Here is a 57,671-nt window from a genome sequence, read left to right as displayed (position 1 = left end):
AATTTTGTCTAGCGAGTAATTATGATCACCCATCAGCCGAATCCAAGCTACGCGCCAGCGGCCACACGTTACGAAAATATGCCATATAAGCGCTGCGGAAAAAGTGGTATTCAATTACCACGATTATCCTTAGGCTTATGGCAAAATTTTGGTGAAATAGATTCGTTCAGCAACGCTCAAGCTATGGTACACAAAGCCTTTGATTTGGGTATTAATCACTTTGATCTAGCTAATAATTATGGCCCTCCCTATGGCGCGGCAGAATCAACTTTTGGCAAATTAATGCGCAAGAGTTTAGCCTCCTATCGTGACGAGCTGCTAATATCCAGTAAGGCGGGTTACGACATGTGGCCTGGCCCATTCGGCATAGGAGGTTCACGTAAGTATTTAGTGTCCAGCTGCGATCAGAGTTTGAAGCGCACAGGATTGGACTATTTTGATGTGTTTTACTCCCATCAATTCGACCCAGACACTCCGTTAGAAGAAACTATGCAAGCCCTTGATTATATCGTACGTTCTGGCCGCGCTTTGTATGCTGGTATTTCAAATTACTCAGCTGATCAGACCCAACGGGCAATTGCTATTTTGCGCGATCTCGGTACCCCCTTGTTGGTGCATCAACCTCGTTATAATATGTTTGACCGCTGGATTGAAGATGGGCTAACTCAAGTCTTAGAAGACCACGGTGTCGGCTCTGTGGTCTTCTCGCCTTTAGCACAGGGCTTTTTAACCAATAAATATTTATCCGGGATCCCAGATGGCTCTCGTGCAGCAAGAGCTGAACAAATTCATCTCAACATTGATCAAATCACGCAAGAAAAAATAGCAAAAGTTCAAAAACTCAGTCTGATTGCCACCCAGCGCAATCAAAGTCTAGCTCAGCTCGCTCTAGCTTGGGTGTTACAACCCACTACTGTGACATCAGCAATCATTGGTGCGAGTAGAGTAACGCAAATAAAAGATTGCGTGGCCGCGCTGGACAACCTTGAATTTAGCGGCGAACAGCTCAAGCAAATTGATCAAATACTGGCGGGTGAATGAGCACTACATTTGACAAGAAAGATATTGCTTTGTGCATAATAAATCCCAAGAGTCCACAAAACATGGGCAGCATTTTGCGCGCGGCCGGTTGTTACGATGCCAGTGTTATTTTTTATACCGGAGAGCGATATGCCCGGGCAAAAGCCTTTAACACTGACACCAAAAATGTTGGCTTAAATATTCCAATGAAGCATATAGACTCGCCATGCCCAGCTCCTCATATGTCAATGATCGCAGTAGAGCTTGTAGAGGGTGCAACCCCTCTTCCACATTTTACGCATCCCGAGCATGCCTATTATGTTTTTGGGCCGGAGGACGGATCCATAGAACAAGCTATTTTAGACCGGTGTCAACACGTGGTCTATGTACCCACTAAAGGGTGTATGAACTTAGCGGCAACGGTCAACGTATTACTTTATGACCGCTTAGCAAAATCAGCAAACACCCAATATGGGGACCAAATAATTATGGCTAGCCGGGATACAAACAACCGCACAAAAGTGCCTAGAGATAATAACTAATCATCTGAAATATGAATATTACGCCATGCACAAAGCAATAAGGCTTTAATAATATGGCGAATTGGTTTTTAAACGTATAGTTTAACGAGCAAAATAGAAACCATATTAATCACGCCTACAATGGTTACGCATAACCATTTTAATGGTTGAATTACATAACATACAAAAATTTTAGGAATATCACGTGAATAAATCGGTGTATTTACTGGCTTCAGGATTATTAGCCTCAAGTTTTATACTCTCAGCTTGTAGTGAGCAAAAACAAGAAGCCAAAGAGATTGTGCGCCCTATTGCATGGTCCGAAGTAAAAGCACATGCATTAACACAGGTACGCAGATTAGCCGGTGCAACGGCGGCCATCGAAAAAGCCTCGTTAAGCTTTTTAGTCGGCGGTAAAGTCGCCAGCGTATCAGCTAACTTAGGGCAGAAAATAACCCAAGGGCAAGTGTTAGCGACCCTAGATCAACGCAGCTTTACCCTCAACCATCAATCTGCACAAGCAAAATACGCTCAGGCCAGCTCGGCGCTAAATGAAGCTGAAAATGAATACCGTCGTTATAAAGAACTCGTTGAACAAGGTCTGGTTTCTAAATCCGGCTTTGATAATGCCGAGGCGGCTTATAAATCAGCACTAAGTAATGTTGACGTAGCTAAAAGTCAGCTCGACCTAGCCACTAAAGACCGCCAAGATAGTACGTTACAAGCCCCCTACGACGGCGTAATTACCAAGCGTATGATTGAACCATCTCAGCAGATATCGCCTGGACAAAGTGTATTTGAAGTCGAAGGTCATGGTGGGCTTGAAGTACATGTATCGGTACCTGAAAGTTTAATTCAACAATTGTCTGATGGCATGACTGTCCCAGTGCGTTTCCCTGCTGCGCCTAACGTCGAAATAATCGGTGTTATTACAGAAGTCGGCACTCGCGCAGAAACAGCCAACGCATTCCCTATTACCTTGGTGTTAAATGGCTCATCTCCTTTATTACGTGCAGGCATGACAGCCGAAGTTGATATTACCTACACTAGCCAAGCTGATAGTGATGAAAAAAGCAAGATAACCTCGACCGAAGAAATGATGATCATTCCTGTATCGGCTCTTGGGGCTGGACAAAATCAAACTAAGTTTGTATTTGTATACGATCCAGCTAGCCAAACTGTATCTAAACGAGATGTTATTGCTGAAAATATTTTAGGCAACGAAGTGTATATTTCTAAGGGTTTGAAGGCAGGCGAAATTATTGCCATTGCAGGCGTTGCATTTCTGCGTAACGGCCAACACGTGACGTTGCTTGATGCCAATATAAAACGCTTTAACTAACGGCTGGGCATAATGAATATTACAGAGATCGCCTTTAAGCACCAAAAACTCGTGTTGATGATTGTCGCTATACTCCTTATCAACGGCATTATCGCTTACTTCACATTGCCTGCACGAGAAGATCCAAGCATTACCATTCGTGAGGCTATTGTCAGTACATCCTACCCGGGCATGTCGCCTGAGCGGGTTGAGTTACTTATTACCAAAACGTTAGAGGAAGAGATACGCAAAATTCCTGAAGTCGAGAAACTCCGCTCTTCGTCTTCTACCGGCTTGTCGGTTATTCATGTTGAAATCTACGACCGGTATTTCAACCTTGATGCCATCTGGCAAAACCTGCGTAACAAGGTGGCACAAGCGCAAGCATCGATGCCAGAGGGTACCAATGCCCCCTTTGTAAATGATGAGTTCGGTGATGTTTCGGTGCTGACTTTGGCGTTAACAGCCGATGGTTTCGATTTGAGTCAGATGTTCGATATATCTAAACATACTCGAGATACCCTGTACGCAGTAGAGGGCACAAAGAAGATAGAATTACTGGGGGTGCAAGACGAACGTATTTTCTTAGAAACATCTAATGCCAAGCTATCTCAACTGGGTATTTCACCCAATGCATTAATGAATGCACTGCAGACTCAGAATATCATCAGTTCAGGGGGACAAATCGATACTGGCTTACTGTCTTTCATTATCGAGCCTACTGGAAATTTCAGAAGTGTTGAAGATTTAGCCGAAACATACATCACTATTCCAGGTACCGAAGAATCAATTGCTCTTAGTGATATAGCCACCCTTAAACGTGGTTATATAGACCCTCCCAATGATTTAGCGTATTTCAATGGTCAACAGGCTATCGTTTTTGCCATTTCTATGCTGCCTGAATATAACATTTTAGAGTATGCCCCTCGCCTGAAACATGCCATTGAGCAATTAGAAAATAGTTTACCTGTAGGATATCAATTGCATATCGCCACCTATCAGGCCGAGCAAGTAGAGAAAACGCTGCAAGGTGTGTCAATTAATGTACTGCAAACTCTCACCATCGTATTGATTGTAGTGGTGCTATTTTTAGGTATACGTACCGGTTTAATAGTCGGCACGATTGTCCCTTTCGTGATGCTCGCCACCTTAACGATTATGCAAGTCTTCGACATTCGATTAGAACGGATGAGCTTGGCGACACTGATAATCGCCTTGGGTTTACTGGTAGATAACGGCATCGTTATCGCCGAGGATTTTAAGCGCCGATTAGAAAGTGGCGATGATCGTTTCAAAGCGATGAGTCAAGGTGGCAAAGAGCTAGCGATACCGTTACTTAGTTCATCGGTGACCACCATATTATTCTTTTTACCGCTTATGCTCGCTGAGCACGTGGCTGGGGAATATACGCGCTCAGTGTCACTGGTTATTCTTATCACCTTATTAACCAGTTGGGTTCTTGCTCTGTGTGTTACGCCTATATTGTGTTATCACTTTATCAGAGTTGATGAACCACAAGGCGGCGCAGACGCATTAGCATCTAAAAAGGTTACAGGGCGTTATGAGCGATTTTTACACTTTATTTTGCGCCACAAGGCACTTTTTATGGCGTCACTATTCGCCTTATTAATTGCATCTGTATTGGTAATGAAAATTATCCCTAAGCAGTTTTTCCCTGATTCTGACCGTAATCAACTTATTGTTAATATTGATTTGCCCAGTGGTACATCTGAACGTCAAACCAACGAGCAAATGCACGCGATAATGGAATGGTTAGATAACGAGTCTGGCTACGATTTCATTGAGAATCATACTGCATATGTGGGCTTCAGTGGTCCGCGTTTTGTGTTGTCCCTGAGCCCAGAAGACCCCGCTGAAAACAAAGCATTTATGGTACTCAATATTGCACCGGACAACGATATAACAGCCCTAGCGATAAAGCTTGATCAAGAACTTGAGCAGCAATTTGTTAATATATCAGTGCGCGCAAAAAAAATGTTCTTAGGGCCATCGGATTCAAAAACCATCAAAATACAGGTGAAAGGACCTGACAAGGACGTTATTTATAATAAAGCACAGCAAGTAATGGACTTACTCTACGCAGTGCCTGACACCCGAGATATTCGCAATGACTGGGAAAGCATGATTGCGAAAATTGAAGTTCGCGTTGACCAACAACGAGCACGGCGCGCCTCTGTTACTTCGCAAGATATCGCTGACTCACTGCAAGCTTATTTCTCGGGCGCGGCGGTAACGGAGTTTCGTGAAGAAGATGACATTATTCCTATTATGTTCAGAGCAAGTAACGCTGAGCGACATAATTTGGATCGCTTACGTTCGTTAAATGTATTTTCCCAAGCCACAGGCAAAGCGATACCACTGTTTCAAGTGGCAGAGTTTTCGCCGGTTAATCAGTACTCAATTATACAACGTGAAAACATGTTCCCTACCGTTAGCATCGAGGCGCGTAATAGCCGAATGGCCGCAGAAGATCTAAAAGCCATCATTGATGAAGACTTACAAAAAATTGCCCAAGATTTACCCCTTAATCATTACATAGAATACGACGGGGTTATTGTACAATCCGCAGAAGCACAGCAAGCTCTTAGCGCCAGTATGCCAATGGTATTAGGGTTAATTCTTATTCTATTAGTTGCGCAGTTTAATTCATTCCGGCGTGCTGGCATTATAGTGCTCACCATGCCTTTGTCTTTCATTGGTGCGGTGCTGGGGTTAGGCGTTATGTTTGCGCCTTTTGGCTTTATGGTAACGCTAGGGCTATACAGCTTGGCTGGCATTATTATTAACAATGCCATCGTGCTTATCGACCGTATCGACATTGAACGTCGCGAAGGTGCATCGGACTATGACGCGATCGTTAACGCATGTATCACTCGAGTACGCCCTATTGCCATGACGACCATTACTACTGTGGCAGGTTTACTGCCCCTTATTTTAAGTCATGACCCTTTATTTTATGGTATGGCCTGCGTAATAGCCTTCGGCTTGGCAGTCGGTACCGTGCTAACCCTAGGTGCAGTACCCGTTTTATACGCCAGTTTTTTCAAGGTCACTCAAGACGACCAGACCAGCAGTTAATGTGTTGAGATGAGACTTCTCAATGAGATAAAAAAGGGGCAGGCTCAATAAATTAGCCTGCTGCTTTATATTACCGAATAAGCGTCTAACAAGGCCATTTTATCTGCCGACTCGTGTCTTTTTACTGCCCAATATCTAGCGCGGCAATTGTGACCGGTACCCCATTTAACACGGCATTGCCTGATAGCTCATCTAAACACATTTCATCGGTTAAATCGTTAACACTGACACCACTATGTTGCTCAGCTAATTTCCAACTACTACCGGCTTTATTATGCCCCCATCCATGAGGTATAGAGATAACGCCAGGCATTATTTTATCGGTTAATTCAGCCACAATTTCAACCTGGCCAACGCGTGAAGTCACACTGATTAACTGCCCATCTTGAATACTGAAACGGGCTGCATCATCCGGGTGCAATTGGGCACTACAACGCGGATTTTGGCCTTTTTTGTCGCTCGAAAGACCTTTCATCATTCGTGGGCTGTTATGCAGCCATGAATTATTTGATTTCAAGTGACGTCGACCAATTAAGTACAAGGTATCGCTATTGTGTTGATCAAGCGGCGATTCATCAGAAAAGAAGTGCTTTTCGAGTCGTGGTAAATCCCCCATGAAGTAATCAAATGCCATATCAATTTTTTTATCGCCATGGTAAATCGCGCCAGGTAACTCAGGTTGTAATGGACCTAAATCAATACCGTGGGGTTGCTCACGCAAGGTTTGAATACTGAGGTTATATTCACCATTGGCATATCGACCACTTTTTAGCATGTCATCTATAACGCCGGTAGGCTCTTTGTGCCACAGCGCTGCATAGTGCTCGGTAGCCTTACCATTTAGCCTGTCAATTCGCTCAGCCAAGCCTAAGTATATTTGCCAATCAGTTTTTGTCTGTGCTGATTGGGTAAACAACGCTGGTGAAAACTTAGCGCTATTGCGCACGGCAAAATTATGAAATACCACATCGTAATGATCCCGCTCCAGTGCGGTAACAGGAGGCAAAATAATATCTGCATGACGGCTGGTCTCGGTCACATAGAAATCCACAGCAACTACAAACTCGAGTTGCTCGAACGCTTTATCAAGCTGCTTGCCATTTGATGTGGTCAGCACTGGGTTCCCCCCACCGATGACCATGGCTTTTATCTGTCCTTCTCCTGACGTGGTAATTTCCTCTGAAAGCGCCGCAACTGGATACTCACCTGCAAATCCCGGTAAATTGCGCACCCTTGAGAAGTACTTACCTAACGTACCACGGCCTGAATGCGGCAAGGCGTCAGCCGCAGGTTGCGTAAACATCATGCCTCCACGGCGATTAAGATTGCCGCTTAGCATATTAAATAACATGATTAGGTACTGCGTTAATGTACCAAACGTCTGCACACTCGCGCCCATTCTGCCGTAACAAATAGCCGAGCCAGCAGCGCAAAACTCAATGACCATGGTTTCGATGTCATCAGCACTGATCCCAACCCGCTCTGCGACTCTTTTAGGTGGGTAGTCTTTTACAAACGATTCAACTTGTAGTAAATCTGGCGCATGGGTAAGCAATTCATCAGCATTAACCAAATTTTTCGCAAACATAGTATTGAGCATGGCCAACATTAATAAGGCGTCACTACCTGGCTTAATAAAGTGATGATCACAACTGATATCAGCCGTTTCGGACTTCTTCGGATCGATAACTACGACTTTACCGCCACGCTTCTGAATACCCTTTAAACGCCTTTTAATATGAGGCACCGTCATAATACTACCGTTAGACGCCAGCGGGTTTCCGCCAATGATCATAAAATAATCGGTGTGATCTATGTCTCCTATTGGTATTTGCAATTGATGACCAAACATTTGGCGACTGACAATATGATGGGGTAATTGATCAACTGATGTCGCTGAAAAGCGATTATGGGTGTTTAGTGCCCGATAAAAATAAGGGCCGAAAAGAATACTACCCATGTTGTGGGCGTTAGGATTACCTAAGTATACCCCTACCGCATCATTTCCATGTTGATTCTGAATATCGTGTAAACGAGTAGCAACAGTATCAAGCGCTTCATCCCAACTGATAGGTTCAAAGCCACTGGCCGTTTTGCGCATAGGTTGACGGAGTCGCTGAGGGTCGTCATATAAGTCTTTCATCGCAGCCGCTTTAGGACAGACATGGCCTTCACTAAGAGGATTCTTTTTATCCCCAGCAATCGATAAAATTTCTCGGTCTTGTATGGTCACTTCGATACCACACATGGCTTCACATAGAGTACAAGTCGAGTAGTGTTTTTTCGGCTGTGCTTGCATCACAACATATTCCTTTGAATTTGGTTAATGAGACGTTATCTATTTAACATCTTATACACAAGCATCATCGAAATTTATCAATACCTAGCAAAGCTTATCGCGCATAGGGGCTCAACCCTTTGAGCATACTTAGCAAAAGTTTATGTTTTTTCAAATCGACTGGTTTATGCACGACATCCTTACTAGCTGGATAATCTTCCAAGCAATTGTGATTAACATAGTTTCTCTGAGGTCTGATCGGTCTATAGGTAAATCCACCTGCACAATTTGGACATACATTCGATAAAATTTGCGCTACGCATACCTCACAAAAAGTACATTCAAAACTACAGATCATCGCGTCTTCGGCCGCGGGTAGTAAGGCTTTATTACAATGTTCGCACGTGGGTCTTAGGGTTAACATGATAGCTTTTGAACCTTTTTTAATGTAAATGTAAGTAAATGTTCAACTGTAAAGTAGACACTCAGGCGCAATTAATTTACCCTTAGTTAACAAGACGTTGAGGGTCCGATACTTCACTTAAATGTACTCGCCTATGACAAATGTCTCAAGGATCACTATTGAATATTACCGATACCAGTTCTCAAGACACCGAGCTCGAAAAATCATCGTCTAAAAAGTATCTGTGGATAGTCTTATTAATCGCGTTAATTCTGACTGGGCTATTCATTATATTTCAAGACTCATTTGCTAGATGGTCATCGGCAGATACCAGTTTGTCTATGCAAAACGTGCGTATCGCCTCAGTGACCGAAAAAGATTTTGTGCGTGACTTATCCGTTCAAGGTCGCGTTGTGGCGGCAGTTAGTCCACGCCTATATAGCCCTGCACAAGGCACAATCACCTTCTTAGTCGACGCCGGAGACAAGGTCGTTAAAGGTCAAGTATTAGCCCATATCGATAGCCCTGAGTTGACCAATCAACTCAAGCAAGAGGAATCAAACCTACAGCGCAACAAATTAGAGTTAGATAGACAACGTATACAAGGTAAAAAATTGGCCCTTGAAAAACAAAAAGCAGCCGATTTATCCCAAATTGCGACTATTGCCGCTGAGCGTGAAAAGCGGCGGGCTGACAGTGCCTATACCACGCATGCCATTAGCGAAATTGATTTTGAAAAGGCACAAGATGATCTTAAAAATGCTCAATTGGTATACAAACATGCAGTACTGGATGCGAATCTTGATAAAGAAAGTCTCGATTTCGAACTGAAAACACAACAGCTGATGATAGAGCGCCAAGCACTGCAAGTGGCAGAGACAAAACGACAAGTTGATCAACTTCAACTTCGCTCCCCAGTCAATGGCATTGTCGGTAATCTCGCAGTACAGCAAAAAAATCAAGTCAGTAAAAACCAACCTATATTGAGTGTGGTTGACCTATCAGAATTTGAGTTAGAAGTAGATATACCCGAAAGCTATGCTGACGATCTTGCAATTGGTATGGACGCACAAGTCAGTTTAAATGGACAGCAATACCCCGCTGTTCTGGTCACTATTTCTCCTGAAATCGAAAATAATCAAGTGACCGGTCGAGTTCGTTTTGCTAAACAAGATGACCAAGGCAATACATTTGTTCAACCTAAAGGCTTAAGGCAAAACCAGCGTTTAAGTACCCGCATATTGATGGAAAATAAACGCGCGGTACTGACTCTTGCCCGAGGTCAGTTTTTACAAAGCGACAATGGACGCTTTGCCTACGTGGTGAAAAATGACATGGCAATACGTCAACCGATTACGATAGGTGCGCGTAGCTTGAGTGAAGTTGAAATACTGGCAGGCCTAGAAAATGGTGATCAAGTGATCATCTCATCCACTGATTCACTCAAGGGAGCAGAAACCGTGTTGCTAGCTCGCTAAACGACGCAGTTAGAGCCGTGCACTTTAATAGAACGATAAGAATAAGGTGAAGTATGTTAGCAATGAATAATATTGGTAAAGTCTTTACTACTGATGTGGTACAAACCCACGCCCTAAAGGACTTTACGTTGCAAGTGGATGAAGGGGAATTTCTAGCCGTTACTGGGACATCAGGCTCAGGTAAAACGACTTTTTTGAATGTTGCAGGCCTGCTTGAAACATTTGATAGTGGACAATACACCTTAGACGGACAAGATATAAAAGGTCTAAACGATAAACAACGTAGTCAGTTACGTAATGAAAAAATAGGATTCATATTCCAGAGCTTTAATCTTATTCCCGATTTGAATTTATTTGATAATGTAGATGTACCGCTGCGATACAGAGGATTTAATGCCGCCCAGCGCAAAGAACGCATATTACAAAGTCTAGAACGAGTTGGGTTAGGTAAGCGGTTAAAGCATTTTCCTGCACAGCTATCAGGTGGCCAACAACAACGCGTCGCTATTGCTAGAGCACTTGCAGGCTCACCACGCTTTTTATTAGCCGATGAACCAACCGGTAATCTGGACAGCGATATGGCCAAAAGTGTTATGGGACTCTTGCAGGAAATCAATCAAAATGGCACTACGATTATCATGGTTACGCACGATCAGGCTCTAGCCAAACTAGCTCAGCGACAGATTATTGTGCGCGACGGGAAAGTGTCTGACAGAAGTACCTCAACGAACGGTATGCAACCACAAGAACTTAGCACTCCACGTGTTTAGATATTATTGCAGGCTGGCCCTAAACAGTATTCTGCAAGCCAAAGTTCATAGTTCACTTACCATACTCACGGTTGCGTTAGGCATTGCCGCCTGCACTATTGTATTAACCCTTTTACATAGTATGTCGTCTAATCCAATTGCGCATAAAAGTGAGCAGTTATTTCGTGTACAACTAGACAACTGGGATCCGAATCAAGCTGCCGTATCACCAGATTTGCCACCTGAGTTTGTCACCTGGACCGATGCACAAAATATCGTGCAAGCCAAACAAGCAAAACGTCAGGTTGCCAGTGCTATTACATGGGGTATGGTTAATCCTGCCGAACAAGGGTTAACGCCTTTTCTGGCTTTAATGCGCGTCACCGGCAAAGACTTTTTTCCCATGTTTGATGTGCCTTTTTTGTTTGGGGCTGGTTGGGATGAAACCGCAGAGCAAAATAATGATTACGTGGTTGTCTTAAGTAAAGAAATCAATCAACAAGTTTTTAATGGTGCAAACTCCGTTGGCCAAACGTTAACCATGTTGGGCGCCACATTTACCGTGGTCGGCGTACTAAACGACTGGCACCTGTCGCCGAAGTTTTATGATCTGTCTTATGGCGCATTTAGCGATCCAGAAGAGATGTACTTACCTTTTGGTTTAAAGGCCATTTTTGAATTACCCCACGGCGGCATAACCAATTGCTGGAAGCCTGTGGAAAGTGAGCACTATGAGGTATTTTTGCATTCAGAGTGCACAAATTTTCAGCTCTGGGTTGAACTAGATAACGCTCAAGAAAAAGCACAATTCAATGATTATCTTACTCACTATGTAGAACAGCAAAAAGCGTTAGGCCGCTTCCCTCGTCCAATGAACAATCGCTTACTAAACGTTCATCAATGGCTGGATTACAAGCAAGTGGTTAAACAAGACATACAAATCATGTTTTGGTTATCAGTGATGTTCTTATTGGTCTGTTTGATTAATGCTGCAAGTTTACTCAGCGCGAAGCTACATACCAAGCACAATGAAATAGGGTTACGTCGTGCGTTAGGTGCCAATTTTGGTCAAATCATTATGCAATATTCTCTTGAAGTGATAATTGTCGGTCTTTGTGGGGGCATTTTAGGAGTGATGCTGGCCATAGTAGGCCTAAGCGGAGTGGCATCTCTTTATGCGGGTTACGGACAGCTCATTGAATTAAACGTGTCGATCACTATAGGCGTCATACTACTTGCTGTAGTGGGCACAGTTATAGCCGGTTTAGTCCCGGTTTATACTGCATGTCGCCCTGTTCCCGCTATGCAACTCAAGCAATAATAAGGGCAATACAAAATGAATTTGTTGCTTAATATCGGTCCTATATTCCGTGCTCTAAAACGCCAGCGCTTTAGCGCAATATTAGTGGTCGTTCAAATAGCGATCACTATGGCCATTATTACCAATGGTATTGCCATCTCTTGGGATCGCTATTTACATATCGAGCGCAGCAGTGGTATTGATGAACAAAATACCTTCTTTATGACCAGTTCGGGCTTCACGCAAGACTTTAATCCAAGGGCGAGTATCGAACGGGATTTAGCGCTTATTCGTTCTACACAAGGTGTTATTGATGGGGTACAAGCCAATTCATTTCCGCTATCTGATAGTGGCAATTGGTATGAGATCCAAACCACCCCCAAAAATGACGCGCAGTTAGTGCCTGCCGCCAGTTACAAATTTGATGAGCACGGTATCAATACCTTTGGTTTAAAACTGGTAGCAGGAGACAACTTTAACCAACAAGATACGCTTTGGCTTAATGAAGCCGATAGTCAGTGGCCAAGTCACGTGTTACTGAGTAAAGCCACCGCAATGGCTTTATTTGGCGATAATCAATGGCAAATCGCGGTGGGAAAAACAATTTATGTAAATCAAAATACCCCCATTATTGTTAAAGGTATCGTAGAAAAGTTACACGCGCCTTGGGTTGACTGGCCTCATGTTGAACAAACAATTATCTCGCCTGCCCGGGTTACCCACAATTCAGCACGGTACGTTATTCGCACACAACCAGGGCGACTCAATGAGATAATGCAAACCCTACCTGCGACCTTGGCCAAAGAAAACACCCAACGTGTTATCCGTAAAGTTAAGAGCATACAACAAGCTAAAGATGAAATTTATGCGGCAGATATAGCGACCGTAAGCATATTACTTATTGTAATCGTGGTGCTTGCCTTTGTGACAGCGATGGGTGTGGCAGGCTTGGCAAGTTTCAATATTGACAAACGCAGGCAACAGATCGGCATTCGCAGAGCGTTAGGTGCGAGTAAACGACAAATTTTACAACATTTCATGCTCGAAAATGCACTGTTATGCACCATGGGTGCTTCGCTCGGAACCCTACTCACATTAGCGTTAAATATTTTTTTAGTAAACGCGTACGCGCTTACCCCACTGCCGCTATATTACCTACCACTTGGAGTAATTATTCTACTTGTGATCAGTCAGCTTGCCGTGATTAAACCGGCGTGCAGAGCCATGAGCATTTCACCGGCTATGGCGACGAGAAGTATTTAATATTTAACGTGGTATTATTTATTGCCCATGTGAGGCTAATATTGGCCTCGCATGGGTATAAAGGCTCAAGAAGGATATAAAACCTAACCCCCCCACCTTGTGGGGATCTATAAAGAATACTACCCATTACCTCTTGCTATACTTTGCTCTTGCTATCTTTGCTCTGGTTAGTAATTAAAAGCTTGAAAATTAGCTAGAATTACATGGGGTTGATTACGGTATATCTCTATATTTTTATCTTTATATAACGAAGATTTGATTTTTGAACATTAATTATTAAACATTAATTACGATGTTCCCCATTGCCCCAGACTCCATGACCGCGACATGGGCTGCAGCGGTATCCGCTAATACAAAACGTTTGGCTATCACAGGTTTAACAAATCCTGCTTCTGCACCAGCGAATAATGCCGCATGTATTTTTGTTAACTGGGTTGGGCTAGCATGTGCCATCGCCATTCCCATGATACAAGCATCTTTAGACATCAAATCACGAGGGTTAATTTCAACCGAACCTCGGCTGCCAATGACCACAACTCTACCACCTAGAGCAAGTAAAGGAAGATCATCCCCTAAATTTTGATTAGCAAGCATTTCCAAAATAACATCTATTGCACCTGCTTCTTGTAAAACTTGATAATGCTTAGGGTCATGATGGTTTACGACGAGATCAGCCCCTTGTTGTTTCAACAACGCTCTTCCCTGTTTAGAACTAGCGCTTGCAAAGACTTTACAACCTGCTGCTTTAGCTAACTGAAGTGCTGCCAAACCAACACCACCACTAGCCCCATGAATAAATACTGTTTCACTTGCCTGACAATTTGCTCGAACAAACAAAGCGCGCCAAGCTGTCGCATAAGGAGTACCTAAACAAGCACCTTGTTCAAAACTAAGCGCATCAGGGAGCGGAAAAACCTGTGATGGGCTAGCTAATACAAGTTCAGCACAGGTGCCAGTAATAGAACCTGAACAATAAACACGCTGACCAACCTTAAAGCCAGAAACGTTAGTGCCTAATGCAATGATCTCTCCTGCTGCATTCATGCCGGGCGTATGTGGAAAAGTCGCCGTATAGCCGTTAGCCCCCGCAACAATATAGGTATCTACAGGATTAATACCCGCAGTTTTAACTGAAATTAAAATCTCTTGATCACTTACTAATAGATCTGCACATTGATTTAATTGAAGTTGATCACCATGGTACTGAGCTTGAATAGTTTTCATCACATAATCCTGTTTAACTTTTATAAATAAAGTATCGTTGCTCTTAAAATCAGAAAGTAAGTTCTAAATTCGCCAGCCCTTAAAAACGAATTAATCTGACGTCAAAACATCGATAATAACGCTAGCAGTTAACTCCAATATAAATAATATTAAAATATTGGCTATCGATTCGATATTTTACAGTGGCAGGAGAAGCTCAATTGGATTAAATGATCGCAGATTTTTTAGCGAAATAAATAATATCTGATGCTGAGATATTTTCTATTTTATTGCATTCAACAACCATAGAGCCCATTGTTCTTATCAGCCTGCAGCCTGAAAATCACCAAAGAAGCGCATACCCAAGTTGACATCATGAATGATATGCAAATGATTAAACGGACTTTTCCGCGCGCTGTCTTTTTCCAGAATAAAGCTTTGTTTGTTTTGCTGTGGCAAGCCTTCGTATTCCGCCACAATTTGGAATAACCACATCTCGGCCTCCCAGGGTAATTCTTTTTCCGCGAGGTATTCGACACCACTAATGGCTTGAGTTGAATCGATGACCTGCAAGAAAAAATCTTCAACGTCTTTCGCCAGCTGTTTTTGTTCCGTCGCCACTAAATCTTGTATACCGGTATCAAACCCTCGGGTTTGTTTTTCCGAATGCTGTGGCGGAGTTAAGTCTCTGGGTATGGCACGTGCTAGTTCAGCTAAAGCGTAGCTATCTTGAGGTCTGTCGAGTGCAATAAACCCCTGCGCGTGGATCCCATGGGCTTGATTAATAACCCCAGGCACATTACTTCGATTAGAATAATCACCTACTTTAAAATTTGGATGTTGACGTAAAAAAGCGCTCATGCGATTCACTAGAAGCGCGCGCTCTTGTTGATGTCGAAAACGTGCCATTAATAATATTAAACGCTTTTGTACCTCAAACAGTGAGCCTGAATGCTCAGAAATACGTGCTTGCAACTGGCTAACCAGCAACTTACGTAAAGTGCCGTCACTGCCTGCTAGTTGGATCAAATCATCAAAATTGATGATTTTAAATCCATCCAATATCCGCCGTAGCTGACGCTGGGCGAGTTCAATTTCTAATATTTTGTCGTCTAAACTGCTGACAAATCCAAACTCAGTATTTAGTCGATGCCAAAGACTTTCAATAGCATCGCCAAACTGACCTGTCATATCATGAACCCGCTCAGTTAACAGCTGCAGATGGTGCTCGCTGGCCGCATAATCACCTTTTTGTCTGGCAGCTTGTAATGACTGTACACGAGTGTGAATTAGATCAAGATGCTCGCCCACATCAGAATTGATCTGTCGCTTGCGTTCATCCTGGGTTAAACCGGCAATGAGTTCGTTAATATTTGGCCGCAAACTGAGCGGGTGTTGCTCATCAGGACGCCACAAAATACGACCATTGATTAATTTATCAAGGGCTTGTTGGGTAAAACTGCCCTCGTCAATATGGCCTTGCAAGTAACCCTGCATCAAGGCATCTGCATGTTTTCCTATCAGCTCTAATCGCTCTTTACCTAGCTGAAACAAAGGATTACTTTGTGCACCGCTTTTAGCGTTTTTGATGGCTTCACCTGATGCACTCAAAACATCGCCTCTTGCTCAGGTGCATCATCATTAATGGGCACATTTTCTTCATCTTTAATGAAACGCACCAATTCAATCAATTGCTCAACCTTACCGGTAACAATATAAAATAGACGGTCTTTATGGGGCTGATACAAATAACCGAGTTCTTTAATACGCTTAAACACTTGTTTAATTTGCATATCAGACTTATCACTGGTGGACTTAAACAGCTTATCGTTTGATAACTGCGCCAAGCGCTGAATAAGTGATTGGTTATCTACCACTTTAGACTCAAAATCCTGCAATTTTATGGTATCGCCTGCCCCAAGTGCACCATCTCTGCCCATAGCTTCTTGCACCAACTGCATCCATTCCAGCATTGGTAACAATGACTGCACTGTTGCATTAAACTGTTGGCTAAGTTGATGACGGGCATGCTGGTTTAAATCACAATAAGCTAAAAAATACACTGCACCGTCTTCACTCTTGGCGACGCGGCGATTTAACGGACGCAAGAAGTGATTAAGATCCTCTACTAATTGTGCGTTCTGCAGCTTATGAAAACTGTGTTCATCGGTAACAGCGCAAATAAACTCGCCTTCTAATAAACGTTCTAATAGTGGACCATTCTCTATCATACTGTCACCTGCGATTTGTCATGGGTGGTATTGGTATTTTGCTGCAAACGCTCGGCGATACGGCTGAGCTTAGGTTCTATTTTTTCCAGGCGTTGTCGTTGTTTATCGATTAAATAACGATGCTTAAACAACATGAGTACATCTGACTCAGGGTTAGGGAATGCCCCTAGAATATGGATGTGATTGGCATCACAAGCCGTGAATAGTTTTTCAACATTATGATAGGCCAACGTACCTATTTCATCGATGGGCCAATGAATATCAATGTTGGCTTCGTTACGTAATAAACGCGTAAACGCTAACAAGAACTTGCATAAAATCAGATACGCCATTCCATGACTTGATGACTCTAAAAGCTGGCGGTCATTCTTGATCACTAAATCCGAGCCACCTTCATTTAAGTGCAGCTCGAGACGCAGCAACGATTCAATACTGTAATTTGCATCGTTAGGCAGTACTTCTACCACATCAGCTAACGTATCTAAGTAAGCTTCGCTCGGTAGGAAAGCATCTGATTTATTCCAATTATCATATTGCTGAGCAAAACGCTTAAGGGGTGTCCAGAAATTTAGCTCGTCAACGGTAGAGATGATTTTTACTTCAGAACGCGCGATGCCATCGAGTGTTAAATCATCTGACACTTCGTCGGTTAAGCGTTTGCTTTGCAATGAAATTTTACGGTTAATATCACTGAAAACCGTAAAGAACTTATTCAAATCGCCACCTATAGTTTCACCTTGCTCCACAATCTGTCGCTGACGTGAGGCCAAGATACTCAATAAACGTTGTAAAATGGGCAACCTATCTCGCACGTTAGCATCTTCATCTAATACGGCAAAAGCTTGCAGCATAGTGTCTAAAAAGTCTTTTCCTGCATCTTTCCCGAGATTTGCTTCAAACTCAGTTAACGCTTCTTTAAGTTTTTTCTCGCCGCGACTGCGGCTCTCAAGTGCTTCTGTACAACGACTAATGCGCTCTGCTTGATCGCCTACATTAATTTCGTGGTCGTCATTAGCCTTGAATGAAAATACGATATTTGCCAACTGCCGCACCATAGGCTCTATTTCGGCTACCAAGGACCCACAAGCAGTTAAGCGTTTCTCAATTACAGACAACGCCTGATTTAGCTCAGCACGCTTGTTTTGATATTGGCGCTGCAACGTCGTTTGTTGTTGAGCCAGTTGCTGGGATAGTGCTTTAAGATCAGCTTCTTGTTCTAGTAGTAATGGCCGTTGTTTCAGCCAATCGGACTGCATAAATGTTTTATATTCATTTAGCTCTTCCCTGCGACTAGTCACAAGTTGAATATGACTTTTCAGAGTTTCTATTTGTTTTTTCAGGTTTTTTAGCGTGTTCGGATCAATATCTTTATTTGCCAACTCTTGATTAAACGCATCTTCTAATTGTTTAATTTGATCACGATTTTGCTGACGCTTCTGCTCGACTTGCTTTTCTAACTCCTCAATTTGCTCATCTAAATTCGCCAGTTCGTCTTGCCAGCCGGATTTAAACTCAAGTAATTGCTCATCATAATCAGATTTAAGTAAAGCAATAGCTGCCGTTTTTTGTTCGACTATCTGTTGTTTTTCATGCAAAAGGGTTTGCAATGCGTGTTGCGCTTGTTTGCGTCGCTTCTCCAATGCAATTTTTAGTTCATCGGCAAAACGCTGTTTGGCACTTTGTGCATAACTAACTTCTTGCTCTGCTTGTTCGAAGGCTCTATTGCATTCAGCCACCATTTCACGCTGTATTTCTGACTCTTGATGAAGCTGGTCTAGCTCTGACTCTGCCTGCTTCTGGTGTTTTTCAGCACCCAGTAAATGTTTGGTTGCATGCTCGAGCGCCACCCGTAAAGCCGTTTCGTCTTGGGCGTAAGCTGGTGCATCAATCACCGACATGTCTAGCTGAACGCCCAATAGATTATTGGCGTACTCATTACTGTGTGCTGCTATCAATTCAGGAGATAAGTCTTTTCGCTCTAGCAAAGGCTCTACAATTAACTTACCTATGCTGTGCTCCCAGCCTGGCTTATTGTCACGTAGAAATTGACGTAAACTGTCTTGCTCTGGGGAAAGCTGTTTATGTAATTGCTGTAAATGATCCTTCCCTTGTCTAGTAGCAAGCCTCGCTCGATGTAAATTTTTATCGGCGTCATCGCGCTTATGCTGACATTGTTGATAAATCGTTTCAGCTTGTTTTTTGGCGCTAGAACTTTGTTGCCACGCCCGCTGAGCTAATTCTAAACGCTTGTCTGCTAATGCACCGTTTTCGACTTCTTGCTCTGTCGCTGAGGCATGTTTAGCTTGATGCTCTTGGCGCACGATGCTGCGCTCAACATCCATTAACTGCTGTTCAAATTCTTGCGCTTGCTGCTCTTTACGTTGTTCAAATTGGCCACGCAAATCAGTTTCTTTATCATGATGTGTTTGGCGGGCATTTTCTTTTTGTTGCCTGATGACCTTCACACTAACTTGATTCTTGCGCGACAGTCGCTCTAAAGACTCTGATAATTTGAACTTCTGTTGTTCGAGTTGGCTCTGCAAATCTTTGTGTTGCTCGATAAGTAAATTATATTGCTCTAATATCTGTTCATACTCTTCACGTTTTAATGGCAACGCATCCATGTCTTTTTGAAGTTGCTCAATATCAGAGTCTTGGTACTTTTCATATTGCTGCTGTAAATGGTCTAATCGAGACGACTTAGCCGCCAGCTGCTCACTCGTTTCACTGATACGGCTATTTAATTCCCCTTCCCCTTTCTCGAAAATATCTTTTTCAGCTCGTTGCTGTGTCTTAAAAGTATTACGTTGCTCCTGACCATCTGCTTTTTCAGTCGTCAGGGTTTGTAAATCATTTTCTAACAAGGGTTTAAGTAACAACAACTGTTGCTCGACGATATTGAGTTGTTCTGTTTGTCCTTGAATTTTCTCGTAATCCCCCTGCATGCTTTGTAAACGCATGGTTTGGCGCATTTGCGTGATCCACTCGCGCGCTTTGTTATTTTTAACCGTGGTGGTGGGTTGAATGAGTCCATCTTCTTCGAAAATGGCAGCCAACATGGTGCGCAAAGTGTCCATTTTGCCTTCTTTGGCATGCACTGCACTAACGAGTTTTTCCATATGACGAATACGGTGTTTACTAGACACCAAGCTGTAGCGACTCGCTAACTGTCTAAGCTTGGTGTTTTCGCGCCCTGAGCCACCACCTACACTGGCATCATTTTGAATAATTCCGCGAAATTCACTGGTCGCTTGGATCTTATGAGAAAAATCAATTTGTAGTTGTCTTAGTTGCTTTATCCACTGATCAGGCATCATGGCTTGTGCTTCGCCGTTTTCCATTCCAATTAATATTTGTTCACTATGATAAGCCGCACCGATAAAACGATACTGAACGCCATCACTTCCTTTGCGCGTCAGCACAACCTGACACTCTTGGCCATCTTCCCGCTGATATTCGTAAATTAAATAGCTGTTCGCGTGGGGTAAATAAAACTCATCAAACTTTTTGCGCGTTTTAGGCACAACTTTACTGGGTAACTCACCGTAAAAAACCGGGATGAGGCGTTGTAAGGTAGTTTTACCGGAAGCGTTGGTACCACAGATATTACTGTGCCCAGATACATCCAGTTCAACAAAACCAGGAAGATGACAATTAATTAAAATAATGCGGTGTAACCCAGGCATAGCTGTCCTTTACTCAGGGATGGGAAAAACAGACCAACTTAAATTGGCAAAATAACAATCGTAAATTTTACCTAGATTTAACCGCCTTGAACACCTTCAATGTGTCTTAGTATTCAAAGTAGATGGATAAGTACAATTTTCTACAAAGACAGCGTGACAATTTGTTGATTAACGAGCTGATAAAAAACTCGTTAATCAGTTATTTAAAATAGAGATGGGGGAAGAATGAAGGCTACTTGATTGAACTAATCGTTTTTGAAATCTTAAACTTTAAAATAGATAGAGACGAACTGAAGTAACAATTAATTACGGGAGCAGGGTTTGAACCTACGACCTTTCGTGACTATAAAGAGCGAGCCTAAGGCGAATTGCTTTAGCTTTTCAATTTGAAAGTGTTGAATTAAAACTGAAATATCGGTTGGTTGCGGGAGCAGGATTTGAACCTACGACCTTTCGTGACTATAAAGAGCGAGCCCTAAGGCGATTGAAATTTAACGTTGAAATAACTGAAGTATCGGTTGGTTGCGGGAGCAGGATTTGAACCTACGACCTTTCGTGACTATGAAGAGTGAGCCCTAAGGCGATTGAAATTTAACGTTGAAATAACTGAAGTATCGGTTGGTTGCGGGAGCAGGATTTGAACCTACGACCTTCGGGTTATGAGCCCGACGAGCTACCAGACTGCTCCATCCCGCGTCCGATGTGGAGCACTCTATAGAGGCCTAATGGGTAATACAAGACATAAATGTAAAACAGCGTCTGACTGCTGTTTAATCCCACAGATCGCACTAAAAATAAACGTTTTGGGCTTTCATGCGTGAAATATCAGCACTAAATATCAAAGCCGCCTAAATAACGAAGAATGAGCAATAGGCGGATAGAATTTGATAATGCTTAATTAAAACTGTGCCATCGACTGATTTTCAGAGCAGGATTTGAACTCGAGATCTTTGATAACTATGCAGAGGGAGTCTAAAGCGAATTGCTTTTGTTTTTGATTATTATGATTTAAAACTGAAGTATCGGTTGGTTGCGAGAGCAGGATTTGAACCTACGAACTTTCGTGACTATGAAGAGTGAGCCCTAGGGTGATTGCTTTGGTTTTTATATTTAAAAAAAAGGATTAAAACTGAGGTATCGGTTGGTTGCGGGAGCAGGATTTGAACCTACGACCTTTCGTGGCTATAAAGAGTGAGCCCTAGGGCGATTGCTTTGGTTTTTATATTTAAAAAAAAGGATTAAAACTGAGGTATCGGTTGGTTGCGGGAGCAGGATTTGAACCTACGACCTTTCGTGACTATGAAGAGTGAGCCCTAAGGCGAATTGCTTTGGTTTTTATATTTAAAAAAAGGATTAAAACTGAGGTATCGGTTGGTTGCGGGAGCAGGATTTGAACCTACGACCTTTCGTGACTATGAAGAGTGAGCCCTAAGGCGAATTGCTTTGGTTTTTATATTTAAAAAAAGGATTAAAACTGAGGTATCGGTTGGTTGCGGGAGCAGGATTTGAACCTACGACCTTTCGTGACTATGAAGAGTGAGCCCTAAGGCGAATTGCTTTGGTTTTTATATTTAAAAAAAGGATTAAAACTGAGGTATCGGTTGGTTGCGGGAGCAGGATTTGAACCTACGACCTTTCGTGACTATAAAGAGCGAGCATAAGGCGAATTGCTTTAGCTTTTCAATTTGAAAGTGTTGAATTAAAACTGAAGTATCGGTTGGTTGCGGGAGCAGGATTTAAACCTACGAACTTTCGTGACTATAAAGAGCGAACCCAAAGGGCGAATTTTTTCTTTTAAGATTCTTTGAAATTAACGAGGTATCGGTTGGTTGCGGGAGCAGGATTTGAACCTACGACCTTCGGGTTATGAGCCCGACGAGCTACCAGACTGCTCCATCCCGCGTCCGATGTGGAGCACTCTATAGAGGCCTAATGGGTAATACAAGACATAAATGTAAAACAGCGTCTGACTGCTGTTTAATCCCACAGATCGCACTAAAAATAAACGTTTTGGGCTTTCATGCGTGAAATATCAGCACTAAATATCAAAGCCGCCTAAATAACTAAGAATAAGCAATAGGCGGATAGAATTTGATAATGCTTAATTAAAACTGTGGCATCGACTGATTTTCAGAGCAAGATTTGAGCTCGAGATCTTTGATAACTATGCAGAAGGAGCCTAAAGCGAATTGCTTTAATTTTTATGTTTGTGTTTCATTCTTTTGAATTAAAACCTAGGCATCCGTTGGTGGCGGGAGCAGGATTTAAACCTACAACCTTTCGTGACTATGAAGAGCGAGCCCAAAGGGCGAATTTTTTCTTTAAGATTCTTTGAAATTAACGAGGTATCGGTTGGTTGCGGGAGCAGGATTTGAACCTACGACCTTCGGGTTATGAGCCCGACGAGCTACCAGACTGCTCCATCCCGCGTCCGATGTGGCGCACTCTATATAGCTTACCTTCGTATTGCAAGTACAATTTAAGATATATGAATCAAACGATGGGTATTTATACAATGAGGGTTATTTTACGATGCACAGTCGCCTCTCATTACACAGCAGCAATCAATAAAGATGCGAGCTCATCACTGCCTAGAGAAAATACCAATAGCCAATAAACTCGAATTTATAATGCCCAGCGGGGACTTACATTCTTTAACACTATTTTCATATTGTTACACTTTTCTCACTGATTGAGCGTTTTATTTACCGTTGAGACTATAAAATATAACTTTTAATCAGTAACATAGGCACGAAATCAGATGTTGTAACCAAGTACTACTATTTATTGGTCAGGATTTAAATGCCCTTTATCGCCCGCCTTAAGCTGCAATTGAAAGAATATTTTTACTTACAAGATGACTATCACCCTGTGACCAATGTTGAGGCATGGCGCATCAGTTCGCTGCGCATAATATTGGTTTCTGTTTTACTGTTGTGTGCGGTCTTTGTAGTTCAAAGTGCGTGGCAAAGTATGCTTGAGCAGATAGATTATATTGTACCGATTGCATTATTTTTTTATACGGCTCTCGCGTTACTACTGGTGATGTCGAAACGTTATTACTATGTGAGTGCAATCGGTCTACTCGTATTAATAGTATTAGCTGGCATCAGCTTTAATGTTACTCAACCAAATCAAATACTATCTATGCTTGGCCCTATCGTAATGTATTCGACGCCATTTGTGGCTTTTATATTACTTGGCTGGAAGGCTGGTTTGGTATGTATTTGCATTAATCTGCTCCCTCTTTATATATTAATTAACGAAATATCGCTGACCGAATACCTACCACCAATCCCCGTATTAACCAACGCTAACTACTATTTGCATACCATCTTATTTGTTTTTTTCAATTTATGTATTCCGTTTGCTATTGCCCGAGCAAGCATTGCAGCAAAACGAGGGAATCAATTTAATATAGAAAGAAATCAAATTTTAAGTAATCAAACTCAGTTATATCATGCGTTATTTGTTAATGCCCAAACGGCTAAAATTTTAATTGACCGTCAGCGCAATATCATTGAAGCAAACCAAGCTGCACAATCATTATTATTAACGAGCCTACCTAAGCAATTTATCGGTTTGGGTATAGAGCGCGTATTTCCTGAATTCGTTGAAGGGATCAGTGAATTAGTAGTTAATCGTACACTAGGTGCGAGAATGAAAGTGTTCAGACTTAGTATTGATTCGCTCAATGACGAGCAGCATACAATTTTAACGATAGAAGATGTTAGTGCAAAAGCATTGCTGCATAAAACTCTCGCAGTGCAAACGCAAGCGAGACAACGCCTCAAATTATATGACGAGAGTATTGGGCTACCTAACAGGCAATGGTTGGAAAACAAATTAGTTCAGCTCAGTCCGCAATTTGGAGGGGTTATTTCCCTTTGCGCAATTCGGGTACGCAATGCCCACTTTATCGAACAAAAATTTGGTTTTTTATATCTACCTAAAGCACTAAAAAAATTGGCAGAGACGCTTACTGAACACTTAGGAGAGCGCAGCTTAATTGCCGTACTTGATAAGTATAGTCTTGGGCTAATTGTCCCTATTATCGATCAAACCAATACTAAAAACACCATACAGCATGTGCTTTCATCATTGCCGAGCAGCTTGAAAATCAATGAACATTGTATCCATCTTGATTGCAAAGCGGGTGTCGCTATCGCATCCCATCAGCTACCTGAAGCGCCCTCACAATTGATTAATAATGCATTGCATGCGGTTACTGTCAGTGAGTCTGCGATTAACTACTACGAAACCGGCAGTCAACAACGGTTTATTGAACATCAAGAAATTAGCATTCTGCTCAACGAGGCTTTATCAAATAATGAGCTTCATGTGGAATACCAACCAAAAGTACGTGGCGACGGCACCCTTATCGGCATGGAAGCGCTGTTGCGATGGAACTCACCGGTGATCGGCCGCGTATCGCCTGGGGTGTTTATTCCTATTGCCGAGCAGTCAGGTCTCGTTTTAAAACTTACCCATTGGTTGGTCAATCACGTCTGCAGTCAACTGAAAACATGGCAGAATGACGGACTCAACATTGTACCAATAGCGATTAATATCTCCGGCCCGGATCTTGACCAAAAAGACTTTAAGAAACACCTTATCAATAGTGTTGTTGAACACGATATTAAGCCTTATTTCATTGAACTTGAGCTAACAGAATCAGCTAAAACTCATAACATTCCTGAAGCAATTGCAGCAGTCAGTTATCTGGCTAGTTTTGGATTTTGTATCACGCTTGATGATTTTGGTGTTGGTTATTCAGGACTATCGAAACTTACTAAATTTCCAGTACAACGCGTAAAAATTGACCGACAATTTGTCGCTAATATTCATAAAAACGAAAAAAATGCGCAAGTAGTAGAAGCCATTATTGCCATGTGTAAAGTATTTAAGATTGATGTATTAGCTGAAGGCGTTGAAGATTTGAAAGAAGTTGACTGTTTGTTAGCTATGGGATGCAGCAGCTTTCAAGGCTTTGTGTTCGCGCGCCCTATGTTGAAGGAAAATATAGCCAAGCTCATGGATATTGAATCAGCAGCAAACGTAAAGCTACCCCTTACTAAACGTAACGCAAGTATAAATAACGATTAACTAAGGCGGATTGTTGGCATCGGTTAGATAAGAGTAGCGGTTGTACTACTCAAACCTGTACCTTTGGTTCGCCTCACTCGGCTTTTCCTTATGCCAATGTTGACAAATAATTATAAGTGAGAGGTGATATTCTTGAATCTCAATCGTTAAAAGATTATCTTTTTCTTGGGAATATAATACTTAACCAAACGTTAATCCCATAGCGGCTAATGCTTTTGAACGAATAGAGATCCCCTGAGCTTCATGCTCAACTTTTTCGACTTGTTCGAAGTTTTGTTTCGACGCATTACTAATATTGGAAATATTACGACTGATACTAACAGAAACTGAGCTTTGTTCAGCTGAGGCCACACTCATTTGATTGGCTGAATCGGCGATATCACTAACATCGTCGTACACTTTATTGACTAACTCCTGAGTCTGCCTGGTTTCTTCAACACAAGACTCGGCAGACGACTTTCCTTCCTCTAATTTTTTAGACCATTGCAGTAATGTGCTTTGTATTTCAGACACTGAGGTTTGTATTTGTGTTGTGGCTTTGTGGGTACGACTTGAGAGCGCGCGGACTTCATCGGCAACCACTGAGAATCCACGTCCGTGCTCACCCGCCCTTGCCGCTTCTATTGCCGCATTTAGTGCTAATAAGTTTGTTTGATCAGCAATGCCCTGAATTTCCTGCATAACACCGTTTATCCGATTTGCTTCATCTGCGAGTGAAGATGCGGACCCTGCATATTTAGCCACATCAGTTGCTAATACTCCGACTTTTTCCATCGTTTTAGACATTGAATTTGTTGCTTGGCGACAATCCTGATGAACGCTGGCGACTTTATCAGATGTGTGTCCAATGTTACGCGTCACTTCGTTGATTGATGCCACCATTTGTTCAACTGCAGTCGCCACTTCGGTTAGCTCTGCGGTTTCCTCTTCAACGCCTGATTTAGTCTTTGCTACCGCTTGCTGCAGTGATTTAACACCTTCATCTAATATAGCGGTGCTGTCGATCACGCGGCCTAAAATGGTATTTACTTTGCCTTCTTGTATTTTTAAGGCAAATTCGTTGACTCCTTTTGCACCATCTCCTGCGAAAATAGCTCGCGAAATACTGTCGTATTTACCTTTTAACGTAACTGCGTGTTGGCGAACATCAACTAACTCACCTTTAAAAACAACATAAGGCAGAACAACCATAATAAACGCAAAAAAAGGTGATAAAAATGTTAGCCCTATGAATACCGCACTTAGTAAAAAAAACAGCGCGTCTTTCACCCTTTCCTTGTCGTCAAACCAATTAAATGCGCGTCCTCCAGCATTCAATTTTGGATATAAACGCTGGGCTTTATCTTTAAATGGGGTAGTAAGCTTGGTGCGCACTGATTGGAAGCCAATTAATTGACCATTTTCATATAAAGGCGTTACAAACGCATCAACCCAATAATATCCCCCGCCTTTACAGCGGTTCTTTACTGCGCCACGCCACGCTTGCCTTGATTGAAGCTTGCTCCACATATCAGCAAATGTAGCCTTGGGCATTTCTGGGTGTCGCACAATATTATGGTGCTGACCAATAAGCTCTTCACGGGTAAAACCTGATACTGTGCAAAAATGATCATTTACATACTGAATAACACCCTGAGTATCAGTGGTTGACACTAGTTCTTGCCCAACATCTACCGCTACTTCGTGTTCAGCATTACTCGATACCACTTTACTCATACCTACTCCATTTTAGTTAAGCGCCAATTTACTACTTAGTATATAAGCTCATGCAATATTCAAATATAAACTGATGCTATTGCTAATAAGGCCGAAAAATCCACAGGGACTCAATAACCCAACTATGACGAGAATTAATTATTAATTTCTATATCGGCCAGGTTTGAATATATTAAACTAAAGTCTAAATTTTGATGATATTTATGCCTAAAAATATCTATCGGATGCCTTTTATTGTCTAAATATAAAGCAGTAAGTTGATCTTTATGATGTCGTGCAAGCCGCGCAATAAATTGAGTAAAACCAAAAGGTGAAATCCTACGTTCAGCCAGTTTCAGAGAAACGTCATTTGATGAGTGATGTACAATCTAACGAAGGTGTTACTCGTCTTGCCAACGATCTTTAATTTCGATGAGTTGAGGCAGGCATTTTTCAAATAAAATCACTAACGCAGGATCAAAATGTATCCCACTCTGAGAAGAAATGAATTCAACGGCTTTTTCAATGGGCCACGCTTCCTTATAAGGGCGTTTACTCGTCAATGCGTCAAAAACGTCTGCAATGGCAACGATACGTCCTTCTAAAGGAATCTCTTCCGCCTTTAATCCTTTAGGGTACCCTGAACCATCCCATTTTTCATGGTGCGTTAAGGACACAATCTTTGCTAGTTCAATCAAGTCAGAATCTGAGTCACCAAGAATTTCAGCACCTATTTCTGGATGCGTCTTCATGATAGCGAACTCTTCATCAGTGAGCTTAGCTGGCTTAAGCATAATACTATCGGGTATACCTATTTTGCCTATGTCGTGCATCGGCGCAGCATGCAACAAATCATCTGCTGCATTAGCTGATAGACCGTATGCCAATGCCAACACTTGAGAAAAGTGGCTCATGCGCAAAACATGTGTGCCGGTCTCATTATCCTTATATTCTGACGCCCTGCCTAAGCGCTGTATTACTTGTAGCCGAGTGCGTCGCAACTCATCTGCCTGAACTAAAGATAAATGGGTACGTACCCTCGCCTTCACCACCGCGGGTGAAACGGGCTTGGTAATATAATCCACTGCCCCAACCTCAAAACCTTTTGCTTCATCAACCTCGTCATTTAATGCTGTAACGAACATAACTGGAATACGTTTACTAAGCGGATTACTCTTCAGTGTTTGGCATACTTCAAAACCTGTCATGCCTGGCATCATAACGTCCAATAAGATCAAATTAGGTTGTTCGCGAGCAACCAAACGCAGCGCCTCTTCACCACTTTTAGCAAACGTCAGGCGATACAATTCGCCGAGTATTTTTTTCAGCACCCGCAAATTTGCTGGTTCGTCATCTACCACAAGTATTTTTTGATTACTTAACATCGTACTAAATTTGTCCGTATGTTTATTTACCCGCTACTGAGTAAGTTTCTTATTGAGCAACTGGAGTTCATTCACAGCGTGCTCAAATTCAAAGTCGTCGAAGGCATTTTGAATTTTCTTGCATCTTTCAAGCAATTCACTATTAACACCTGCAACTAACATTTCAAGAGTTTCTTCATCGTATTCATTATTTAACGCAGAGTTTAACAGTTTTTCGGTAAGGTTAATTACCTGCGAGTCTACCAACACAATATTTTGACTTTCTTCTCTCTCGTTGGCGGCCACGTCTTGAGCAGATAGATAAACTTTAATATTCGTTATCGCTGTTAAAATAGCGCCAAACACATTGGAAAGCTCATCGATTGAGGCGCGCATGGCGCAGCGCTCTGCGTCATTTAATAACTGGCTGAGCTGTGTCAGCGCTAAGTTACCGCTTAATCCTTTGAGGGTATGTAATTGTGCTTGTATCGTTGACCATACAGGAGAGTCTAAAGCCGTCCCAAAGTCCAAAATTAATGGTTCATTTTTTTGCACAAATAACGAAATTTCTTTGAGTAATGTGTTCTTGTCGCCCCACAACTGGATACCTTTTCGTTCATTAACGATATGAAAATCACTGTTATCATCTGGTTCGACCGCAATAACTTCGCACGTTAAATCAATTCCCAACGCCTGCGCAATTTCTATATTTAATAGCTCTGTATCAACTGGCTTGTTAGCAAAACCATCCATTCCTGCATCTAGCGCGGCTTGGCGGTCTTCAGGTAACACACTTGCTGTTAACGCAATAATGGGCAAATGTGATAACTGCTGTTTTTGTTCTTCTTTTCGGCGCTCTTTTGACGACGTCAAACCATCCATAATAGGCATTTGTATATCCATTAACACCACATCAATTTTGTCACAGCGCATACGCAGAAGTGCTTGTTTACCGTCACGCGCAGTAGTAATACTATGCCCTTGGCGAGTCATCAGTAATGTTAGCAAATCAATATTTTGTTGAATATCGTCCACTATCAATATGTCTAAAGGCGGTAAGGTGCAGCGTTGATTGAGTGACTGGGGTTTAACCTTAGATTTAGGTGCTTCCAAAGGCAGTGAAAATGTAAAACAGCTACCTTGTTCATAACAACTCGAAGCCGATATTCTTCCTCCCATAAGTTCAACCAATTGCTTACTGATAGTTGTACCTAAGCCAGTTCCTCCAAAACGTCTGCTCATAGTGGCATCAGCTTGGCCAAATGCATCGAATACCAATTCTAATTGTGCTGGCGTCATACCAATACCCGTATCGATTATTGAAAACTCAATACAGCCACTAGGCTTAACACCCACGGTAATTTTTACACCGCCTTTGGCGGTGAATTTAATCGCATTACCAATTAAATTCGTCAAAACCTGACGAATTCTATCTGGTGCACCATTGAATAAATCACCTACTTCAGGGGCGATATTGACATTAAGGTATAAGCCTTTTTTATTTGCCTGCAACCATAATGTAGATACAACAGAGTCAACTTCTTCAATTAAGGAAAAGTCGCGCATTTCCAATTGAAACTTACCTTTATCTAATTTTGCACTATCGAGAATATCATTAAGCAGATGCAACAAGGATTTAGCGGATTTATTAATCGTCGTTAGGTATTTACGATGTTCAGGCTCAACTACATCATCCAGCAATATGTCACTAAAACCGATAACGGCATTCATTGGCGTGCGAATTTCATGACTCATATTGGCTAAAAATGCGGCTCTGGCTGATGCAGCCTGTTCCGCCTTTTCTTTAGCAATCACTAACGATTGCTCCATTTCTTTGCGCTCGGTAATGTCCATGATAAACCCATCGAGCCATTTTTCGTCTGAATAGCTATCTCCTGAATGAGCTCCGTATCCCAATAGCCAGCGGATTTCTCCTGAAGCATTGTAAATTCGGTATTCAAGTTTGAAGACTTGAGTTTCATCAACTATTTGCAGCGCTGTACCGATATCATCCGGATGTACGTGGTCATGAAAGTAGCGTTTTGGTGGGTCGCCAATATAATCGCTTGCTGGGTAACCTGAAATACTTTCTACCGCGTCGCTAATAAAAAGCATAGGGCGTGTTTCATTATCCAGACACCTAAAAGCAATACCAGGAATATTACTGAGCAGTGAGCGAAACTGCGCTTCGCTTTTACGTAGCGCACTTTCCATATCTAGGCGATAACGTAAATCTGAAACAAACGCCACAAAAGAGTTGTGCCCCGACTGTTTCACATGCCCTATTGATACGCGCACCGGAATAGCGTCTCCATCGCGATTTTTAATTGCGGCATCTCTCCCTTTCCCTTGAGTTGTTCTCTGGCTTGTTATGTGACCAGCAACATATTGATCAAATTCTTGTCGATACGGCTCGGTAACCAGCATGTGTACATTCTGTTCAAGAAGCTCATATTCACGCCAACCAAGTAGTCCACAAATAGCATTGTTCGCGCTTTCAATCTTACCTGTACTGTCGAATCCAAGCACACCATCAACTGAGGCATTAATTGTGGCACGCAAACGCGTTTCATTTAACTTTGCACGGTCTGATAGCTCTTTATATTTTAGTACCATATTAATGGCCAGTACCAACACAATAAGGCCGATGGTGATAAGTGCGATGGTAAAACCAAGATATTGTGAGACGTATTCATTTTGGTCTGAAAATTCGAATCCTGGTGGACGTACAAATCGCGCTGCCGCCATTCCAGTGTAGTGCATACCGGAAATAGCTAACCCCATCACGAGCGCAGCTGCACCGTTGCGATAATGTTCACCGAACTTCACTTTGCCTAAAAAAGCCAAGCTGAAGCGGATCCATAAAGCTAAAATAGCGAGTAAAATGGCCACCACTAATGACAACAAGAAAATTGTCATGTCGTATCGTAGTAGTGGCGCCATTTCCATCGCAGCCATACCAACATAATGCATCGTGCCAATGCCTGCGCCCATAAGAATACCACCGACAGCTAACTGCGATACTGACACATGCCTTTTGATAATAATATTCAATGCAACCCAAGACGCCGCAATACTTGGCACGATTGAAATAACGGTTGTTAGTCCGTCATAAGAGATAGGTGTACAAAGAGAAAGCGCCAGCATCCCCAAGAAGTGCATAGACCAAACGCCACCTCCTAAGGCAAGACTGGCCACAAGCGTCAATATATTACGCTTGGATGAATCCTTCAGTTGCGCAGCTTGGGTGGCGACTTGCATAGCCATAAAGGAGGCAAATATTGCCAGAGCAACAGAAATGATAACCATCAGAGGATCGAAATCCCCTACTATGAGTAAATTATCATCGACTGGCGAAAAAAGAGCAGTTACAGCTTCAAACATAATGTGGCAATTGGTAATTTCTGTGAGAATGAACGTATTAAGATATCGACTTTATTACGGATAAGGCCAGTTTTAATTTTAAATTTAGAACTAAATACTATTTCTATCAATCATACTTAGGTAAAAGATGATAAAATTGCCCTTCCAAAAAGTAAAATGTCATTTATAATCCAGTGCTTAGTGAGTGATTTAAGAGAAAAAATGACCACACTATCACCACATTAATATCAAGATTTATCGGAAAAACATGCAGCATTTCGAATACCAACAGAACAAACACAAACTTCAAATTCTTAAACGGCTATATATTCCTTTAGCACTATTTGTGTTGTCAGGCTTTTATATTGCGTGGACCCTCAATCGCTTTTCAACCCAGGAACTATGGCTAATTGCCCGCAATGGCCTCGTAGTATTCGGACCATTGTTACTTCTTTGTGTAGCATTCGTTGCTCTTCATTATTGGTCTAGCCAGTTTCGCCAACGCACTTTCCCAACCTTATCGATTGATGAAAATCACCTGTGCTTAACTGACGGCGATGTGCACGAAACGGCTTACTTTCGCGATATGCACAGCATTCGCCTAGTCAAAGCTGGCTCTACCCGTGAGGCAATTCAAATTATACTTAACAGTGGTCAAAGTATTGTGATCCACAGTAATTTTCCTATTGATTCAATTAAGCCATTGCTTAATCAATATCTCGATTGTCAATTATAAAGCCTTAACCCAGTCTTAACTCTGTCTATATTAAGCTTGCATCAATTGGACACGGCTTAATGTTTGATTATACCTACTGCCAATGTTCTTTTGCGCGTGTCCCACGGGATATAAAACCCCTTATATCTTGCGTGTTACCATCCCTTAAATTAGCGTGCGATCGGGTCAATGGAGTCTTAAAAAATGATAAACGTTCTGTTAGTTGAAGATGATATTGATTTGGCAAGTACGATAGTGGATTACCTTGAATTGGAATCCATTGATTGCGATCACGCCAGCAACGGATTAATGGGCCTTAACCTTATAGAAAGGCAGCCTTATCAAGTCATTATTTTGGATATTAATATGCCCAAAATGGATGGTTTAACCTTGTGCGCGTTGTTAAGAGAACAAGGAATCGACACGCCCGTACTAATGCTTACTGCCAGAGATACACTAAACGACAAATTGCAGGGTTTTAATGCCGGTAGCGACGACTATTTAGTCAAACCGTTCGCCATGCAAGAATTGGTTGCGCGGCTGCACGTATTAGCAAGGCGACGAAGTGGCGAAGTTAAACGCTTTGTATTAGGTGAATTAGAACTCGATCTGAGTCAGCGCTGTGCGTTTATAGCTCATCAGCCCCTGAAACTCTCGCCTACGGCGCTGAAAATATTGGAAGTGTTAATGCGCTCCAGTCCAAAAGCGATCAGCAGACTAGATATTATTGAAGCAGTATGGGGGGAAAATCAACCAGACAGTAATAGTTTAAAAGTACATATACATCATCTGCGAAAACAGCTAGACACATACAACGGGGGCATTAACGTTGAAACAATAGCAGGAGTAGGTTTCGCGATTAAGGTCTCTAGTGAAGGCAACAATAAATGAAGATCCGCCCGAGTTTACGCTTATATTTTTTCATCAGCATCGCGCTTCTGGGTACTGGCATGACGGTGGGGTTTTCAGTTCTCAGTGTTAACTATTATATCGATGGATTAGACCGTGGACTAAATGGCGTTATGCACGAACTGGTCATGACAACAGACGCTCAAGATGGACAACCAGTGGATTTTGCGGACTTTCAAATTGCAAGCAGGTGGCAAGATACACCGGCTATTATTCAGCAACGTTTTCGTTCTCCGCCGACAATAGAAAATGATCTTTTAAAATTTAAAGATCAAGAGTCTTTTTTTTCGTTACCAAGAAATATGTTTTTTGTAGCCATGATACGTAACGCAAAAGGCGAGCCGCGCTATGTTACGAAAGTTATGTTAGCTAAGTCTGACGTTCAACTTAAAAGTAAAAAACATTTTTCCCGTTTCTATTGGATCATTATCATTGGCTTGAGTGTTATGACAATTTTTGCGGGTTTGTTAGTTGTTGTTATGGGTAAAGTCGCCAAGCCAATTGAGTCCTTGGGTAATTGGGCTAAAACACTTAATCATGAAAATGTTCAGCTGCCGCCACCTGATTTTATCTACAACGAGCTCAACACGTTGGCGAGTATTATTAAAAGTAGCCTTGATTCTGCGCACCAGAGTCTGGCTCGAGAGCAAACGTTTCTCAGTTACGCAAGCCACGAGCTAAGAACCCCTATTACTGTTATTCGCAGTAATGTGGAGCTCTTGAAGCGCCTAAGTGAACAGTCTCCTCTAACGTCTAAGCAACAATTGACACTCGAGCGCATTGAACGGGCGGGGTTGACGATGAGTGATCTAACGGAAACCTTACTCTGGTTAGGTCACAAGGACGATGAACCCATTCACCTTGAGCCAGTTAAACTTAGCGAGCAAATTCAGAATCTGTCATCAGAATTGGCCTATTTACTTAATGGTAAAAACGTCGAGGTGGACTTAGAATACCAAGCCTACCAATTTGATACAGCTGCAACTGCGTGTCACATCGTTCTGAGTAACTTGATCCGTAATGCTTATCAACATACACAACATGGCCGTGTGCAGATATTACAAAAAGGCAGCTGCGTGACCATTACCAATAGCTCGCACATTGACGATGTGAAATTAACCGAGCTGCAAAAAGACAATAGTAAAAGTCAACTTGGTTATGGTTTAGGCTTACAACTCAGTGAAAAAATCATTCAGCGTCATAACTGGCAATATAAAATCAAAGATCTACCGGGATTTTACCAAGTCAAAGTAGATTTTAATCCATAAGATTAAGGAGTTTCTGCCGATATAGCTCATACTAAAGCCATATTTACACAACCTTGTTGTTTGCATACCGTTCACGTTAGCGCAATCGGGAGTAAAATTTTAGGAGTGAAATTTGAAATCGGCACCGATCCCATTAAACGACAAACAACGCCTAGAAGCATTGCATCTTCTTGATATATTAGATACCAAAGCTGAGGCGCGTTTTGATCGGATCACCCGAGTAGCCGCCCATACGTTTGATTGTGAATTTTCATCCATTACATTTATCGATAAAAATCGCCAGTGGTTTAAATCTATATTGAATTTAAGCCTCAGTGAAACGCCAAGAGATATCGCTTTTTGCGCCCATACCATAATCAATGACGACTTACTTATCGTTAACGACACCCACCTAGATGCTGATTTTAAAGATAATCCATTTGTCACAGATCCCCCCTTTGTGCGTTTCTATGCTGGGGTAAAAATTATGATCGATGGTTATGCTGTTGGCTCACTATGTATATTTGATAGCCGACCTCATACTTTAAATGACGATGACAAGGCCATATTGCGTGATCTTGCGACTATGGTAGAAAGCGAATTACAAAAAGAAGAATTGAGCAATATTAGTCGCACGTTGCAAATTTACCAAGATCAGCTAACTGAATCGCAAAAACTTACCCGCGTCCGCAACGTAATTTTAGAAAAGATAGTCAGTTCAAAATCCCTGCAATCTGTCTTACAGGATATTGTTGAAGCGATCGAACTTGAATACGCGGGGCAATATTGCAGCATATTACTGCTCGATGACACACATTTGCTTCTTGGGGCTGCCCCATCGTTACCTGATTTTTACAACAACGCAATAGATGGAGTGGAGATTGGAATTGGCCAAGGTTCATGTGGTACAACGGCATTTACGGGGGTGCGTACCATTGTCGAAGACATCAGCACACATCCCTACTGGACCGTTTGGAGTGAACTTGCTGATCAAGCCAAATTAGGGTCTTGTTGGTCTGAGCCCATTAAATCGTCTAACGGATCAGTATTGGGTACATTTGCCATTTACCATAATACCCCGGCGACACCCTCCGATGAAGAGCTGATACGGATAAAACAGTTTGCCCATATCACTAGCATTGCTATCGAACGACAACAAACAAGCGATCTCATATGGCGACAAGCAAATTTTGATGATCTCACTAAGCTTCCTAACCGCAATGTTATGGGAGAGCACTTAAAGCAAGCCTTACATACCGCAGCACGCAATAACACAAAAGTAGCCGTTATATTTTTAGATTTAGATAACTTTAAAGATATCAACGATACACTCGGTCATAGCGTCGGAGATGATTTACTTATCGATTGTGCCAAACGTATATCCCAATGTATTCGGCAAAAAGACATAGTGGCTCGTCTTGGGGGAGACGAATTTGTTATGATCATCAATGATTTTTCAGACTTTACTGGAGTAGAAAAAACAGCTCAGAAAATTCTCAAAACAGTAGCCCAACCCTACTACTTACAAAATGAAATTGTTCATACCAGTGCCAGTATCGGTATTACCATCTACCCTGACGATGCCAGAGATGTCGTCAGCCTGTTGAAAAATGCCGATCAAGCCATGTATGGCGCAAAAGACTTAGGTAAAAATAACTTTCATTTTTACACCAAAAGCATGCGTGATGAGGCATTAAAGCGCTTAACGTTAGTGGCTGATATTAAGCTTGCTCTTGAAAATGAGGAGTTTTTTATTGTTTATCAGCCTATTGTCGATTTACATAATGGGCAAATAACTAAAGCCGAAGCGCTAATACGTTGGCAGCATCCAACAAAAGGGCTAATTGGTCCCTTAGACTTTATTCCAATAGCTGAGGAAACAGGCTTAATTATAGATATCAGCAATTGGGTATTTGAGCAGGTCTGTAAAGATGTAAACCCATGGCGCAGTGGCTTGTGCCCTACCTTGCAAATAAGTATAAACACCTCACCCGTTCACTACACCGATGCCGATCGCTGTATTACTCAGTGGCTAGACGTATTATTGGAAACGCGAACACCACCAGAAGCTATCTTGTTAGAAATTACCGAAAACCTTTTGATGGACGCTAAAAGCAGCGTTTCTAATAAATTATTTCAATTTCGTCAGGCCGGAATCGAAATTGCTCTGGATGATTTCGGGACGGGATATTCTTCAATTTCATACCTAAAAAAATATCCCACTGATTTTTTAAAAATCGACAAGTCCTTTGTCCATTCAATGAGTGAAGACAGTCACGATAAAGTATTGTGTGAAGCGATTATCGTTATGGCGCAAAAGCTGGGAATTAAAGTGGTAGCTGAAGGCATAGAAACACAAGAGCAGCGCCATATATTACAACAAATGGGCTGTGAATTTGGACAAGGTTATTTTTTTGCAAAACCGCTGAAACATCATGATTTTGGTATTCTTTTGGCAAAACAGAATACACCATAGTTACCAAATTCACCTTTGCTATGCAGCAAAGACTTAAAAGATAAATAAGATATTAGCTAGGGTAATTATTTTGTTGATATAATCATCTAAAGTATTTATTGGAGCCCCTAATATGCAGTCTCAGTTTATCGAGCAGGTTATCATTATTTCCGAGCGCTATCGGGTTGCAATCCGCAGTGCCATTAACGCCAGTGAACTTGGTATAGGTGCTATACATATCCGCAGCCTGGCAGTTATCGCTAAATCACCCGCCTGTACCGCCAATTTTATCGTTAGCGAGCTTGCCCGTGATAAAGCCCAAGTCGCACGTATCGTCAAAGAATTGGTCAGCGCTAATTTAATCCAAAAATGCGCTCATGCAGATGATAAGCGCAGTCAAATACTAAGCCTAACCAAAAATGGTCAAAGCTTAATGAACAAAATGCACACAACTAAGGCAAAAATAAACGAGCAAATAACGCAAGGTCTAACGCCTGCTCAAATATGCCAATTTGAAGAAACCGCAAGACTTATTGCAGATAACCTGCAGCCAAAAGTGAATGACTAACGGCCCAATACCGCCATGGATTCCGCTGGGTATCGCAGTCCTTGTACTTCATGCTTTGCTATTCGCTTTACAATATCTGCCCACTGTTTAGTTGATATCATCAGGTCCATGGCTTTTGCATTTTCTATTATTCTAGCAGGGTTACGCGTACCCGGAATTGATACATAATTATCTGCCTGATGTGCAATCCATGCCAAGGCGAGTTGGGCGGGTGTGCAATCTAATGAAGCGGAAATACGCTTTATTTCTTCTACCAGCAACAAGTTATCTGCAAAATTTTGTTCTGAAAATCGCGGATTATTCAACCGCCAATCGCCTACTTCGAGGTCGCTTCGCGACTTGATTGTGCCGGTTAAAAAGCCTCGACCCAATGGACTGTAAGCAACCAAACCCACACCGAGTAAATTGCAAGTTGGTAGAATGTCGTTTTCGATATCGCGACTCCACAAAGAATACTCACTTTGCAATGCAGAGATTGGATGCACCGCACAAGCTCGTTTGAGCGTTTCACTACCTGCTTCAGATAAACCTAAATAACGTACCTTACCGGCTTGCACTAAGTCGGCCATGGCTCCCACAGTGTCTTCGATTGGCACATTTGGATCCATCCGATGCTGGTAATACAAATCGATGCATTCTATTCCCAGTCGTTGCAAACTGGCATCACAAGCTTGTTTTACATATTCAGGACGCCCATTAAAACCAAGGAAGTTACCTTTGTCATCGCGCATAATGCCGAATTTAGTAGCTAAGGTAACAGCGCTTCGTGCGATATCATTTTGCTTGAAGAAATCGCCTAGTAATAATTCATTAGTTTTTGGCCCATAAATATCCGACGTATCCCAAAATGTGACACCGCTATCAATGGCTTGATGCAAAGTAGAAAATGAGTCTTGTTGGTTATGTGCGCCATAAAATTCAGACATTCCCATACAACCTAAACCCACACTAGAAACGGTTAACCCATGATTACCTAATTGACGTTTTTGCATACTATTACCTCGTTCAATGGTGTAAAAAAAGACAAGTTAAGATACTAGCGCTGAATAAGCGTAGTTAAGTTGGGTAATACCGTGAAAAGTTTGCCTAATCCTACAATCATCCACCCAGCACCTTTCGTCTTATCCGCTACATGGCATACTAACGCTATCAAAAAATAAAATATAACCTAAGGTGGCAGGTATGAGTGGGTTAATTGAAAAAGTGTTAGAGCTGGCACCCCATGAGGGTGACTTTAGTACAAGCATTCCTCACCTTAGTTTATTTCGCCGAAACAGCTCGATGCCGTCGCCAATACCGGTGATATACCAACCGAGTATCTATATGGTGCTGCTAGGTGCTAAAGCGACATTTTTAGGAAAAGAGCGTTATCAGTATGACGCCATGCACTATTTGGTCAGTTGTGTACCTTTGCCATTAGAGGGACAGGTGTTAGAAGCCAGCACAGATACGCCATATTTAGCCGCCCGCATCAGTTTAGATGCCCAACTGGTCAATGAACTACTGGTGCAGATGCCCCCTGAACCTCGGCGGACATCGACTTCCTTAGAAATGTTAAATAACAGCAGCACGGCAAGAGGAATTTACGTCAGTGAAATTAATGACGAGATACAAAGCACCCTATCAAGATTACTCAGCTGTGCACATTCAAAAACCAAAGCCAATATACTGGGGCAACTGGCCCTAAAAGAATTGATATATCACGTGTTAGATGCTGAGCACGGTGCCCTACTAAGAAGCTTTGCCAGCCAAGACAGGCAACAATACCAAATCGCCAATGTCTTGCAGTATATCAACCGACACTATGCTTCAAATATGGGTATAACGGCATTGGCCAACAAGGCCAATATGAGTGAGTCTTCGTTTTACCAACATTTTAAAGCCGCAACCAATACCTCACCTATCCAATATATTAAAACCATCCGTTTGCATGCGGCAAAACGAAAAATGCTCTTTGAACATCATAACGCGACCACTGCTGCATACGAAGTCGGTTACACCAGCGCATCTCAATTTAGCCGCGAATATCGTCGCTTATTTTCAGTGCCTCCGGCACAAGACGCGCGCACAGCAACTAAGGTATGATGTGCTGTCTCAACCCGTAGGATTAGTATGCCAAGTAACCCACCATCCAGAAAATCGTTGTTTAGCGTCCTCGGTAAATATCTGCTAGTCATAGGCTTAATGGTTAACTTTTACGTGTTTGCGGATGAGCATTTACTGCCTGAGGTTGAAGAGATACAGCAGCGATTGAAAACCTTGTCAGATGCCGTTGATATTTCCGATACAGAAAAAGCTCAAATTGAAAAATCTTACCAGCAAGCCATCGATAATATACGTGCCACCGAACAGTTTGAAGATCAAACGAATACGTACAATAAAGCAATAGAAGATGCTGCAAAGAATCTCGCAGATTTGGAAAATCGCTTAGGGTCTTTTTCACCACCAACAGTGCCCAGTCCCTCTATAAGTCTAAAAAAACTACTCATTGAAGTCACCAATACAGAAGGCGACGTAACCAGTGGTCGTGCTCGATTGTCAGAGTTAAAGGCCACCCTCGATGACGAACGTCGATTACTGTTACGTCAAATTATTAGCGAAACCCAAACTGCCATAGACGCGACCAATAACAACCTCAGCACCGATGAAGATAGCAATCCAGCAAAACTGGCTGAAAATATCGCACAGACGGCTCAGCGCAGAATGCTGCAGGCAAAAATTGGTGCCCTTAAACAGCGACTGGCCTATCGCCCCTCCCATTTGGCTATAATCGAAGCCCAAGTCGCATTGGAAGAAAAAAAACTAGACGCCACAGTGCAAATGCTTAACGAAATGACAGCATTGCAAAATCAATTAGATGAAAAAGTAAACGCATCTTTGCTCGCCCGGCTTGAAGCGACCACAGCGTCCCTCGCAAACGCACCTCAGGTTTTACAAGCAATAGCCCAGCATAATGAGGAGTTAGCCAAAAGCTCGGCCGTGTTAGCTGAGCAGCACGACAAAACCAGTCAAGAATTAAGTGACATCCAAATTCAAATATCCGATTTAAACAACAAATTCTCCTCCCTTAATCGTTTATTGGAACTGGAAATTTACGAATCATCCGCTGTATTCGGAAACGCACTCAGAGATGAGTGGGAACAAGCATCGCGTTTTGTAGATGGTCGGGACTTGATCGGTCTAACTGAAACGTCTTTAGTCGATAATCGTGTTGCTATGTTTAGTATCAATCAGCGCCGAGCCCCGTTTGATATCCCAGATATAGACGCAATAATGCAGCAAATTGATAACGACAATCAACGCTGGCACGATGCGGCAAACAATTTGGTAAGTCAGCGCCGTGAGCTGATTTCACAACTTAGCGCAGCCTATACGCAACACGTGGATGTGTTATCGGTTTTACTCGATAAACTACGTCACTTAACTCAACGTACGCAAACCTACAGCGATTTGCTAGAAAGCAATTTATTTTGGATACCCAGCGCCACCCCGTTTGATTTATCCACTGTCACCGCTGCAGGTGATTCAGCAGCATGGTTACTGCGCATGGCGCATTGGCAGAATGTATTAGAAGCCATAAAAGCTAATATTGAACACAGCACACTAGCGCTTGTAGCCTTATTCGTTTTGCTCATATTAGCACTGCTGCTGCGCAAACGTCTGAAGCAACGCTTAAGTGATATCGCCCCTAATGTCGGCAGAGTACAAAGTGATGAATTTAAACTTACTTTAGAAGCGTTAGCCATCACCTTTGGATTGTCCTTACCACCTACATTAGTTTTATTTGGTTTAGCACTTTTATGTGATGCAAACATGGGGTTTGCCAACAGCCTAAGTAACGCCTTTTTTGTTGGCGGATTGATGATGATATTTCTAGAATTCATGCTACAACTAGTCCGCAAAGATGGTTTAGGAGAAGTACATTTTAAATGGAGCGAATCAAACCTGGCGTTACTAAGGAAGAACAATCGTCTACTCATAGCGGTGTTCATTCCTGTAGGTATCATCATGACATTGCTAAACAACCAGGCCAGTGTAGAGATTCGGGAAGACCTAGGCCAATTTGCGCTGATAATACTTTGTACTTCCCTCGCCATAGCAGGCACAAGAGTTACGCGTAACGCCTACTATCGCTATAGGGCATCAGTGCATACGTCAAAGCGCTTTTCATATTTTCTATATTCATTATTAATTTTAATACCGGCTGGTCTTATAGTGTTATCCGCTATTGGTTATCAATACAGTGCACAGCGCGTACTGGTATTGCTATTAGAAACTACCGTATTATGCACTGTCGCGCTATTAGTTTACTACACAGCTGAACGTGCTATATCAGTCAATGCTAGGCGCATCGCCCTTGAAAAAATCCGTGCTAAACGCGCCGCCATCATAGCTGCCAATGCCCAACAAGAAGCCGCTGAACAATCCGGTGAAGGTGTACCTGAAATTATTGATAGTCAGGAACTCGACCGACATACCATCACTAATCAAACCAAAGCGGTTATACGACTGGTCATTTGGCTGGTTTTAATCGGTGCCTTATCAGTGGTATGGCAAGACATTTCTCCCATAGCATATTCGCTTGATGACATCGTCATGTGGGAAATAAGTAGTGATGAACCCAACGTTGAGGCGCAGCAGATCACCCTATGGAACTGTTTAATAAGTCTGATTATCTTGGTTGTAAGTTTCATTGGTGTACGCAACTTACCTGGGCTACTCGAAATGACCGTTCTGGGTCGCCTTAGCTTATCACCCGGCACTAGTTATGCCATCACTACCATGCTTAAGTACAGTATTGTGATCATAGGCATAATCGTTTCTGTCAATATCCTCGGCGCACAATGGTCAAAACTGCAATGGCTTATCGCCGCATTGGGAGTTGGGTTAGGGTTTGGATTACAAGAAATTGTCGCTAACTTTGTATCAGGGATAGTGATTTTATTTGAGCGCCCTATCCGGCTTGGCGATACTATCACTATCGCCGGTCACAGTGGCACTGTAACCCGCATTCGTATCCGCGCAACTACAGTGAGCGATTGGGATCGAAAAGAACTTATTATCCCCAACAAAACCTTTATTACCCAAGACTTCGTCAATTGGACACTCTCCGATCCCGTTACGCGAATTGTTATCCCTGTGGGCGTCGCTTATGGTAGCGATACTGAAAAAGTTGTTTCATTATTAATCGATGTCGCCAATAAAAGTGATAACGTATTTGATGATCCTGCTCCAGCGGCGCTATTTTTAGCATTCGGCGCCAGCAGCTTAGATTTTGAGCTACGAGTATTTGCCCGGGCCGTCGTCGATCGCGCCATGGTAACCCATGAATTACATATGAGAATTGAAAAATCCTTTAGAGAGGCAGGTGTTGAAATCGCCTTTCCTCAGCAAGATGTTCATCTCAGTATGACGTCACCAATAGACGTCAACGTATCCCCTGAAAAAGGCATATAGCTGTTATTTTGCAGTTGCATGGCAAAGTCGCAAGTCATTGCAAAATATAAAATTAAGCCTTAATAGCGCATTATCGCTACATCACAAATTACACCTAATATTTTTTCCTAAGCTACTGGTAAGTTTAAGGTTTTATTGATATCAGGTAGAATGACTGCCTGTGCTATATTTTCCTAAAGGTATTCATGTAAATGCGTCTTGCTATATTCCCAATCGCCATACTAACCATCGCAATACAAAGTACGTTTGTATTGGCCGAACAGTCACCTATTGAAGTTATCGTCGTTAGTGGCTCTCATCAAAAAACCAACCTTATGGCGCTTGATAGCAATATTAACCGCATAGACGAAGACGATATCGAACGCGTCAATGCAGCGCTTGCCAGTGACATACTTAATCGTGCCAGTGGCGTGTATGTACAAGCCAATAACGGTGTTGAAAACCTGCCCTCTCTGCGCTCACCAATCTTAACCGGTCCAGGTGCCGCTGGCGCCTTCTTATTTATGCAAGATAGTGTAGCGACAAGAGCAGCAGGCTTTGCTAATAATAATGCCTTAGCCGAGCTTAACTTTGCTCAAGCGGATGCTATTGAAATTATTGAAGGCCCGAGCAGCGCAGTTTACGGCTCAAATGCCGTGCATGGTGTGGTCAATGTGCTCAGCTTGACGCCACGAGATGGCGCCGATATTGGCATTACCTTTGGTCCTAATGACCGTGTGCAATTCGATGGTGCGGTTGGACAAGTTGACAATCAAAGTTCTGCTCAACAAAAAATAGGCCTAAACTTGCAAATCATTGATGATGGGGGCTATCAGGATGACAGTAGCTATACATCAAGCAAATTGGGATTGCGTCATGATTACCAGCGCAACAAATTTACCGTTAGTAGCACCTTGTCGGGCTTTGATCTTGCGCAAAATACCGCGGGCTTTATTGCTTCAGGAGACAATGGTGAAGGTTGTTTTAATTCAAATTATGCCCCCGACGCTTTATATAAAGACCGCTCGGCCATGGAAAAGAACTGTGATACCGACGCCTACAGGCAATGGTCGTCTATTCGCGGTGCTAGTCACGTCAGCTATCAACTAAGTGCAGACGAACAAATCAACATTACCCCATATTTTCGTAGCAACAGCATGGAGTTTCGCCAGCATTACCTGCCTTCCCGAGCTATTGAAGAAAATAGTCACCACAGCCTAGGTGTTAACACTGATTATCAATGGCAAGTCAATGACGCTCTCTCATTGGTCGTCGGTGCCGATATTGACTGGACTCAAGGAGAATTAACCGAAACCCAACAACAAGCTGATATGTTTAGTTTTGGTAAGGCTCGTCAGCAAGGCGTACACTTTGATTATGACGTTGACGCCACAACTATCTCGCCATTTATTCAGCTAAATTGGCAATATAACCAAGCGCTTAGCTTTAGCAGCAACTTACGTTTCGATAGCACTGAATACCGCTACGACAATTTAATCGCTGATGGTACAACGAAAGCTGACGGTTCATCGTGTATCAACAGTAATGCACAAGCTGTTGATTGCTTATATCAACGTCCTAGCGATCGCCACGATAGATTCAACAATACCAGTGCTAAAGTAGGCACGAATTATCGTTTAAACGATAACTTATCGATTTTTGCCAATTGGGCTAATGGCTTTAGAGCACCGCAAACTACCGACTTATATCGTCTGCAGAATCAACAAAGTATCGGCACCATAGATTCGGAAGAAATCACTAGTATCGAAGCTGGGATCAGAGGTGCCTATACAAACCTGCAACTGCAAGTAACCGTTTATAATATGCAAAAAGATAATTTCTTCTTTAGAGATGACGACGGATTAAATGTAACCGATGGCGAAACAACCCACAAAGGCATCGAACTCAATGCCATTTATCAGCTTCTCGCTAACCTGAGTTTATCAGCTAATTACGCCTATGCTGAGCATAAATATGATTTCAATCGAGCCAGTAGCGGCGTAGTGAAAGGCAACGATATCGACACCGCGCCTCGACAGCAAGGCAATGCTAGACTTAACTGGCAACCCACTAGTGACATCGATCTCGAATTAGAGTGGCAGCACATTAGCAGTTATTATCTTGATCCGGCGAATGCCCATGAATATGCGGGGCATGACTTATTAAATGTGCGCGGACAATGGCAAGTAAATGAGCGGTTAAGCCTGAATGTTAAATTGGAAAACATCGCTGACGAGAAATACGCCAGCCGCGCTGACTACGCGTTTGGCTCTTATCGCTATTTTGGTGGGCAGCCTAGAGCGGTTTATGTTGGTGCACTATATGCCTTTTAATATCAGGTAAATAAGGGCCTTTCTAGGCACTAGAAATATAAGTAAAATCATAAAAACCACCTTTCGCAGGTGGTTTTTGATATCACGTTCTGAAAGTTGAAACGTCAACAAGGTTTACAAAGGATTCTGCTGTTTCTGGCGGTTGAACTTGTCAGCATCGACACCCTTTTTCCAGTATCCCGAAGAGAAAAGCTTAAGCCGATCAAATTCAAGATCGTGCAACAACAGGCTTTTAATTTCTCGTACGCTTCGCGCTTCTAACCCGAAAAAAATATGGCTTGTTTTGGGCATATCTTGCGCAATTTCTTTTACTATATCTACTAACGATTGTGTCGTTTCATCTTCAATATGCCAGGTGATTTGCAAATGCTTACCCGCGTCCATATGAATTATGTCAGCCCGTGTAGGCACTGTTATAATTGAATTTACCGTCGCTTCAGGGCGCATAAACTTTGCAAAACCATTCACAGCGTTAACTGAGGTAATGTCGCCAATCATTAAATAATTGTCTTGGCTAAAATCCGTTAACTTTTTCGGACCCGGGCCTGCTATACCAGCATAGTCCCCGATCTTGGCACTCTTTGCCCAATTTGTGGCCGGGCCTTCATGAAGATTAATGACGAAGTCGATAGTCAATTCGCGGCTTTCGCTATCGAAGCTTCGTATAGTATACGAGCGTTTAATAGCCGGTGTTGGCCCATCAAATGCCAACTGAGGTAAGTGTTCCCCTCCATGTGGCAACAGCACTTTGACGTGCGCCCCATCTTGAGCGACTGGGAAATTTGCGAGCTCATCTGAGGAAAAAACAATGCGCCGCAAATGAGGTGACAAAGATTCAATACGAATAATTTTAACTAATCGCGCTTTAGGTTTCATAACTACTCCAAATTAACTAGTTGATATAGTCAACTATATCAATTTAATTCACAGCGTCAACATTTAATACGAATAATTCTTATTTAATATGTATTATCGGATTAATTTTAAAAGTTACCGTTAATTAATAAGCAAAAGAAAACGCCTAATCACAGCGATTGAGGCGTTTCGTACGGCATATCTTTACCCCAGTAAAACTAAGACTTACTGGATTTTTGAAGTTATAGCTGTGAGGGAGGAACCATTTTACCACCTGTTCCGATAAGACTAGGGGGAACCATTTTACCGCCAGTTCCGATAAGACTAGGGGGAACCATTTTACCGCCAGTACCGATAATACTAGGGGGAACCATTTTACCGCCCGTACCAATAATACTAGGAGGAACCATTTTGCCACCGGTACCAATAAAGCTAGGAGGAACCATTTTGCCACCTGTTCCTATTGCGAAAGCAGAGCTAGAAGCGAGAAGAAATAATACAGAAGTGGCAGCAAGAGTGAATTTTTTCATGATATATATCCTAATAACAAATTTATGATGGACGAATTTCCACCAAAGTGATTATCAAGGATATATCGGCAATGTCACATAGAAGGTTAAAATGAACGTGAAAAAAAATCGTTTTATAGAATTAAACGACTAGGCTTTAAACCAGTTTTTTGATATCAGAATGTAGCCTTGGATTAAAACCAAAAGCGCAGAATAAGTTGTTAGACCATGGAAGATATAAGGTGCAGCATAGTAAATGTGTGTGCTTGATACATCAAATACACGGCGTAATATATACTCCACTAAAACGAGTTGGTGCAGTAAAATGTAGAAGAAAACTAATTGATACAAAGTGTGATCTAAGTTCAGTGAACGATATTGGGTTGGGAAATATTTCGCCATAATGAACACGCGAGCGAATAAGAAATGGCGTACCCAAAGATTTATCGTAAGTAATAATACGTACCAAAAAATCATTGGCGCTTCTTGACTCGTCAAGTACCAATAGCACTCTGTGGTTAAACATAAACCCACAACAATTACCGTCGGCAAACGCATACTATCTTCAGAAACTTTATACAGGGTATAACAGACAGCTAAATAGGTAAGCAGCTTCAATATAAGTTGGAAATGCTCACTGATAACAAGAGGATACAAAATTTCGGATGATAAATTCGCAGCAGCAGATATAACAATAATACTGACTATATTTATGTCGCGAATGAATAACACAGCAACAAAGCCTAGTAACGCAAGATAGATTTTTTCAAATAACAGACTGTCGCCGTAAGTTAAAAATCCGGCGCAAACAAATAGAACAGAACCAATGAATTTGGGTATGCGGGTCGAGCTAAAGAACACTAGAGTCTATCGGTGATAAATTTAAAGTAGCCTACGATTTGATTAACGAAATTGTTGCGGGTTTCTTCTTTGGCTTTACTACGACAAACAGACCACCACTTTTTAACAACTTCAATTTGTAGCGTGCGTAAAGATTCAGGCTTATTGTTTTCGATGGCAGAAACCGTTTCTCTACTTAACCCTACGCGCAGCGCGAGTTCCCCCTGCGTGTAGCCCGCCTCTTTTCGGAGGTTTCTTAAAATAACAGGCAATTCACTACTGTGTAAATCCATAAATATAAAGCCTAAAGAAAGCGGTTAATTAATTCGACTCCTTATGGTAACTATTTTACGACACCTATGTAAAGAAATATCACCCGCCTCACTAGATTAAAAATAAAACAGTTCATAAACATTTATTCCAATTGCTTATACTTCAATCAGTAAAACACCTGAGTAAACGTAATCTATCAGCCAGATACGGTATCACTTGACGCTTCAAATTCATCCCGATTGCCACTGTTATCTAAGGCTATACTCTTTTTGACCAATAGACGCGCAGTTTCACGATCAGCATGCACGAATGCATTAATGCCTAACCCATCTAACGCCTTTTTCTCTTCTAAACTATTTATCTTCACAATCACCTTCGCACCCGGGAAGTAATCTAATACTGCCTTGCAAATGATCTTTTTACTGACCAAAGACTTCACCGTTAAAATCACGCTGGTGGATTGCTCTATCTTCAACGATTCAAGCACTGGGCGTTTATCCAAATGGCCAAAATATGCCATATAGCCCCGCTCTCGGGCGAGCAATACATGTTGTAAGTTGTCAGAAATAATGACGAAAGGTATCCCCTTCTCCGTTAGCTCTTTCGCAACTATGCGCCCCACGATAGCGAAGCCGCAAATAACCGTATGATGATGTGCATCGATGGGGGTGATTTTATCTGACTCGAAAAACTCGACGACAAAGTAAGAAGCAAGTTTGTAGATATTGTTAACCATAAAGGGGGTAACGATCATCGATAACACAGTCACCAAAATTAAGAAACTACCCAGCTCATAGGAAATAATGTTTTCACTGATAGCGAGAGAGAAAATAGCAAAGGAAAACTCACCTATCTGACAAAGGGCTATAGCCGTTTTAACCGCATCACTTTTATTCGACTTGCGGCGGATCAGCGCAAAGATAAACAATCCTTTAACCAACATAGCTAATGCCAAAACGATCATCACCCAGAAAAACTCTTGGTAAAAATAAGCAATATCTATTTTGGTACCAATAGAGAAAAAGAACGCACCAAGCAATATATCTTTGTATGATGCTATATCCGATTCGACTTTCACATGAAAGTTAGTTTCAGCGATGATCATACCTGCGATAAAAGCTCCTAACGAGTATGTGAAACCCATTTCATGAGCCAATATCGAAGCACCAATCACTATGGTTAAAACGGAGCCTAAAAACAGTTCTTCTAACTTCGCATTGGTTGAAAAATGCAGTAACCACTCGATCAGTTTTTTGCCCAATGTGAACATAAATAAGATCACCAGTGTCGCTGAGAGTAACGTGTTTAAAAGTACATCACCCATCGACAACTCACTGTTAGCCAAAAAACTAATCAATAGTAATATAGGAATAACCGCTAAATCTTGAAAAATAAGGATCGCCACCGACTTTTCACCGTAAGGGGTAACGACATCTTTGGACTTTTTAAGGTAACTCAGAACGATAGCGGTTGACGATAAACTGAACGACAACGCGATAATGACAGATGCGGTGATGGTCTGAGAAAAAAGGTAATAGGCGATGGCAAAAATAAACAAGGCACTACCCGCAACTTGCACAAATCCATTAAAGAAGACCAACTCTTTCATTTTTTTCAATTTATTAAACGACAGCTCAAGGCCAATGGTGAACATTAAAAACACTATGCCAAATTCACCAATTAGATCCAAAGAGTGCAATTTTTCACTGTCGTTAAAATGGAAAATATTACTGATAATTGTACCGGTAATGATGTAGCCGATAATGTGCGACACCGAAAACTTTTTCAGCACTATGTTCAACACACTGGCTATAGCCAATGAAATAAAAATAATCAGTAAAATCGAATCCATACTTAGCCTATCTATAATGCATTTACAGTGAAGTATACATACCACTAACAAACTTATAACAAAATGGAACTACAATCGTTATTTTTTACACCTTGGGATATAAGTAGAATAAACCCAAGGCTCCCCTATGTCCACGTGATTAGAAGTGGCGCAAAGCAATGATGTTCATTACCACCAGGGCATTTTGCACTTATGACTCCACTGAAGACTAATCTCATGGCTTGGTCATTACACCAAAACAACTGCAGATCATTTGGCACGTAATAAGTACATAGAATACTGGTCGCCCTAAGTCATCAGCTCGCAATATCTAGTCATGTGTCCCCACACATTGAGTCATTTCTGCCGAGATGATTGGCATCGCAATGACACCTAGCGCAGTACAACAATGAATGTTAACAATGAAATACACCGATCTAATGTGTGCACTGTCACGGCCGAGCGCCGAGCGCCGCACGCCGCGCCAGCAGATTTGCACGCAGTTGAATAAGATTTAACAGCACGACCTAGACATTTTCCTGCGAACAGTTGGTTTCTATTTGGCTTATACAAAGCGTTCAAGGCACGGCATACGATGACTCAGCCTGCAATGGTCAAACAACGCTTTGAAAAAGCCTGTCAGCATACCGATATCAAATTAACCGCTTGAGTCTTACATGAGTATTTGCTTAAGGATCCCTCTCTACTAAATAAGCTCAAAATCCCCCTGACTGATCCCTAAAGCCTAATGTTATAGAGGCTTTGAGGAGAATCTTCAATCAGCCGTTGTGAGTGGCTTATTTACTCCGTATCATGGCGCCACAAACCAGCCACACAGAGCTCATCATGACAGATACCCATATCGATTCAGCCGATTTTATGGCCCAAGTAAAAAACACCCAAATCTTGTGGGCATTGCAGGACAAAACCAGTGAAGGCTGGGTGATTTTAGATTCCATTAACTTTGAAGAAACAGACGTCATGCCTCTTTGGTCCAATGCTGAATTAGCGAAAGAGCACTGCATTGACGAATGGGCCGATTACGTACCTAAAGCCATTACCGTATCTGACTGGTTAGAATTTTGGATTGAAGATTTAGCTGAAGATAACGTTGTCATCGGCATTGAATGGCGTGACGGCGGCGAATACCTAGAAGTAGACCTAGCTGACTTCAGCCAAATGCTTGCTGAAGTCGAAGCGTTCTAAGTAATTTAACGCACGAGCAATAAAATAAACCTTTAATCGCGTGTTATAAAACAGCAGCTTAGGCTGCTGTTTTTATATATGCGTTAGAAAATCCAGCTCAGTGTTAAGGCAAAAATAAAGGCGATACTACCCAGTAATGTTTCCATTACGGTCCAGGTTCGTAAGGTGGTTTTTTCGTCCATGTTGAGTAAGCGACTCACTAACCAAAAGCCTGAATCATTAAAATGTGAGAGTACCGTTGCGCCACCCGCAATTGAAATAACCAAACAGCACAGGTCAACCGCCGACAAATCTGTGGTAACAGCAACCATGGGGGCTAATAACGCAGCAGTCGTCGTCAATGCAACAGTAGCGGAGCCTTGCGCTACACGTAAACTAGCAGAAATGATAAAACCCGCGACTATCAGCGGCATGCCAGTATCAGCCAATAGTCCAGCAAGTGCATCGCCAATTCCACTGGCGCGCAGCACACCACCAAACATACCACCAGCCCCAGTGACCAAAATCACCCCGCAAATAGGGGCTAAAGAATCACCGCACCAAGACTCTATTTTGTCCATACCGTAACGACGACTGAAAATGGTGATACTGACTAAAAGCGTAATCAATAATGCCACCGGTGTTTTGCCCAATAAGCGCAGGATATGCACCACTGAACTGTCCCCTGCAATCACATTGGCTGCTATTAATGTATTTAACCCCGTATCCATAAAAATTAAAAATACCGGCAGTAGCAAAATCAAAATAACGCTAGAAAAACTGGGTAAAGCCGTCTGCTCACTAGAAGGATTATCTGTATTTGAACTGAACAAAGAGTGCAAAGGTATATTAAAGTGTTTACCCGCATATTGACCGTACAGATAAGCGCCCAAATACCAGGTTGGAATTGCGATAATCAAACCGACCAACAACAATAAACTGATATCAGCCCCCAAAAATCCAGCCGCCGCCACAGGTCCTGGATGAGGGGGAACAAACGCGTGCATAACGGCAAACGCTCCAGCGGCAGGTAACGCATAGGTTAATACTGACCCATTGAAACGACGTGCTACGCTGAAAATAATCGGCATCATCACAATTAAACCAGCATCAAAGAATATCGGAAACCCAAAGCACAAAGAAGCAATGCCTAATGCAAGCGGGGCTTTGTCAGACCCAAAGCGATTAACTAAATTATCCGCGAGTACCTGTGCTCCTCCTGAAACTTCTAGGAGTTTGCCGATCATCGCTCCTAGCCCTACAAGCAAGGCAACTGATGCCAATGTCCCACCAAAACTGCTCATTAAAGTAGGCACTACGTTCGTCACTGAAATGCCAGCTATCAGTGCAGTCACTAAACTGACCAAAGAAAGGGCAATAAACGCATGCAAGCGCAGACGTACAATCAACAATAAAAGGGCTACTACAGCGCCTAACGCGACGGTTAATAAATACCAAGGTTCGTGCACAAAAGGTAGGTTTTGCATTGTTCATCTTTTGACTTGTTGTTATTTAACAATAAATTAACACCAAAAGAAGGTGAATTCATCCTATGTCAGCGCTTTGGTGGCAAAAAGACTTTAAGGGCTAAAATTAGTGCAGATTGACGTTCTATTTTTGGCGAAATTCTTTGCGACTTTCAGGAAAAAAGTCGCTAGCATGATATTTTACTTTTGCGCTGCAACTACTGAAATTTCGACCAAAAGTTCAGGTCTCGCCATAGCAGCTTGAACGCAAGCTCTTGCAGGTGCTTGTCCCTCGGGTACCCAAGCATCCCAGACCGAATTCATCCCTGCAAAATCGGCCATGTCTTTAATATAAATAGTCGCTGACAACATGTGCTCTCGAGAGCTATTCGCACTCAGTAGCAACGCATCAACCTTGTCCAACATGGTCTGTGTTTGTTCTTCGATGCCTTTACTGGCATCGGCCGCCACTTGCCCACACAGGTAGACCGTACCTTGGTGTATTACAACCCGGCTCATTCGTTGCTTTATTTCTTTACGTTCGATTATAGTCACACGACCCCTCTGAATTATTCGTTTTTAATACTTAAAATCAAGCATAGGATCATAGCAAGTCAAATGCATCAAGGGATAGTGTTTACTTGGTCTTTCAGTATGAACGTTACACGTCCGCTCGATATGTTCAAAAAAATGTATGGGAAACTTGTTTGTCACTAGGCTTGTTTAAAGGTAATTGCCCACGAAATCAGATCCTTCCCTAAGGGTGTAATCATCAACGCAAATAACGCGTTAATTTGTCATCTATAACAGCAAAATCGACTACTTAATAAATCATTATCATATTTTCACTGCATACGTATTCATGGTTTTTTGGGTCAAATTCTATGGTCATAAGTTTTTTTTCAATTAAAGTTTTATGTAAACCACTTGTCAATATTTTGTTGCGCAAGTGCGTTATCACTTTTACCCAAAGAGGCCGACCATTGAAAACCACTCCAAAAATATTACCATTATTGTGCTTATTACTTGCTACTAGCGCTCAGTCTGCATTGGTGACCAATGGCGACTTTCAAAGTTGCGACTTTACCGACTGGGAAAGATATACCGATGGGGTAAGTCATACCAGCCCCAGTGCTGATTTCGCTATGGTGAATAATGCTGGGGCGTGCCAAGGGGAAATCAGTATCAATTTGGCAAGTGGTGCCAGTGCATTTTTTGCCAATACCTTATCAACCAAAATGGATTTTACTGCTCAGAGTAATGCCCAATTATGGCTCAGTTTTGACTGGCTATTTAGCGGTCTTGATGATGATTCAGACTTAGCCGACGTATTTTTTGTCAACTTCACTAATAATCTCGGTGATATAACCGACGCTGATGCTAGCCCTGGATTTTTGCTCGGGCCCACCAGCACCTACGGCTCGGGTACCTATTCGATCATGCTCGATAATAGCTTCATTAATCAGTCAGGTTGGTATTTAGATTTCAACCTAGAGGGCGGATTCACCCCAGACTCATTTTCATCAACGTTATTGATCGACAATGTGGCTCTTAGATCTGTCCCTACAAATGTGACTGCTCCCCCTATGGTGGCGTTGATATTACTTGGCGCTACAGCGTTGTTTATACGACGCAAACAATCTAACCGGACTATCTAACATGAAACTACTTATTCGTATAAATGTATTATTGATGCTGCTTTTAGCGCCTTTGGCCGATGCTGCTTGGCAAAATACCGACAGCAGTAATTTTAGTTACGCATCGCGACCCGTTTATGATCGCGTTAATCGCCAATACAGCGCCATAGTTACCCTGACGAATACAGGGAATGATATCAGTGGTCCTATGCGTGTGCTGTTCGATGCCAGTAGTCATAACATTATGAACAGCCAAGGTACGCAAAACGATGCACCTTTTATTGTCTTAAACATCAATGAACTCGCTCCTGGCGCATCCCACAAGTTCACGGTTAAACTTAGCTTAACCCGCGCCGCACTCGCCATGGACATGCGATTACAAGCAGACCTACCCCCAAGCACAGACCTTACATTAGCGGATAATCAAATCGCTTTATTTTATAAGCGCGAAGATGCTAATTACCAAGGTTGGGGATTACACCTTTGGAATGGTGAAGGCTGTGGCGATTATGGCGCACCAACCACTGATGATAGCCACTTTGCCAATTGGGCCGATCCCTACCCAATTGATGGCGAACACCCTATATACGGCGCCTATTATATTCTGACCATTACCCCTGGTGCATCCTGTTATAACGTTATTGTGCATAACGGTGACAACAAAGCTTTGGGTAACAGTAACAGTCGTTTTGAACCAGGCAATGGTCAGCAAGCATTTGTGTTTGATGGCTACCCAGAGCTTTGGTATGAGCCTATTGAGTCTCGCCCTTTTGCCATTGATGGCGCTAAGGCACACTGGGTGACCCCGAATGCCTTAGTGTGGCTCACTTCTAGTAACGCCGCCGAATATCGCTTATATACATCAGCCGATGCCGCTTTATCCAATGTCAATACTGACAGTTTAGCCAACGCTAGCTTTACTCCCTTAATCATGGCGAATGTGGACTCAGCAATATATGCACAAGACACACAACTAAACGGCTTTAGTGGCTTTACCTTAAACCTCACCGATGCCCAAGCAAGGCAATGGGCCAAACAGCAACTACTTGCCGTAGCATTCGATGCGCAGGGCGAAATGATCGAGGCGACCCGAGTTCAGATCCCAAGACTAATAGATAGTCTTTATACCAATGGGGCACATGACGCAGATGAAGCAGAGCTTGGTGTAACCTATACCAGTAGCACCATTACCACAGCGCTTTGGTCGCCCACTGCCACGGCCATCAATTTAGTGGTTTACAACAGTCGTAAGCAAGCTATTGCCACTCATGCTATGACCTTCAATACGCAAAGTGGTGTTTGGTCATACAGTGGGGCTAGAGCAGCGCTTGATCGTCAGTTTTATCAGTACGATATAACGGTTTATCACCCACTTACCCAACAGAATGAACAATTAGCCGTTACTGACCCCTACTCCGTTAGTTTGTCTACTAACGGCCGTTATAGTCAGTTTGTTGATTTGCTCGACGAAGACTTGAAACCCACTAACTGGGACGCGCACACAGTACCCACTATCATTGACCCAGAAGATGCGATTATCTATGAAGGACATATTCGCGATTTCAGTATTCTCGATCAAAGCACTAGTGCAGCTCATCGGGGAAAGTATCTAGCCTTTACTGAACTCAACTCTGTGCCCATGCAACACTTGCAAAGTTTACAGGCGGCGGGGTTAACCCACTTTCATGTATTGCCTGCCAATGATATTTCCTCAGTCGAAGAAGATATCAACCAACGGGTAGATTTAACCGACACGGTTGCTAAATTATGCCAACTTTATAGCGCGGCGCCCGTTTGTGGGGTGCAAAACGACCAAGATACCCTCTTACAGGTGCTGCAAAGTTACGCCCCCTCAACTACCGATGCTCAAGCACTCGTAGAATCTATGCGCGCTATGGACGGGTTTAACTGGGGTTATGATCCTCAGCACTTCGCTGCACCTGAGGGCAGCTATGCAACGGATCCAGATGGGGTTAGCCGTATCATTGAAATGCGGGCCATGAACCAATCTTTGCATCAAATCGGCCTACGAGTGGTGCTTGATGTAGTATATAACCACGCCGCTTCATCTGGCCTGTATGATAATTCAGTGCTAGACAAAGTCGTACCTGGCTATTACCACCGTTTAAACGAAACCAGTGGCCAAATTGAAAACTCCACCTGCTGCGAAAACACCGCCACCGAACACAAAATGATGGCGAAATTGATGAATGATTCATTGGTTAGTTTTGCTGAGCATTTTGGCTTTGACGGCTTTCGTTTTGACTTGATGGGGCATATTCCTAAACAAGCGATTATGGATGCGCGTGAAGCTGTGCGCGCCGTAGATGCAGACACCTACTTTTATGGTGAAGGCTGGAACTTTGGTGAAGTCGCTGATAACCGTCGCTTTGAACAAGCGTCACAACTGAATATGGCTAGCAGCGAGATTGGGACCTATTCAGATCGTCAACGCGATGCGGTGCGTGATGGTGCCTTATTTACTGGCGGCAGTATTAACCAGCAAGACGTCATCCGTGTTGGTTTGGTGGGTAATGTAGCCAGTTATCAGTTCGTGGCCGCTAGCGATGCTTATATATCGACCTACGATTACCAATGGAACGGACAACCAGCGGGTTACAGTGATGATCCCGCTGATACTATCAACTACATATCGAAACACGATAACGAAACCTTGTGGGACAAACTGCAATACGCTTTGCCTGCTGATTTAACAATACAAGACCGAGTCCGTATTCAAAACGTGGCTCTGTCTATCCCTTTGTTAAGCCAAGGTATTCCTTTTTTACACATGGGCTCAGATTTCATTCGTTCTAAATCCATGGACCGCAATACCTATGACGCAGGCGACTGGTTTAATCAAGTTGATTTCACTTTCGAAACCAACAACTGGAATAAAGGCTTACCGCTAGCTCAAGACAATCAGAACAATTGGGCCACCATTAGTGAGGTTAGTGCCAACCCAAATAGTGACTTTACCACCACAGACGTTGAGCTCTCAGCTGCATTGTTTAAAGAGTTTCTGCATATTCGCAGTGCCAGTAAGTTGTTTCGATTAAACAGCGCCGAGGATATCGCCCAGCGCATTAAATTTTATAATACCGGCAGTCAGCAAATCCAAGGCCTGATTGTAATGAGTCTTGACGATGGTATTGGCTTAGATGATATAGACAGTAACAATGACGCCATCGTTGTGCTTATCAATGGCAGTGCTTCGGCGCAATCTTTTACGGTGCCTAACGCCAACGGGTTTGCATTACATCAAAGCCAACAGCAATCCGCTGATACCACACTACAAAGCGCAACGTTTAGCAGCGGCACCTTTAACGTAC

The 57,671-nt window shown here is 42.5% G+C and carries 37 protein-coding genes and 3 tRNA genes (1 of these 40 cut by a window edge); 20 read left to right on the top strand and 20 right to left on the bottom strand.

All coding sequences use genetic code 11. The features are described 5' to 3' along the window. The first annotated feature begins 21 nt into the window (after positions 1–21). From GQR89_RS09755 to GQR89_RS09740, 4 genes are all read left to right on the top strand, one after another. Positions 22–1,041 (top strand): aldo/keto reductase, encoded by a 1,020-nt coding sequence (locus GQR89_RS09755; protein WP_158769867.1) that lies wholly within the window; start codon positions 22–24, stop codon positions 1,039–1,041. After that, positions 1,038–1,562 carry an RNA methyltransferase gene (locus GQR89_RS09750; protein WP_158769866.1) on the top strand — a complete coding sequence of 175 codons (525 nt, stop codon included), beginning with the start codon at positions 1,038–1,040 and terminating at the stop codon, positions 1,560–1,562. Before GQR89_RS09755 ends, GQR89_RS09750 begins: the two co-directional genes overlap by 4 nt. Positions 1,563–1,746: 184 nt before the next feature. Further along, positions 1,747–2,883 carry an efflux RND transporter periplasmic adaptor subunit gene (locus tag GQR89_RS09745; RefSeq protein ID WP_158769865.1) on the top strand — a complete coding sequence of 379 codons (1,137 nt, stop codon included), beginning with the start codon at positions 1,747–1,749 and terminating at the stop codon, positions 2,881–2,883. A 12-nt stretch (positions 2,884–2,895) separates the two neighbouring features. Next, on the top strand, positions 2,896–5,961 hold the full coding sequence (locus GQR89_RS09740; protein ID WP_158769864.1) for an efflux RND transporter permease subunit: 3,066 nt from the start codon (positions 2,896–2,898) through the stop codon (positions 5,959–5,961). Between the two features lie 121 nt (positions 5,962–6,082). On the opposite strand, the gene GQR89_RS09735 is transcribed toward GQR89_RS09740, so the two are convergent. Together GQR89_RS09735 and GQR89_RS09730 are read right to left on the bottom strand one after the other, a co-directional pair. After that, positions 6,083–8,260 carry a molybdopterin-dependent oxidoreductase gene (locus GQR89_RS09735; protein ID WP_158772217.1) on the bottom strand — a complete coding sequence of 726 codons (2,178 nt, stop codon included), beginning with the start codon at positions 8,258–8,260 and terminating at the stop codon, positions 6,083–6,085. Between the two features lie 94 nt (positions 8,261–8,354). Next, the gene (locus tag GQR89_RS09730; protein WP_158769863.1) at positions 8,355–8,663 is read right to left on the bottom strand and encodes a DUF1272 domain-containing protein; all 309 of its coding nucleotides are present in this window, start codon (positions 8,661–8,663) and stop codon (positions 8,355–8,357) included. Positions 8,664–8,821: 158 nt separating this feature from the next. Between GQR89_RS09730 and GQR89_RS09725 the strand changes: the two genes are divergently transcribed. From GQR89_RS09725 to GQR89_RS09710, 4 genes are read left to right on the top strand one after another with little or no spacing between them, the layout of a single operon-like run. Next, entirely contained in the window at positions 8,822–10,120 is a 1,299-nt protein-coding gene (locus GQR89_RS09725) for an efflux RND transporter periplasmic adaptor subunit (RefSeq protein ID WP_158769862.1), read from the top strand. Positions 10,121–10,173: 53 nt separating this feature from the next. After that, complete coding sequence (locus GQR89_RS09720) at positions 10,174–10,890, top strand: ABC transporter ATP-binding protein (RefSeq protein WP_158769861.1); 717 nt, start codon at positions 10,174–10,176, stop codon at positions 10,888–10,890. Continuing rightward, entirely contained in the window at positions 10,883–12,190 is a 1,308-nt protein-coding gene (locus tag GQR89_RS09715) for an ABC transporter permease (protein WP_158769860.1), read from the top strand. The genes GQR89_RS09720 and GQR89_RS09715 overlap by 8 nt, the downstream gene beginning before the upstream one ends. A 15-nt stretch (positions 12,191–12,205) precedes the next feature. Next, positions 12,206–13,432, top strand: a complete 1,227-nt coding sequence (locus tag GQR89_RS09710; RefSeq protein ID WP_158769859.1) for an ABC transporter permease — start codon at positions 12,206–12,208, stop codon at positions 13,430–13,432. Between the two features lie 276 nt (positions 13,433–13,708). Here the strand turns inward: GQR89_RS09710 and GQR89_RS09705 are convergent, their stop codons facing one another. From GQR89_RS09705 to GQR89_RS09675, 7 genes are all read right to left on the bottom strand, one after another. Next, positions 13,709–14,656 carry an NADPH:quinone reductase gene (locus GQR89_RS09705; RefSeq protein WP_158769858.1) on the bottom strand — a complete coding sequence of 316 codons (948 nt, stop codon included), beginning with the start codon at positions 14,654–14,656 and terminating at the stop codon, positions 13,709–13,711. 303 nt (positions 14,657–14,959) lie between these two features. Continuing rightward, positions 14,960–16,246, bottom strand: coding sequence for a hypothetical protein (locus GQR89_RS09700; RefSeq protein ID WP_233269135.1), 1,287 nt, complete (start codon positions 16,244–16,246; stop codon positions 14,960–14,962). Further along, entirely contained in the window at positions 16,243–16,866 is a 624-nt protein-coding gene (locus GQR89_RS09695; RefSeq protein ID WP_158769857.1) for a hypothetical protein, read from the bottom strand. The genes GQR89_RS09700 and GQR89_RS09695 overlap by 4 nt, the downstream gene beginning before the upstream one ends. Then, positions 16,863–20,552 (bottom strand): ATP-binding protein, encoded by a 3,690-nt coding sequence (locus GQR89_RS09690; RefSeq protein WP_158769856.1) that lies wholly within the window; start codon positions 20,550–20,552, stop codon positions 16,863–16,865. Before GQR89_RS09690 ends, GQR89_RS09695 begins: the two co-directional genes overlap by 4 nt. A gap of 619 nt (positions 20,553–21,171) precedes the next feature. Further along, a tRNA-Met gene (locus tag GQR89_RS09685) sits at positions 21,172–21,248 on the bottom strand. 1,130 nt (positions 21,249–22,378) lie between these two features. Further along, positions 22,379–22,455: transfer RNA gene (locus GQR89_RS09680), tRNA-Met, on the bottom strand. Between the two features lie 450 nt (positions 22,456–22,905). After that, positions 22,906–22,982, bottom strand: a tRNA-Met gene (locus GQR89_RS09675). Between the two features lie 372 nt (positions 22,983–23,354). Between GQR89_RS09675 and GQR89_RS09670 the strand changes: the two genes are divergently transcribed. Then, positions 23,355–25,658, top strand: a complete 2,304-nt coding sequence (locus tag GQR89_RS09670; protein WP_158769855.1) for a bifunctional diguanylate cyclase/phosphodiesterase — start codon at positions 23,355–23,357, stop codon at positions 25,656–25,658. Between the two features lie 180 nt (positions 25,659–25,838). On the opposite strand, the gene GQR89_RS09665 is transcribed toward GQR89_RS09670, so the two are convergent. From GQR89_RS09665 to GQR89_RS09655, 3 genes are all read right to left on the bottom strand, one after another. After that, positions 25,839–27,374, bottom strand: a complete 1,536-nt coding sequence (locus GQR89_RS09665) for a methyl-accepting chemotaxis protein (RefSeq protein ID WP_158769854.1) — start codon at positions 27,372–27,374, stop codon at positions 25,839–25,841. 380 nt (positions 27,375–27,754) lie between these two features. Next, a complete protein-coding gene (locus tag GQR89_RS09660; RefSeq protein WP_158769853.1) occupies positions 27,755–28,738 on the bottom strand; it encodes a two-component system response regulator in 984 nt (327 codons plus the stop codon). Between the two features lie 33 nt (positions 28,739–28,771). Beyond that, positions 28,772–32,101 carry an MHYT domain-containing protein gene (locus GQR89_RS09655; protein ID WP_158769852.1) on the bottom strand — a complete coding sequence of 1,110 codons (3,330 nt, stop codon included), beginning with the start codon at positions 32,099–32,101 and terminating at the stop codon, positions 28,772–28,774. Positions 32,102–32,348: 247 nt separating this feature from the next. Between GQR89_RS09655 and GQR89_RS09650 the strand changes: the two genes are divergently transcribed. From GQR89_RS09650 to GQR89_RS09630, 5 genes are all read left to right on the top strand, one after another. Next, positions 32,349–32,816 (top strand): hypothetical protein, encoded by a 468-nt coding sequence (locus GQR89_RS09650; RefSeq protein WP_158769851.1) that lies wholly within the window; start codon positions 32,349–32,351, stop codon positions 32,814–32,816. 183 nt (positions 32,817–32,999) lie between these two features. Beyond that, positions 33,000–33,686 carry a response regulator transcription factor gene (locus GQR89_RS09645; RefSeq protein WP_158769850.1) on the top strand — a complete coding sequence of 229 codons (687 nt, stop codon included), beginning with the start codon at positions 33,000–33,002 and terminating at the stop codon, positions 33,684–33,686. Beyond that, positions 33,683–34,972 (top strand): HAMP domain-containing sensor histidine kinase, encoded by a 1,290-nt coding sequence (locus tag GQR89_RS09640; RefSeq protein WP_199271401.1) that lies wholly within the window; start codon positions 33,683–33,685, stop codon positions 34,970–34,972. Before GQR89_RS09645 ends, GQR89_RS09640 begins: the two co-directional genes overlap by 4 nt. A gap of 112 nt (positions 34,973–35,084) precedes the next feature. Further along, positions 35,085–37,427 carry an EAL domain-containing protein gene (locus tag GQR89_RS09635; protein ID WP_158769849.1) on the top strand — a complete coding sequence of 781 codons (2,343 nt, stop codon included), beginning with the start codon at positions 35,085–35,087 and terminating at the stop codon, positions 37,425–37,427. Between the two features lie 112 nt (positions 37,428–37,539). Further along, a complete protein-coding gene (locus GQR89_RS09630; protein ID WP_158769848.1) occupies positions 37,540–37,974 on the top strand; it encodes a MarR family winged helix-turn-helix transcriptional regulator in 435 nt (144 codons plus the stop codon). Here the strand turns inward: GQR89_RS09630 and GQR89_RS09625 are convergent. Further along, positions 37,971–38,966, bottom strand: coding sequence for an aldo/keto reductase (locus tag GQR89_RS09625; protein ID WP_158769847.1), 996 nt, complete (start codon positions 38,964–38,966; stop codon positions 37,971–37,973). The genes GQR89_RS09630 and GQR89_RS09625 overlap by 4 nt on opposite strands. Before the next feature lie 190 nt (positions 38,967–39,156). On the opposite strand from GQR89_RS09625, the gene GQR89_RS09620 reads away from it, so the two are divergent. From GQR89_RS09620 to GQR89_RS09610, 3 genes are all read left to right on the top strand, one after another. After that, entirely contained in the window at positions 39,157–40,059 is a 903-nt protein-coding gene (locus GQR89_RS09620) for an AraC family transcriptional regulator (protein WP_158769846.1), read from the top strand. Between the two features lie 99 nt (positions 40,060–40,158). Then, positions 40,159–43,431: a mechanosensitive ion channel domain-containing protein gene (locus GQR89_RS09615; RefSeq protein ID WP_370461072.1), complete on the top strand. Its 3,273-nt coding sequence runs from the start codon at positions 40,159–40,161 to the stop codon at positions 43,429–43,431. Positions 43,432–43,622: 191 nt separating this feature from the next. After that, on the top strand, positions 43,623–45,743 hold the full coding sequence (locus GQR89_RS09610; protein ID WP_158769844.1) for a TonB-dependent receptor: 2,121 nt from the start codon (positions 43,623–43,625) through the stop codon (positions 45,741–45,743). A gap of 114 nt (positions 45,744–45,857) precedes the next feature. Here the strand turns inward: GQR89_RS09610 and GQR89_RS09605 are convergent, their stop codons facing one another. The 5 genes from GQR89_RS09605 to GQR89_RS09585 form a co-directional block, all read right to left on the bottom strand. Next, a complete protein-coding gene (locus GQR89_RS09605) occupies positions 45,858–46,619 on the bottom strand; it encodes a siderophore-interacting protein (RefSeq protein WP_158769843.1) in 762 nt (253 codons plus the stop codon). A gap of 221 nt (positions 46,620–46,840) precedes the next feature. Next, positions 46,841–47,128 carry a hypothetical protein gene (locus GQR89_RS09600; RefSeq protein WP_158769842.1) on the bottom strand — a complete coding sequence of 96 codons (288 nt, stop codon included), beginning with the start codon at positions 47,126–47,128 and terminating at the stop codon, positions 46,841–46,843. 129 nt (positions 47,129–47,257) lie between these two features. After that, positions 47,258–47,968 carry a hypothetical protein gene (locus tag GQR89_RS09595; protein WP_158769841.1) on the bottom strand — a complete coding sequence of 237 codons (711 nt, stop codon included), beginning with the start codon at positions 47,966–47,968 and terminating at the stop codon, positions 47,258–47,260. Continuing rightward, positions 47,968–48,240, bottom strand: a complete 273-nt coding sequence (locus tag GQR89_RS09590) for a helix-turn-helix transcriptional regulator (protein ID WP_158769840.1) — start codon at positions 48,238–48,240, stop codon at positions 47,968–47,970. The genes GQR89_RS09595 and GQR89_RS09590 overlap by 1 nt, the downstream gene beginning before the upstream one ends. Positions 48,241–48,416: 176 nt before the next feature. Beyond that, positions 48,417–50,072 carry a cation:proton antiporter gene (locus GQR89_RS09585; protein WP_158769839.1) on the bottom strand — a complete coding sequence of 552 codons (1,656 nt, stop codon included), beginning with the start codon at positions 50,070–50,072 and terminating at the stop codon, positions 48,417–48,419. An 825-nt stretch (positions 50,073–50,897) separates the two neighbouring features. On the opposite strand from GQR89_RS09585, the gene GQR89_RS09580 reads away from it, so the two are divergent. Further along, the gene (locus GQR89_RS09580) at positions 50,898–51,257 is read left to right on the top strand and encodes a DUF2750 domain-containing protein (protein WP_233269134.1); all 360 of its coding nucleotides are present in this window, start codon (positions 50,898–50,900) and stop codon (positions 51,255–51,257) included. Between the two features lie 83 nt (positions 51,258–51,340). Here GQR89_RS09580 and GQR89_RS09575 read toward each other — a convergent pair whose 3' ends face one another. Beyond that, positions 51,341–52,723, bottom strand: coding sequence for a GntP family permease (locus GQR89_RS09575; protein WP_158769838.1), 1,383 nt, complete (start codon positions 52,721–52,723; stop codon positions 51,341–51,343). Positions 52,724–52,903: 180 nt separating this feature from the next. Further along, positions 52,904–53,257 (bottom strand): RidA family protein, encoded by a 354-nt coding sequence (locus tag GQR89_RS09570; protein ID WP_199271400.1) that lies wholly within the window; start codon positions 53,255–53,257, stop codon positions 52,904–52,906. 428 nt (positions 53,258–53,685) lie between these two features. Here GQR89_RS09570 and GQR89_RS09565 point away from each other — a divergent pair, with 428 nt between their 5' ends. Together GQR89_RS09565 and GQR89_RS09560 are read left to right on the top strand one after the other, a co-directional pair. After that, positions 53,686–54,360 (top strand): hypothetical protein, encoded by a 675-nt coding sequence (locus tag GQR89_RS09565; protein ID WP_158769837.1) that lies wholly within the window; start codon positions 53,686–53,688, stop codon positions 54,358–54,360. Position 54,361: 1 nt separating this feature from the next. Then, on the top strand, positions 54,362–57,671 hold the 5' portion of the coding sequence (locus tag GQR89_RS09560; protein WP_158769836.1) for an alpha-1,6-glucosidase domain-containing protein. 743 nt of this gene lie beyond the right edge of the window; 3,310 of the gene's 4,053 nt are visible here — the first part of the coding sequence; it begins with the start codon at positions 54,362–54,364; its stop codon lies beyond the right edge, outside the window.

This window comes from Paraglaciecola sp. L1A13 (assembly GCF_009796745.1).
In the GTDB taxonomy this organism is placed as follows: Bacteria; Pseudomonadota; Gammaproteobacteria; order Enterobacterales; family Alteromonadaceae; genus Paraglaciecola.
The sequence above is the reverse complement of the archived record's forward strand: the minus strand, read 5'-3'. Positions and strand labels throughout refer to the sequence as shown.

What these genes read in the sequence shown, in the direction of transcription:
- GQR89_RS09605 (WP_158769843.1), bottom strand. Translation starts at nt 46,619, where the DNA reads ATGAAACCTAAAGCGCGATTAGTTAAAATTATTCGTATTGAATCTTTG.
- GQR89_RS09755 (WP_158769867.1), top strand. Translation starts at nt 22, where the DNA reads ATGATCACCCATCAGCCGAATCCAAGCTACGCGCCAGCGGCCACACGT.
- GQR89_RS09690 (WP_158769856.1), bottom strand. Translation starts at nt 20,552, where the DNA reads ATGCCTGGGTTACACCGCATTATTTTAATTAATTGTCATCTTCCTGGT.
- GQR89_RS09600 (WP_158769842.1), bottom strand. Translation starts at nt 47,128, where the DNA reads ATGAAAAAATTCACTCTTGCTGCCACTTCTGTATTATTTCTTCTCGCT.
- GQR89_RS09650 (WP_158769851.1), top strand. Translation starts at nt 32,349, where the DNA reads ATGCAGCATTTCGAATACCAACAGAACAAACACAAACTTCAAATTCTT.
- GQR89_RS09710 (WP_158769859.1), top strand. Translation starts at nt 12,206, where the DNA reads ATGAATTTGTTGCTTAATATCGGTCCTATATTCCGTGCTCTAAAACGC.
- GQR89_RS09575 (WP_158769838.1), bottom strand. Translation starts at nt 52,723, where the DNA reads ATGCAAAACCTACCTTTTGTGCACGAACCTTGGTATTTATTAACCGTC.
- GQR89_RS09735 (WP_158772217.1), bottom strand. Translation starts at nt 8,260, where the DNA reads ATGCAAGCACAGCCGAAAAAACACTACTCGACTTGTACTCTATGTGAA.
- GQR89_RS09720 (WP_158769861.1), top strand. Translation starts at nt 10,174, where the DNA reads ATGTTAGCAATGAATAATATTGGTAAAGTCTTTACTACTGATGTGGTA.
- GQR89_RS09660 (WP_158769853.1), bottom strand. Translation starts at nt 28,738, where the DNA reads ATGTTAAGTAATCAAAAAATACTTGTGGTAGATGACGAACCAGCAAAT.
- GQR89_RS09730 (WP_158769863.1), bottom strand. Translation starts at nt 8,663, where the DNA reads ATGTTAACCCTAAGACCCACGTGCGAACATTGTAATAAAGCCTTACTA.
- GQR89_RS09750 (WP_158769866.1), top strand. Translation starts at nt 1,038, where the DNA reads ATGAGCACTACATTTGACAAGAAAGATATTGCTTTGTGCATAATAAAT.
- GQR89_RS09615 (WP_370461072.1), top strand. Translation starts at nt 40,159, where the DNA reads ATGGTTAACTTTTACGTGTTTGCGGATGAGCATTTACTGCCTGAGGTT.
- GQR89_RS09640 (WP_199271401.1), top strand. Translation starts at nt 33,683, where the DNA reads ATGAAGATCCGCCCGAGTTTACGCTTATATTTTTTCATCAGCATCGCG.
- GQR89_RS09630 (WP_158769848.1), top strand. Translation starts at nt 37,540, where the DNA reads ATGCAGTCTCAGTTTATCGAGCAGGTTATCATTATTTCCGAGCGCTAT.
- GQR89_RS09620 (WP_158769846.1), top strand. Translation starts at nt 39,157, where the DNA reads ATGAGTGGGTTAATTGAAAAAGTGTTAGAGCTGGCACCCCATGAGGGT.
- GQR89_RS09740 (WP_158769864.1), top strand. Translation starts at nt 2,896, where the DNA reads ATGAATATTACAGAGATCGCCTTTAAGCACCAAAAACTCGTGTTGATG.
- GQR89_RS09670 (WP_158769855.1), top strand. Translation starts at nt 23,355, where the DNA reads ATGCCCTTTATCGCCCGCCTTAAGCTGCAATTGAAAGAATATTTTTAC.
- GQR89_RS09665 (WP_158769854.1), bottom strand. Translation starts at nt 27,374, where the DNA reads ATGAGTAAAGTGGTATCGAGTAATGCTGAACACGAAGTAGCGGTAGAT.
- GQR89_RS09590 (WP_158769840.1), bottom strand. Translation starts at nt 48,240, where the DNA reads ATGGATTTACACAGTAGTGAATTGCCTGTTATTTTAAGAAACCTCCGA.
- GQR89_RS09610 (WP_158769844.1), top strand. Translation starts at nt 43,623, where the DNA reads ATGCGTCTTGCTATATTCCCAATCGCCATACTAACCATCGCAATACAA.
- GQR89_RS09580 (WP_233269134.1), top strand. Translation starts at nt 50,898, where the DNA reads ATGACAGATACCCATATCGATTCAGCCGATTTTATGGCCCAAGTAAAA.
- GQR89_RS09645 (WP_158769850.1), top strand. Translation starts at nt 33,000, where the DNA reads ATGATAAACGTTCTGTTAGTTGAAGATGATATTGATTTGGCAAGTACG.
- GQR89_RS09655 (WP_158769852.1), bottom strand. Translation starts at nt 32,101, where the DNA reads ATGTTTGAAGCTGTAACTGCTCTTTTTTCGCCAGTCGATGATAATTTA.
- GQR89_RS09625 (WP_158769847.1), bottom strand. Translation starts at nt 38,966, where the DNA reads ATGCAAAAACGTCAATTAGGTAATCATGGGTTAACCGTTTCTAGTGTG.
- GQR89_RS09585 (WP_158769839.1), bottom strand. Translation starts at nt 50,072, where the DNA reads ATGGATTCGATTTTACTGATTATTTTTATTTCATTGGCTATAGCCAGT.
- GQR89_RS09695 (WP_158769857.1), bottom strand. Translation starts at nt 16,866, where the DNA reads ATGATAGAGAATGGTCCACTATTAGAACGTTTATTAGAAGGCGAGTTT.
- GQR89_RS09705 (WP_158769858.1), bottom strand. Translation starts at nt 14,656, where the DNA reads ATGAAAACTATTCAAGCTCAGTACCATGGTGATCAACTTCAATTAAAT.